The sequence below is a fragment of the Azospirillum sp. B21 genome, from assembly GCF_008364825.1.
In the GTDB taxonomy this organism is placed as follows: domain Bacteria; phylum Pseudomonadota; class Alphaproteobacteria; order Azospirillales; family Azospirillaceae; genus Azospirillum.
Genome location: NZ_VTTO01000006.1, coordinates 1 through 56,742 on the forward strand (window position 1 = coordinate 1; position 56,742 = coordinate 56,742).

50 protein-coding genes and 1 tRNA gene (1 of these 51 only partly in view) are annotated in these 56,742 nt (G+C 67.7%); 21 read left to right on the forward strand and 30 right to left on the reverse strand.

Translation table 11 applies throughout. The features are described 5' to 3' along the window. Positions 1–477: 477 nt before the first annotated feature. Positions 478–1,722 carry an exonuclease SbcCD subunit D C-terminal domain-containing protein gene (locus tag FZ983_RS15515; RefSeq protein WP_149224434.1) on the forward strand — a complete coding sequence of 415 codons (1,245 nt, stop codon included), beginning with the start codon at positions 478–480 and terminating at the stop codon, positions 1,720–1,722. Further along, positions 1,722–5,498 (forward strand): AAA family ATPase, encoded by a 3,777-nt coding sequence (locus tag FZ983_RS15520; RefSeq protein ID WP_149224435.1) that lies wholly within the window; start codon positions 1,722–1,724, stop codon positions 5,496–5,498. The genes FZ983_RS15515 and FZ983_RS15520 overlap by 1 nt, the downstream gene beginning before the upstream one ends. A gap of 145 nt (positions 5,499–5,643) precedes the next feature. Here FZ983_RS15520 and FZ983_RS15530 read toward each other — a convergent pair whose 3' ends face one another. The 13 genes from FZ983_RS15530 to FZ983_RS15590 all read right to left on the reverse strand — a co-directional run bounded on the left by FZ983_RS15530 (position 5,644) and on the right by FZ983_RS15590 (position 18,836). Next, complete coding sequence (locus tag FZ983_RS15530; RefSeq protein ID WP_149224436.1) at positions 5,644–6,486, reverse strand: MoxR family ATPase; 843 nt, start codon at positions 6,484–6,486, stop codon at positions 5,644–5,646. A gap of 27 nt (positions 6,487–6,513) precedes the next feature. After that, on the reverse strand, positions 6,514–6,846 hold the full coding sequence (locus FZ983_RS15535) for a DHCW motif cupin fold protein (RefSeq protein WP_149224437.1): 333 nt from the start codon (positions 6,844–6,846) through the stop codon (positions 6,514–6,516). A gap of 75 nt (positions 6,847–6,921) precedes the next feature. Next, positions 6,922–9,591 carry an alanine--tRNA ligase gene (alaS, locus tag FZ983_RS15540; protein WP_149224438.1) on the reverse strand — a complete coding sequence of 890 codons (2,670 nt, stop codon included), beginning with the start codon at positions 9,589–9,591 and terminating at the stop codon, positions 6,922–6,924. A 129-nt stretch (positions 9,592–9,720) separates the two neighbouring features. Beyond that, positions 9,721–10,512 (reverse strand): twin-arginine translocase subunit TatC, encoded by a 792-nt coding sequence (gene tatC, locus FZ983_RS15545; protein ID WP_149224439.1) that lies wholly within the window; start codon positions 10,510–10,512, stop codon positions 9,721–9,723. A gap of 15 nt (positions 10,513–10,527) precedes the next feature. Next, positions 10,528–11,049 carry a Sec-independent protein translocase protein TatB gene (gene tatB, locus FZ983_RS15550; RefSeq protein WP_149224440.1) on the reverse strand — a complete coding sequence of 174 codons (522 nt, stop codon included), beginning with the start codon at positions 11,047–11,049 and terminating at the stop codon, positions 10,528–10,530. 77 nt (positions 11,050–11,126) lie between these two features. Continuing rightward, positions 11,127–11,366 (reverse strand): twin-arginine translocase TatA/TatE family subunit, encoded by a 240-nt coding sequence (locus FZ983_RS15555; RefSeq protein ID WP_108547290.1) that lies wholly within the window; start codon positions 11,364–11,366, stop codon positions 11,127–11,129. Between the two features lie 154 nt (positions 11,367–11,520). Continuing rightward, positions 11,521–12,153 carry an SMC-Scp complex subunit ScpB gene (gene scpB / locus FZ983_RS15560; RefSeq protein WP_149224441.1) on the reverse strand — a complete coding sequence of 211 codons (633 nt, stop codon included), beginning with the start codon at positions 12,151–12,153 and terminating at the stop codon, positions 11,521–11,523. A 5-nt stretch (positions 12,154–12,158) separates the two neighbouring features. Continuing rightward, positions 12,159–12,974 (reverse strand): ScpA family protein, encoded by an 816-nt coding sequence (locus FZ983_RS15565; RefSeq protein ID WP_149224442.1) that lies wholly within the window; start codon positions 12,972–12,974, stop codon positions 12,159–12,161. Positions 12,975–12,983: 9 nt separating this feature from the next. Continuing rightward, the gene (locus FZ983_RS15570; protein WP_149224443.1) at positions 12,984–13,661 is read right to left on the reverse strand and encodes a site-2 protease family protein; all 678 of its coding nucleotides are present in this window, start codon (positions 13,659–13,661) and stop codon (positions 12,984–12,986) included. Positions 13,662–13,677: 16 nt separating this feature from the next. Further along, positions 13,678–14,805 (reverse strand): beta-N-acetylhexosaminidase, encoded by a 1,128-nt coding sequence (gene nagZ, locus FZ983_RS15575; protein ID WP_211102926.1) that lies wholly within the window; start codon positions 14,803–14,805, stop codon positions 13,678–13,680. Continuing rightward, positions 14,777–15,835 (reverse strand): SPOR domain-containing protein, encoded by a 1,059-nt coding sequence (locus tag FZ983_RS15580; protein WP_149224445.1) that lies wholly within the window; start codon positions 15,833–15,835, stop codon positions 14,777–14,779. Before FZ983_RS15580 ends, nagZ begins: the two co-directional genes overlap by 29 nt. Further along, complete coding sequence (gene argS, locus FZ983_RS15585) at positions 15,832–17,592, reverse strand: arginine--tRNA ligase (protein ID WP_149224446.1); 1,761 nt, start codon at positions 17,590–17,592, stop codon at positions 15,832–15,834. The genes FZ983_RS15580 and argS overlap by 4 nt, the downstream gene beginning before the upstream one ends. 44 nt (positions 17,593–17,636) lie before the next feature. Next, the gene (locus FZ983_RS15590) at positions 17,637–18,836 is read right to left on the reverse strand and encodes a deoxyguanosinetriphosphate triphosphohydrolase (protein WP_149224447.1); all 1,200 of its coding nucleotides are present in this window, start codon (positions 18,834–18,836) and stop codon (positions 17,637–17,639) included. A gap of 192 nt (positions 18,837–19,028) precedes the next feature. On the opposite strand from FZ983_RS15590, the gene erpA reads away from it, so the two are divergent. The 4 genes from erpA (at position 19,029) to FZ983_RS15610 (ending at position 21,057) form a co-directional block, all read left to right on the forward strand. Next, positions 19,029–19,385: an iron-sulfur cluster insertion protein ErpA gene (erpA, locus tag FZ983_RS15595; protein ID WP_149224448.1), complete on the forward strand. Its 357-nt coding sequence runs from the start codon at positions 19,029–19,031 to the stop codon at positions 19,383–19,385. Between the two features lie 48 nt (positions 19,386–19,433). After that, a complete protein-coding gene (locus FZ983_RS15600; RefSeq protein WP_149224449.1) occupies positions 19,434–20,207 on the forward strand; it encodes an exodeoxyribonuclease III in 774 nt (257 codons plus the stop codon). A gap of 116 nt (positions 20,208–20,323) precedes the next feature. Beyond that, entirely contained in the window at positions 20,324–20,896 is a 573-nt protein-coding gene (locus tag FZ983_RS15605) for a hypothetical protein (RefSeq protein WP_149224450.1), read from the forward strand. Positions 20,897–20,967: 71 nt separating this feature from the next. Continuing rightward, positions 20,968–21,057: transfer RNA gene (locus FZ983_RS15610), tRNA-Ser, on the forward strand. An 87-nt stretch (positions 21,058–21,144) separates the two neighbouring features. On the opposite strand, the gene FZ983_RS15615 is transcribed toward FZ983_RS15610, so the two are convergent. Then, a complete protein-coding gene (locus tag FZ983_RS15615; protein WP_247883776.1) occupies positions 21,145–21,765 on the reverse strand; it encodes a YajG family lipoprotein in 621 nt (206 codons plus the stop codon). A gap of 22 nt (positions 21,766–21,787) precedes the next feature. Continuing rightward, positions 21,788–22,306: a hypothetical protein gene (locus FZ983_RS15620; protein WP_247883777.1), complete on the reverse strand. Its 519-nt coding sequence runs from the start codon at positions 22,304–22,306 to the stop codon at positions 21,788–21,790. Positions 22,307–22,547: 241 nt separating this feature from the next. Here FZ983_RS15620 and FZ983_RS15625 point away from each other — a divergent pair, with 241 nt between their 5' ends. The 3 genes from FZ983_RS15625 to pepN all read left to right on the forward strand — a co-directional run bounded on the left by FZ983_RS15625 (position 22,548) and on the right by pepN (position 26,429). Continuing rightward, positions 22,548–22,988, forward strand: a complete 441-nt coding sequence (locus FZ983_RS15625; protein ID WP_149224451.1) for a hypothetical protein — start codon at positions 22,548–22,550, stop codon at positions 22,986–22,988. Positions 22,989–23,012: 24 nt separating this feature from the next. Continuing rightward, a complete protein-coding gene (locus tag FZ983_RS15630; RefSeq protein WP_149224452.1) occupies positions 23,013–23,630 on the forward strand; it encodes a hypothetical protein in 618 nt (205 codons plus the stop codon). Positions 23,631–23,771: 141 nt separating this feature from the next. Beyond that, positions 23,772–26,429 (forward strand): aminopeptidase N, encoded by a 2,658-nt coding sequence (gene pepN / locus FZ983_RS15635; RefSeq protein ID WP_149224453.1) that lies wholly within the window; start codon positions 23,772–23,774, stop codon positions 26,427–26,429. 105 nt (positions 26,430–26,534) lie between these two features. On the opposite strand, the gene FZ983_RS15640 is transcribed toward pepN, so the two are convergent. From FZ983_RS15640 to FZ983_RS15650, 3 genes are all read right to left on the reverse strand, one after another. Next, positions 26,535–26,915, reverse strand: coding sequence for a cytochrome c family protein (locus tag FZ983_RS15640; RefSeq protein ID WP_149224454.1), 381 nt, complete (start codon positions 26,913–26,915; stop codon positions 26,535–26,537). Between the two features lie 129 nt (positions 26,916–27,044). After that, positions 27,045–27,851, reverse strand: coding sequence for a carbon monoxide dehydrogenase subunit G (locus FZ983_RS15645; protein WP_149224455.1), 807 nt, complete (start codon positions 27,849–27,851; stop codon positions 27,045–27,047). A 154-nt stretch (positions 27,852–28,005) separates the two neighbouring features. Beyond that, the gene (locus FZ983_RS15650) at positions 28,006–28,473 is read right to left on the reverse strand and encodes a hypothetical protein (protein WP_149224456.1); all 468 of its coding nucleotides are present in this window, start codon (positions 28,471–28,473) and stop codon (positions 28,006–28,008) included. A 198-nt stretch (positions 28,474–28,671) separates the two neighbouring features. Here FZ983_RS15650 and folK point away from each other — a divergent pair, with 198 nt between their 5' ends. The 3 genes from folK to FZ983_RS34105 all read left to right on the forward strand — a co-directional run bounded on the left by folK (position 28,672) and on the right by FZ983_RS34105 (position 30,187). After that, entirely contained in the window at positions 28,672–29,193 is a 522-nt protein-coding gene (gene folK / locus FZ983_RS15655; RefSeq protein WP_149224457.1) for a 2-amino-4-hydroxy-6-hydroxymethyldihydropteridine diphosphokinase, read from the forward strand. A 118-nt stretch (positions 29,194–29,311) separates the two neighbouring features. Further along, positions 29,312–29,719, forward strand: coding sequence for a hypothetical protein (locus FZ983_RS15660; protein ID WP_149224458.1), 408 nt, complete (start codon positions 29,312–29,314; stop codon positions 29,717–29,719). A 309-nt stretch (positions 29,720–30,028) separates the two neighbouring features. Then, on the forward strand, positions 30,029–30,187 hold the full coding sequence (locus FZ983_RS34105) for a hypothetical protein (protein ID WP_167562495.1): 159 nt from the start codon (positions 30,029–30,031) through the stop codon (positions 30,185–30,187). Positions 30,188–30,501: 314 nt separating this feature from the next. Here the strand turns inward: FZ983_RS34105 and FZ983_RS15665 are convergent, their stop codons facing one another. From FZ983_RS15665 to FZ983_RS15680, 4 genes are all read right to left on the reverse strand, one after another. Beyond that, the gene (locus tag FZ983_RS15665) at positions 30,502–33,639 is read right to left on the reverse strand and encodes an efflux RND transporter permease subunit (RefSeq protein WP_149224459.1); all 3,138 of its coding nucleotides are present in this window, start codon (positions 33,637–33,639) and stop codon (positions 30,502–30,504) included. A gap of 4 nt (positions 33,640–33,643) precedes the next feature. After that, complete coding sequence (locus tag FZ983_RS15670; protein WP_149224460.1) at positions 33,644–34,813, reverse strand: efflux RND transporter periplasmic adaptor subunit; 1,170 nt, start codon at positions 34,811–34,813, stop codon at positions 33,644–33,646. A 103-nt stretch (positions 34,814–34,916) separates the two neighbouring features. After that, positions 34,917–35,276: a hypothetical protein gene (locus FZ983_RS15675; protein ID WP_149224461.1), complete on the reverse strand. Its 360-nt coding sequence runs from the start codon at positions 35,274–35,276 to the stop codon at positions 34,917–34,919. Positions 35,277–35,362: 86 nt separating this feature from the next. Continuing rightward, positions 35,363–36,259: a glycosyltransferase gene (locus FZ983_RS15680; RefSeq protein ID WP_149224462.1), complete on the reverse strand. Its 897-nt coding sequence runs from the start codon at positions 36,257–36,259 to the stop codon at positions 35,363–35,365. Positions 36,260–36,678: 419 nt separating this feature from the next. Here FZ983_RS15680 and FZ983_RS15685 point away from each other — a divergent pair, with 419 nt between their 5' ends. Then, a complete protein-coding gene (locus tag FZ983_RS15685; RefSeq protein ID WP_149224463.1) occupies positions 36,679–37,305 on the forward strand; it encodes an ATP-dependent Clp protease proteolytic subunit in 627 nt (208 codons plus the stop codon). A 106-nt stretch (positions 37,306–37,411) separates the two neighbouring features. Here FZ983_RS15685 and FZ983_RS15690 read toward each other — a convergent pair whose 3' ends face one another. Both FZ983_RS15690 and opgC read right to left on the reverse strand, forming a co-directional pair. Beyond that, entirely contained in the window at positions 37,412–37,705 is a 294-nt protein-coding gene (locus tag FZ983_RS15690) for a hypothetical protein (protein ID WP_149224464.1), read from the reverse strand. A 63-nt stretch (positions 37,706–37,768) separates the two neighbouring features. Further along, positions 37,769–38,947 carry an OpgC domain-containing protein gene (gene opgC / locus FZ983_RS15695; RefSeq protein ID WP_149224465.1) on the reverse strand — a complete coding sequence of 393 codons (1,179 nt, stop codon included), beginning with the start codon at positions 38,945–38,947 and terminating at the stop codon, positions 37,769–37,771. 369 nt (positions 38,948–39,316) lie between these two features. Here opgC and FZ983_RS15700 point away from each other — a divergent pair, with 369 nt between their 5' ends. Continuing rightward, positions 39,317–40,192, forward strand: coding sequence for a DUF2243 domain-containing protein (locus FZ983_RS15700; protein WP_211102927.1), 876 nt, complete (start codon positions 39,317–39,319; stop codon positions 40,190–40,192). On the opposite strand, the gene FZ983_RS15705 is transcribed toward FZ983_RS15700, so the two are convergent. From FZ983_RS15705 to FZ983_RS15715, 3 genes are all read right to left on the reverse strand, one after another. Continuing rightward, positions 40,140–41,105, reverse strand: a complete 966-nt coding sequence (locus FZ983_RS15705; RefSeq protein WP_149224466.1) for an RNA polymerase factor sigma-32 — start codon at positions 41,103–41,105, stop codon at positions 40,140–40,142. The genes FZ983_RS15700 and FZ983_RS15705 overlap by 53 nt on opposite strands. Before the next feature lie 222 nt (positions 41,106–41,327). Continuing rightward, positions 41,328–44,480 (reverse strand): multidrug efflux RND transporter permease subunit, encoded by a 3,153-nt coding sequence (locus tag FZ983_RS15710; protein WP_149224467.1) that lies wholly within the window; start codon positions 44,478–44,480, stop codon positions 41,328–41,330. A gap of 4 nt (positions 44,481–44,484) precedes the next feature. Then, the gene (locus FZ983_RS15715) at positions 44,485–45,756 is read right to left on the reverse strand and encodes an efflux RND transporter periplasmic adaptor subunit (RefSeq protein ID WP_149224468.1); all 1,272 of its coding nucleotides are present in this window, start codon (positions 45,754–45,756) and stop codon (positions 44,485–44,487) included. Between the two features lie 197 nt (positions 45,757–45,953). Here FZ983_RS15715 and FZ983_RS15720 point away from each other — a divergent pair, with 197 nt between their 5' ends. The 3 genes from FZ983_RS15720 (at position 45,954) to FZ983_RS15730 (ending at position 48,786) form a co-directional block, all read left to right on the forward strand. Further along, on the forward strand, positions 45,954–46,808 hold the full coding sequence (locus FZ983_RS15720; RefSeq protein WP_149224469.1) for a cytochrome c oxidase assembly protein: 855 nt from the start codon (positions 45,954–45,956) through the stop codon (positions 46,806–46,808). 4 nt (positions 46,809–46,812) lie between these two features. Next, positions 46,813–47,979, forward strand: coding sequence for a c-type cytochrome (locus tag FZ983_RS15725; protein ID WP_149224470.1), 1,167 nt, complete (start codon positions 46,813–46,815; stop codon positions 47,977–47,979). A 141-nt stretch (positions 47,980–48,120) separates the two neighbouring features. Then, entirely contained in the window at positions 48,121–48,786 is a 666-nt protein-coding gene (locus tag FZ983_RS15730; protein WP_149224471.1) for a peptidoglycan-binding domain-containing protein, read from the forward strand. A 105-nt stretch (positions 48,787–48,891) separates the two neighbouring features. Here FZ983_RS15730 and FZ983_RS15735 read toward each other — a convergent pair whose 3' ends face one another. Genes FZ983_RS15735 through coxB form a run of 3 tightly spaced genes read right to left on the reverse strand, consistent with a single transcriptional unit; the run spans position 48,892 to position 52,823 of the window. Further along, positions 48,892–49,254: a hypothetical protein gene (locus tag FZ983_RS15735; RefSeq protein WP_149224472.1), complete on the reverse strand. Its 363-nt coding sequence runs from the start codon at positions 49,252–49,254 to the stop codon at positions 48,892–48,894. 12 nt (positions 49,255–49,266) lie between these two features. Beyond that, positions 49,267–51,822, reverse strand: a complete 2,556-nt coding sequence (gene ctaD / locus FZ983_RS15740) for a cytochrome c oxidase subunit I (protein ID WP_149224473.1) — start codon at positions 51,820–51,822, stop codon at positions 49,267–49,269. Beyond that, a complete protein-coding gene (coxB, locus tag FZ983_RS15745) occupies positions 51,819–52,823 on the reverse strand; it encodes a cytochrome c oxidase subunit II (RefSeq protein WP_149224474.1) in 1,005 nt (334 codons plus the stop codon). Before coxB ends, ctaD begins: the two co-directional genes overlap by 4 nt. Positions 52,824–53,035: 212 nt before the next feature. Here coxB and FZ983_RS15750 point away from each other — a divergent pair, with 212 nt between their 5' ends. The 4 genes from FZ983_RS15750 to FZ983_RS15765 form a co-directional block, all read left to right on the forward strand. Beyond that, positions 53,036–53,902, forward strand: a complete 867-nt coding sequence (locus tag FZ983_RS15750) for a TIGR02587 family membrane protein (RefSeq protein ID WP_149224475.1) — start codon at positions 53,036–53,038, stop codon at positions 53,900–53,902. Between the two features lie 18 nt (positions 53,903–53,920). Next, positions 53,921–54,412, forward strand: coding sequence for a TIGR02588 family protein (locus FZ983_RS15755; protein ID WP_247883778.1), 492 nt, complete (start codon positions 53,921–53,923; stop codon positions 54,410–54,412). A gap of 142 nt (positions 54,413–54,554) precedes the next feature. Continuing rightward, positions 54,555–55,589, forward strand: coding sequence for a LysR family transcriptional regulator (locus FZ983_RS15760; protein ID WP_149224476.1), 1,035 nt, complete (start codon positions 54,555–54,557; stop codon positions 55,587–55,589). A gap of 89 nt (positions 55,590–55,678) precedes the next feature. Then, a protein-coding gene (locus FZ983_RS15765; protein ID WP_149224477.1) for a cyclic nucleotide-binding domain-containing protein crosses the window boundary here: on the forward strand, positions 55,679–56,742 show its 5' portion. The gene runs 124 nt beyond the window's last position; the window shows 1,064 of its 1,188 coding nt (coding positions 1–1,064); its start codon is at positions 55,679–55,681; its stop codon lies beyond the right edge, outside the window.

Consider the following 56,742-nt stretch of genomic DNA (forward strand, 5'->3'; position numbering starts at 1 on the left):
ACGTCGATACTGATACAGTTTCTCTGCTCAAAAGATGCACAGACGATCCTCATTGTGCCGATCCCCATCAGAGACCAGCACCCCAAGGCCGCAACGGCTACCAACTGCCGCCGCCTGCGCATCCCTTCTCACAACACGGTATAAACTTGTCAAAGAACCCGCAGCACTGAAACGTGCCGCACCGACCGCTCTTCCGCCTCCCTCTTCGGGGATCGGACCAGAGTGGGCCGGAGGTATTTCGGTCGAAGCCGGAAGATCGAACCGCTAAGTTGCTGTTTTCTCTTCCGTTTCTCCGTCGGCGCCGCGCTGTCGTTCAGCGCCCCGCCGTCGGTGGACCGGGTTATAGGCGCCCTCCCCCAAAACTGGCAAGCGGTTTTTTCACCGCCTCGGCATTTTTTCGGGAGCGTCGTTTTTTGCAGGCGCAGCCGGTGGCGCGGTACGTAGAGTGACGCATCGTTTCGTTGCGAGCGCAGGATCATGCGGAGCTTCCGTCTTCTCCACACCGCCGACTGGCATCTCGGCCAGACTCTGCACGGCATTCCCCGCGATGCCGAGCATGAGCGCTTCCTCGACTGGCTGATCGACCGCATCGGCGAGCATGATGTGGATGCGCTCGTCATCGCCGGCGATGTGTTCGACGGCCAGAACCCGCCGATCCCAGCGCTCGCCCTCTTCTATCGCTTCGTCGCGCGGGCCAAGGCGCTGCATCCGCGGCTGGACATCGTGGTGGTCGCCGGAAACCACGACAGCGCCAGCCGGCTGGAGGCCCCGTCGCCCCTGATGACGGAAATGGGCGTCCGGGTGATCGGTACCCTCCCCTCCTCGGCGGATGGGATGTTCGATCCGTCGCCGCTGATCGTGCCGCTTCACGATGCCGATGGAGCGGTAGCGGCCCGCTGCGTCGCCATGCCCTACCTGCGGCCATCCGATCTGCCGGCGATCGAGGAGGCAGAGGACCTCGATCCGCTGATCGAGGGCGTACGGCGGCTCTATACGCAGGCCTGGACCGGCGGCCGTGATCGTTGCCGCCCCGGCGAAGCGCTGATCCTCACCGGCCACTGCTACATGCGCGGCGGAGCCTTGTCGGAATTGAGCGAGCGCAAAATTCTGGGCGGCAATCTGCACGCCCTGCCGGTCGACATCTTTCCGGAAGACGCGGCCTATGTCGCACTGGGCCACTTGCATCGGGCGCAGGCGGTGGGTGGGCGTCAAGAGGTTCGCTACAGCGGCTCCCCCATTCCGCTCGCACTGGATGAGGAGCCCTATCCGCATCAGGTGGTGCTGGCCGAATTCGCGGCCGGTCGGCTGGTCGGCCATGAGACCTTGCGGGTGCCGCGCCATGTGACGATCCATCGAGTGGCCGAGGATACTCCGGAAGCAGCACTGGAGCGGCTGAAACGACTGGACCTGGACGGCGCCCTGCCCCGCGACGCCTGGCCGTTCCTGGAGGTGACGGTCACCCTGCCGGAGCCGCGCCCCGCCCTGCGCGACGAGGTCGAGGCGGTTCTGGCCGGCCGGCCGGTGCGGCTGCTGAAGCTGGGGGTGCGGCTGACCGGCAGCGGGCAGACGCTGGCGGACAGCGCGCCGCCGGTCGATCTGGCCTCGCTGGAGCCTGAAGAGGTGTTCCGGCGGCTCTACCGCCGCAGCCATGAAGGCGACCCCGATCCTGATCTGATGGCGGCATTCCATGAATTGCTGACCGGCGTTCAGGAGACGATGTGATGCGGATTCTCGCGGTACGCGGCGCCAACCTAACCAGCCTGGAGGGCCCCTTCGCCATTGATTTCGACCGGGAGCCGCTGCGGCGGGCCGGGCTGTTCGCCATCACCGGGCCGACCGGCGCTGGCAAGAGCACGATCCTGGATGCCCTGTGTCTTGCCCTGTTCGACAGCATGCCGCGGTTGCCGGAAGGGCGCGGCGAGATGCTGGGACCGGAGGGCGATCCCAACAGCATCCGCACCACCGACGTGCGCACAATCTTGCGGCGGGGCGCAGGGTTCGGCTGGGCCGAGGTGGATTTCGTCGGGATCGACGGCGACGCCTATCGCGCGCGCTGGGAGGTGCGAAGGGCGCGGCAGAAGGCGCAGGGGGCCTTGCAACAGCAGAGCATGTCGCTGAGCAGCCTGGACGGCGAGCGGCGCTTCGGCGACGGCAAGAAGAGCGTGCTGGAGGAGATCGAACGGCGGCTCGGCCTGACCTTCGAGCAGTTCCGGCGTGCGGTGCTGCTGGCCCAGGGCGATTTCGCCACCTTCCTGAAGGCGCCGCCGCGTGAGCGGTCCGCCCTGTTGGAACTGCTGACGGGGACGGAGATTTACTCCCGGCTGTCCGTCGCGGCGCATGAGCGGGCGAATGCGGAGAAGCAGGCACTCGACAGGCTGATGGCGCAAGGCGGCGGCATCGGGGTGCTGAACGACAATGATCGCGCGGCCTTGCAGAAAGAGGCCGGCGAAGCGGCAGAGGCGGTCCGGGGTGGCGAACAGGCGCTGGCCCTTGCCCAGGCGGCGCTGGCTTGGCATGAGCGCGACGGGCAACTCGCAGTGGCCGAGGGCAAGGCGGTCGAGGCGGCCGAAGCGGCCGAGCGGGCATGGGTCGAGGCGGAAGGACGGCGCGGGGCGGCTGCCCGGCTGCGCGGGCTTCAACCGCTGCGGCCGCTGCTGGCCGATGCCGACCGGGCGAGTGGCGACGCTGAGGAAGCGAGCGCGGCGGTGGGACGCGCGACGGAGGCTTGGGAGGCGGCGCGGCTGGCGGTCGAGGAAGCCGCCGCCCGTCATGGCGAAGCCCGGCGGCGGTTCGAGGCCGCTTGCGCGGAACAGGCCAAGGCCGAACCGGACCTTGAGCGCGCGGCCGACCTGGATGGACGAATCACGGCGCTGACGAGCGAACAAGGAACTGCCGAGGCGGCGGCAAAGGCGGCGGCGCAGCGCAGCGGCACGGCGCGGAAGGCGGTGCAGGACATCGACACCACCCTGTCGGCGGCACGCAACGATGCCGCGCGGCTGGAGGTTTGGCTGCGGGATCAGACGACCTTCGCCGTGGTGGCGAACCAGTGGGAGCGCTGGGATCGGCTGTTGAGCCGCGCCATCGCCGATGGACGGGCCTGTGAGGCCACGGCCCGGGAGCGTCAACGGCTGGAGCGGGAGCTTGCCTCGACGAAAACCGCTGCGGAAGGCGTGGAAATCAGGCTGGCCGAGGCGCGGGAACGCTGTCGTGCGGCCGAGAAAAAGCTGGAAACTCTGCGGAGCGAGGCGGCGCCGTCGCTCGACGAGGCAAGGCAGGCACGGGGCGAGGCCGGCCGGCGACGGGACGGACTGCTGGCGCTGCTCACCACCGGAGAGGCCCGCCAACGGCTTGCGACCGAGTGTGAAACGGCCGAACGGCACCGCCTGCAGCGGCTGGGCGAGGCGGAGCGTGACGGAACGGCGGCGCGGGAGCTTGCCGAAAGCCGGGCTGGGCAGCGCGCGGCAGTCGAGGAAGCGGAACGGACCCTGCAACGGTTGCTGCTGGCCCAGCGCGAGGATGTGGAAAGCCTGCGCGGGAGGCTGGCGGAAGGGGAAGCCTGCCCGGTCTGCGGATCGATCGACCATCCCTGGGCAGGTGCCGGCGTGACGCCGCTAGGCCGGGTAACGCAGGATCAGGAGCGGCACCTTGCCGGGTTGCGTGAGACCCTGGCCGCGACGGTCGCCCGCCATGCCGCGCTGGAGGCGGCGGAACGGGCGGCGCGCAAGGAGGCCGACGGGCTGACGGAACGGCTGGCGGCACTGGCGCGGGAGACTGAAGGGCTCCAGCTCCTTTGGGCAGATCAGACGGCGGCGGTCGGCTGGGAGGCTGCGGGCGGAACGCTCGCCGACATCCGTCAGGCGGTCGAAATGGTGGAACGGCGGCTGGCGGCCATTGCCTCAGACGAGGAACAGGCGCTCGACCATCGCCGGCGGGTGGATGCGGCGCAGCAGGAGCATCGGCGGCTGGAGACCACGGCGGCCGGTCTGGCAACGGAATGCGAAGCGACCCGGCAGCGGCTGGCGGACGGACGGCAGGCCTTGGCGCTCGCGGTGGCCGCGCTCGAGCGGACCGAGGCCGACCGGCAATCCGCTCTGGCGGAGTTGGGTGAAGGGTTGGCCGGAGAAGCCGAATGGCGGTCTCGCCTGGAGCGCGAGCCGGAGGACTACCGGGCTGGATTGGCGGCACGGGTGGCCGAATATCGGAAAAAGACCGACGCGCTGGCCCGTGCCACCCGCGAGGTCGAGCGGGCGAGCGGCGAGCGGGCGGTGCAGACCGCCGAACTGGACGCCGCGCTGCGGGCGGAGGAGGAGGCACGCAGGCGAGCCGACGATCTGGCCGCAAGGCTGGCGGAGGCGCGGACGGCGCGCGGTGCTCTGCTGGACGGGCGGGCGGTGGCGGTGGTGCGCAAGCTGCTGGCCGGAGAGCGGCACGAGGCCGAAGCCCTGGTGGAGAAGGCCATTTTTGCGCGGCAGGATGCCATCGCCCGGCTGTCGGCAGCGGAACAGGAACGGGAAACCCGCGGCGAGGCCGCCCGGCTGTGTGCCCACAAGGCCGAGGTTGCCGGGGAGCGGCTGACATGGGCGGTGGCCGAACGGGGGGTCTGGCTGGAGGAGGTCCGCCGGCTGCTGGCGGTCTCCGAAAGCGAACTGGAGTCGGAAGAACTGGCACTGGCGGTGCTGGAGCGGGCGCGTGGCGACGCGGCGCTGGTGGTTGCCGAACGCCGCCGTCAGCGCGCTGACCATCATGCGGCGGGCCATCATGCGGCGGGCCGGCCGGTTCAGAGCACCGAAGAGGCCGTAGCCGCGGCCGAGAGCACCCGTGCGGTGCTGGAGCGGGACCGTGACCGGCTGGGCTCTGCCCGCGGGCGGTTGGAGGCGGATGACGCAAACCGGCAGCGGCTGGCCGGGCTGCGCGTGGCAATCGAGGCGCAGCAGGCGCGCTGTGCCCTATGGGAAAAGATGGCGCAACTTATTGGCTCACGGACCGGGCAGAAGATGCGCAACTTCGCCCAAAGCCTGAGCCTGGACCTGCTGCTGACCCACGCCAACCGGCATCTGGAGGACCTCGCCCGCCGCTATCGGCTGGAGCGGGTGGCGGGGGCCGATCTGGAAATCCAGGTGGTCGACCGCGAGATGGGCGACGAGCGCCGCGGCGTGCACAGCCTTTCGGGCGGCGAGATGTTCCTGGTGTCGCTTGCCCTGGCGCTTGGGCTGTCGGCAATGGCTGCGGGAACCTCCGGCGGGATCGGCACGCTGTTCATCGACGAGGGGTTCGGCACGCTCGATCCCGACAGCCTGGACGTGGCGCTGTCCTGCCTGGAAGCACTGCAGGCCGGCGGGCGACAGGTGGGGGTGATCAGCCACGTTCCGGCGATGGTCGAGCGCATCGGCACGCAGATCCGCATCCTGCCGCTTGGCGGCGGGCGCAGCCGGGTGACGGTGCAGTCGGTGACGGGGACGGCGCTGGGGGTGGCGATGGAGGAGGTGGAGGAGGTTTGAGGGGATGCGAAGTTAGCCCCCCACCTAACCTCCCCCGCTGGGCGGGGGAGGGACTGCCGCTGCTTTTCCAAACAAGCACTTGTCCCCTCCCCCGCCCAGCGGGGGAGGGTCAGGGTGGGGGCAAGCGCACCGAGAGCCCCGTCCCTCAACGCCCCCGCTTCGCCAGGAACGCCAGCCGTTCCAGCGTGTGCACGTCCTGCTCGTTCTTCAGCAGCGCGCCGCACAGCGGCGGGATCAGCGTGCGGGCGTCCTTGGCGCGCAGGGTCTCGGGATCGACATCCTCGACCATCAGAAGCTTGATCCAGTCCAGAAGTTCGGAAGTGGATGGCTTCTTCTTCAGGCCCGGAACCTCGCGCAGATCGTAGAACAGGTTCAGCGCCTCGCGCAGCAGGGCGGATTTCAGGCCGGGGTAATGGACCTCGACGATCTGCTCCATCGTCTCGCGGTCGGGAAAGCGGATGTAGTGGAAGAAGCAACGGCGCAGGAAGGCGTCCGGCAACTCCTTCTCGTTGTTGGAGGTGATGATGACGATGGGGCGCTTGGCCGCCGTGATCGTCTGGCGGGTTTCGTAGACGTGGAACTCCATGCGGTCGAGTTCCAGCAGCAGGTCATTGGGGAACTCGATGTCGGCCTTGTCGATCTCGTCGATCAGCAGGACGGGGGCCTCCGGTGCCTCGAAGGCTTCCCACAGCTTGCCGCGGACGATGTAGTTCGCGATGTCGTGGACCTTCGCCTCGCCCATCTGGCTGTCGCGCAGGCGGCTGACCGCGTCGTATTCATACAGGCCCTGCTGCGCCTTGGTGGTGGACTTGACATGCCAGGACAGCAGCGGCTTGTTCAGAGCGCGGGCGATTTCCACCGCCAGCACGGTCTTGCCGGTGCCGGGTTCCCCCTTCACCAGAAGCGGCCGTTCCAGCGTCATCGCGGCGTTGACCGCCACCATCAGGTCGTCGGTGGCGACATAGCGGTCGGTGCCGGTGAAGCGCATGGGCCTGCTCCCTCAAACGACGATGTTTCAGTCCACGATAAACAGGGTGGCGCCGATTTCGGTCGAGGACCGATGCGGGTGGTCGCCGAAATCCGACACCTGATAGCTCATACCCGCCGTCAGGACGAAGCGGCGGCCATCCTTCAATTCGGTGATCAGTTCGCCGCTGACCACGAACAGCACATGGCCGCGGTCGCACCAATGATCGGCCAGATAACCGGGCGTGTATTCGACCAGCCGCACCCGCAATTCGCCGGCCTGGAAGCTGCGCCACAGCGCCTTGCCGGTTTCGCCCGGATGCTCGGTGACGGGAACGGCGGCCCAGTCGGTCACGGTGAAGGGGAGAGTCGGGAGTTCCATCGCCGGACCTCGACAAAAACGGCATGAACAAAAAAATGGCCCCCGGAGCGAACCGGGGGCCGGGTTTCATCGGGATCAGGAGGCCTTCTTGGCCATGATCGCCTTCTCGATGGCCTCGACCGCCACCGGGGCAAGCGAGGCGTCGGGGCCGCCGGCCTGGGCCATGTCCGGCCGGCCGCCGCCGCCCCTGCCGCCCAGCGCCTCGGCGCCGACGCGGACCAGATCGACGGCGCTCAAGCTGCCGGTCAGGTCCTCGGTCACGCCGATGACGATGGACGCCTTGCCCTCATTCGAGGCGATCAGCACGACGACGCCGGAGCCGACCTGCTTCTTCAGCTCGTCGGCCATCGGCTTGAGATCCTTGGCCGGCAGGCCTTCGACAACGCGGGCGGCGAACTTTACCCCGGCGACGTCTTTGGCCTCGTTGCCGCCCTCGGCCTTGGAACCGCCGCCCATGGCCACTTGCCGGCGCAGTTCCGCCAGTTCACGTTCCATCTTGCGACGTTCCTCGACCAGAACCGCCACGCGGGCCGGGACCTCGTCGGGCTTCACCTTCAGGACGCTCGCCGCTTCGGTCAGCAGATGGTCGCGCTCGGACAGCCACGCCTTGGCGCCGGTGCCGGTCAGCGCCTCGATGCGGCGGACACCGGCGGCGACGGCGCCTTCGGAAACGATCTTGAAGACGCCGATGTCGCCGGTGCGACGGACATGGGTGCCGCCGCACAGCTCGATGGAATAATCGCGGTCGAGTTCACCATGCGGGCCGCCCATGGAGACCACGCGGACCTCGTCGCCGTACTTCTCGCCGAACAGTGCCATGGCGCCCTGGGCGCGGGCCTCGTCAGGGGACATCAGGCGGGTGATGACCTCGCTGTTGGCGAGCACGCGGCGGTTCACCTCGTCCTCGACGGCGGCGATGTCGGCGGCGGACAGTCCGGTCGGCTGGCTGATGTCGAAACGCAGACGCTCCGGCGCGACCAGCGAGCCCTTCTGGGTGACATGGTCGCCCAAGCGGTGGCGCAGCGCCTCGTGCAGCAGGTGCGTGGCGGAGTGGTTGGCGCGGATGGCGGCACGGCGCTCGCTGTCGACGCGCAGTTCCACTACGTCACCGACCTTGAGGGTGCCCTTGGTGACGGTGCCGACATGGGCCCACACCGCGCCCAGCTTCTTCAGCGTGTCGGAGACCGCGACCTCGGCCCCGCCGGCCGAGAAGATCACGCCGGCATCGCCGACCTGACCGCCCGATTCGCCGTAGAAGGGCGTCTGGTTGACGACGACCAGCACCTGATCGCCGATGTTGGCGGCCTCGACGCGGGCGTCGCCCTTGACGATGGCGGTCACCTTGCCCTCGGCCACCTCGGTGTCGTAGCCAAAGAACTCGGTGGCGCCCAGCTCGTCCTTGATCTCGTACCAAAGCTTCTCGGTGCCGACCTCGCCCGACCCGGCCCAGGACTCGCGGGCCTTGCGGCGCTGCTCGTCCATCGCCGCCTTGAAGCCGGCCTCGTCGACGCCGCGACCCTGACCGCGCAGAACGTCCTGCGTCAGGTCGAGCGGGAAGCCGTAGGTGTCGTACAGCTTGAAGGCGACGTCGCCGGCCAGCGGCTGGCCTTCGCCCAGATGGCCGACCTCGTCCTCCAGCAGGCGCAGGCCACGCTCCAACGTCTGCTTGAAGCGGGTTTCCTCCAGCTTCAGCGTCTCGACGATCAGGGCGCGGGCGCGGTTCAGCTCCGGATAGGCATCGCCCATCTGCTGGATCAGCGCCGGGACCAGACGGTGCATCAGCGGTTCGCGCGCGCCGATCATGTGGGCGTGGCGCATGGCGCGGCGCATGATGCGGCGCAGCACATAGCCGCGGCCTTCGTTCGACGGCAGGACGCCGTCGGCGATCAGGAAGGAGGTGGAGCGCAGATGGTCGGCGATGACGCGGTGCGATACGGCATGCGCACCGTCCGGCGCGGTCTTGGTCGCCTCGGCCGACGCCACGATCAACGCCCGCATCAGGTCGATATCGTAATTGTCGTGCTTGCCCTGCAGGACGGCGGCCAGACGCTCCAGCCCCATGCCGGTGTCGATCGACGGCTTGGGCAGCGGCACCAGATTGTCCGGACCAAGCTGCTCGTACTGCATGAACACGAGGTTCCAGATCTCGATGAAGCGGTCGCCATCCTGGTCCGGGCTGCCCGGCGGGCCGCCGGCAATGGACGGGCCGTGGTCGAAGAAGATCTCGGAGCACGGACCGCAGGGGCCGGTGTCGCCCATGCGCCAGAAATTGTCGTCGGTCGGGATGCGGATGATGCGGTCGTCCGACAGGCCGGCGACCTTGCGCCAGATGCCTGCCGCGTCCTCGTCGGAGGTGTGGACCGTCACCAGCAGCTTGTCCGCCGGAAGCCCGTATTCCTTGGTGATCAGGTTCCAGGCGAACGCGATGGCGTCGTCCTTGAAATAATCGCCGAAGGAGAAGTTCCCCAGCATCTCGAAGAAGGTGTGGTGCCGCGCGGTGTAGCCGACATTGTCGAGGTCGTTGTGCTTGCCGCCGGCGCGCACGCATTTCTGCGAGGTGACCGCGCGCTTATAGGGCCGCGTCTCGGCACCGGTGAAGACGTTCTTGAACTGGACCATGCCGGCGTTGGTGAACATCAGCGTCGGGTCGTTGCGCGGCACGAGCGGCGACGAGTCGACGATCTGATGGCCCTGCTTGGCGAAGAAATCCAGGAACGTGCGACGGATGTCGTTGGCGGTCTGCATACGGTCAAGGCTCCGGGTGCGCGGCTAAGGCCTTCCATTGGCCGAACCGTGCTTTTAGCGCGAGATTGGCGGCATGTCCACGGCGGACGGATTATTACCCTGCGTCACAACGGACAAGAGACCGTGGGATTACTCGGTCTCCGCCGCGGCCCGTGCCTTTTCGATGCGACGGCCGATGATGATGGCGATCTCGTACAGCCCGATCAGCGGAACCGCCAGGCTGACCTGGCTGATGACGTCCGGCGGTGTCAGGATCGCCGCGGCGACGAAGGCGCCGACGATGGCGTAGCGACGCTTCGACGCCAGCGCATCGGTGCTGATGATGCCGACGCGGACCAGCAGGGTGAGCAGGACCGGCAACTGGAAGGCGATGCCGAAGGCGAAGATCAGCGACATCACCAGATGCAGGTATTCGCCGACGCGCGCTTCGAACTCGATGGGCAGGGCGTTTCCGTCGCCGCCGGGGTGGAACTCGAAGCCCAGGAAGAAGCGCCAGGCCATCGGGAAGATGAAGTAATAGACGATGCCGGCACCGGTCAGGAACATCACCGGCGTCGCGACCAGGAAGGGCAGGAATGCCTTGCGCTCGTGCTTGTACAGGCCCGGCGCCACGAACATCCAGATCTGGCTGGCGATGATCGGGAAGGAGATGAAGCAGCCGGCCCAGAACGCCACCTTCACATAGGTGAAGAAGGCTTCCGTCAGGCCGGTGTAGATCATCCGGCGCCCCTGCCCCGCCAGCAGGTCCGCCAGCGGTTGGACCAGGAAATTGTAGATCCGGTCCGACACGGCGTAGCACAGCAGAAAGGCGATCAGGATGGCGCCGACCGACCACATCAGCCGGTTCCGCAGCTCGATCAGATGATCGATCAGCGGCATCTTGCTGTCTTCGAGTTCGTCCTGATGCGTTTCGCCGGTCATGATCCGTCTTCGACCTTAGGTCTGCTTATCGGTGGACTGGGCGGAAGCCACTTCAGCCGGCTGGGTGGCCGGCTGGGTGGCCGGCTGCACCGGTGCGGACTGCACCGGGGGCGGCTGGGTGGTGATCGGCGACGGGGCGGCGGACGGCGCCACACTGTCGGCCACTGCGGGGGGAGCCACCGGCACCGGCGCCTGGGGCAGGTCCGGTTCCGGCGTGCTGCCGGCATGGCCGTTCAGCCCCACGTCGAATCCCTTGGGATCGAAGGCCTTTCCGACCTCCCCCTTCGGGTCGATGGTGTCCTCCATCATCTTCTTGATGTTCAGGTCGCGGGTCTTCAGGGCTTCCTTGCGAAGCTCGTCCAACTCGGTCTCCCGCATCATGTCGTCGATGTGGGTCTGGAATTCGCGGGCGACGCCTCTCGCCTTGCGCACCCATTTGCCGAGCGTGAAGATCGCCTTGGGCAGATCCTTGGGCCCGATGACCACAAGGGCGATGACGGCGATCACCATCAGTTCGGACCAAGCGATGTCGAACATGTTCTTCCGGCTTCACGAATGCGGTGGGCAGGATGGCGCGCGAACGGAACCCACGGGGAACCCCGCGCGCCCGCCGGTCAGCTGCGGACCGCCTCGTCCTTTTTGGCCGCGGTTTCGGCCGTGTTGGCCGGCTGGTTCGGGATGACCTTCGCGTTGGCACCGGAAGCGGCGTCATCGCTGTCGTCCTGCAGGCCCGCCTTGAAGGACTTCACACCCTTGGCGAGATCGCCCATCACCTTCGGCAACTTTCCAGCGCCGAACAGCAGAAGAACGATCAGTAGAACGATAATCCAGTGCCAGATGCTGAAAGAACCCATGGCGCGCCTATCACGTTTGAACGGCCTTTGCGGCGGGCCGGCACTATGGCAGAAAGGCCATTGGGCCGCAACGTTCGCCCCACCATCCTTAACCGGTTGTCATTGAGGTTTCACGGGAATTCGCGAGGGGCTCCCCCGAAAAACGCGGCCCTGCTCAGGACTCCTCGTCGCCATCCTCGCCGGTCGCGGCCAAGCCACCGTCGTCCCCGGCCGTCCCGAGCCCCAGAAGCACCGGACGGCTGTCCAGCAGACCGGCGGCACGCAGGTCGTCGACGCTGGGCAGGTCGCGCAGGCTTTCCAGACCGAAATGGTCGAGGAAATGGTCGGTGGTGATCCAGGTCAGCGGCCGGCCCGGCGTCTCGCGCCGCTTGCCCGGCCGGATCCAGCCATGCTCCATCAACAGGTCCAGCGTACCCTTGCTGGTCGCCACGCCGCGGATGGATTCGATCTCCCCCCTGGTCACCGGCTGGTGATAGGCGATGATCGCCAGGGTTTCGATGGCCGCGCGCGACAGCTTGCGCGACACCTCCTCCTCCCGCCGCAGTTCGGGCGCCAGATCGACCGCGGTGCGGAAGGCCCAGCCGCCGCCGGTGCGCACCAGATTGACGCCACGCGGGGCGTAATGGGCGCGCAGCTCCTCCAGCAGCAGTCCGACCTCCGGCCCGACGCGGCCGGCCAGCGTCTCTTCGTCCAGCGGTTCGGCGGAGGCGAACAGCAGCGCTTCCAGCAGGCGCAGCCGGCCGATGCGGGCCTCCGCCTCCTGGGCGTCGGTGACTTCCTTGATCATGGTCCTCAAGAATCCGATGGGTCAGCGGGTGTGTCGCCGGCTTGGCGTCCGCGGACATAAAGCGGGGCGAAGGCGCCCTCCTGGCGCAGTTCCACCCGGCCGGCCTTCGCCAGTTCCAGCGTCGCCGCGAAATGGGCGGCCAAAGCGGAGCGGGTCAGAAGCCCGCCGCCCTCCCCGCCCGGCAGGAAGCTGGCCAGCGTCGCCCAATCCGGCATGTGACCCAGCAGAGCGGTCAGGCGCTGCACCGCCTCCTCCATGGAATAGAGGCGGACCGGGGCGATGTGCAGGACGCCGGCCTCCTTGCGGGCACGCTGCTGGCCATAGGCGCGCAGAAGGTCGAACAGTGTGACCTCATAGACCGACTTGCGGCGCAGGTCCAAATCCTCCGGCGCACCGCGCGGGTGGACATCGACGCCCAGCCGAGGGCGGGCGAACAGCTTGGCGGCAACGCCCTTCATCGCCTCCAGGCGCTGCAGCTGGAAGGCCAGCGCCGCGGCCATGTCCTCGCCGGACGGCTCCTCCCCCTCCGGTTCGGGCAGCAGCAGGCGCGACTTCAGGTAGGCCAGCCACGCCGCCATCACCAGATAGTCGGCCGCCAGTTCCAGCCGCACCTTCCGCGCCTCCGCCACGAAGGCGAGGTACTGGTCGGCCAACTCCAGGATGGAAATGCGCGTCAGGTCGACCTTCTGGTCGCGCCCGAGCGCCAGCAGCATGTCGAGCGGCCCTTCGAACCCGTCCAGAACCAGCAAAAGCTGCTCGGACGGCGACACCGCCGGATCCGCAGCGGTATCGGCCGTAAGCTCGGCCAGCAGTTCGGCCATCGGAAAACCTTAGTCGTTGCCGGTCAGAATGCGGATGAAGTCGATCACCGCATCCACCGGCGGCCCCAGGACCCAATGCATGACGCTCAGATCCATGCCGATCTGGCGCCCCAGCATCGGCAGCAGGAAGAAGGCCGCCATCAGGATCAGCAACCCGAAGCGCTCCAGCCGGGCCAGCGGTACAGCCAGCACGTCCGGCAGGATGCCGACGGCCACGCGCCCGCCGTCCAGCGGCGGCAGAGGGATCAGGTTGAAGACCATCAGGATGACGTTGACCAGCACCGACACCTCGGCGGCGGAGCGGATCCACAGCTCGGGCAGGCTGTTTTCCGGATTGACCAACCGCCAGATCACGGCCGAGGCCACCGCCAGCAGGAAGTTGGTCCCCGGACCGGCCAGCGCCACCCACACCATGTCGCGGCGGGGATGGTCCAGCCGGGCGAAGTTCACCGGCACCGGCTTGGCCCAGCCGAAGACGAATCCGGTGGTGAAGTACATAAGCGCCGGCAGCAGGACCGTGCCGAACGGATCGATGTGGCGGATCGGGTTGAAGGTCACCCGCCCCAGCCGATAGGCGGTGTCGTCGCCCAGCCGCCAGGCGACGAAACCGTGCGCCGCCTCGTGCAAGGTGATGGCGATGATGGCCGGCAGGGCCACGGCCGTCACCTGGAAGATCCATTCCTCCATCGTCCGCTCCCGTCCGTCAGGCCTGGGCCGTGCCGAGAAGCTCGGCCAGCCGGTTGGTCAATGCCGCGATGTCCGCGGGTTCGGGCGCATGACGCATCGCCTCTGCCCGTGCCCAGCGCTCGGCCGCGGCGCCGCTCAGCACCGGTACGGCGCCGAGCAGGGACCGCATCTCGTCCAGATCGCCGTTGCAGTGGAGCACGACATCCATGCCCGCTGCCAGCACCGCTTCCGCCCGCGTGCGGGGATCGCCGTGCAGCGCGTTCATCGACAAATCGTCGCTGAACAGCAGTCCGCCGAAACCGATGGACGGCCCCCGCACCACCTCGCGCACCACAATGGGCGACGTGCTGGCCGGGGCGGTCGGGTCGATCGCCTTCAGCACCACATGCGCGACCATTGCCAGCGGCAAATCGGCCAGCGCACGGAAGGGTGCGAAGTCGGTGGCCTCCAGCGCCGCGCGGTCGGCCTCCACCACCGGCAGCTCGGCATGGCTGTCGGCGAAGGCGCGGCCATGGCCGGGGATGTGCTTGATCACCGGCAGCACGCCGCCGGCCAACAGCCCTTCGGCGGTGGCGCGGGCCAGCGCGATCACCACGGCGGGGTCGCGCGAAAACGCGCGGTCGCCGATGATGTCATGCGCCCCTTCCACCGGCACGTCGCACACGGGCGCGCAGTCCACCGTGATGCCGACCTCCGCCAGCATATGGGCGAGCAGCCGGCCGTTGATCCAAGCAGCCTCTTGGGCGGCCTCTTGGGCGGCTTCGCGCCCGGCATCGGCATCGCGCTCGGCCAGCGCGCCGAACACGCCCATCGGCGGGTGGGCGGGCCAATGCGGCGGGCGCATGCGTGCGACCCGGCCGCCCTCCTGATCGATCAGGACGGGGGCGTCCGGACGGCCGACGCTGGCGCGCAGATCATCGACCAGCCGGCGCATCTGATTGCGGCTGTCACAGTTGCGGCGGAACAGGATGAAGCCGAGCGGATCGGCCTCGCGGAAGAAGGCGGCCTCGTCAGGCGTCACCTCCAGCCCGGCGCAGCCGAAGACGACCGCGCGCGGGTGGGCATCCGGGGTGGAACTCACCGATTTGCGGCCCACGGAATCAGGACCCGAAAAACTAGGGACGGACAACCACACACCCCACATTTTGCGCGCGCAGCTGGGCGCAGACCGACTTCGCCCGCACCTCGTCGGCGCCGGTGCCCTGCACCCGGTAGAACACGCCCTTGTCGCCCAGATCGACCTTGGCGACCTGCATCGACAGACCGCCCAGCGCATCCGGGTGGCGTCCGGCGATCCGGCGCCATTCGGCAGCGGCCTCGCCCTCGCTGCGCACGGAGGCGAGCTGGATGCGCCAGCTTCCGCTGCCGCCGGTCACGGCCGGGGCGGCCTTCGCCGGCTGGGGCGCCGCCTTGGCCGGGGGGGCGGGCAGCGATGCCGCCTCCAGCTTGGCGATCAGTTGGCCGACCGAGGGTGCCGCGTTCTGCTGCTGTTGCTGCGCCGGGGGCGGCGGAGCGGCCGGCGGCTTGACGGCGGCAACCTGCTGCTGCGGAGCAGCGGCGGGCTTGGCCGGAACGGCGGCGGGCTGCTGCGGCCTACCCACCGTGCCGGACGGCAACTGTGTGGACGGCGTTTGCACCTGCGGGGCGCCGGCCGGCAGGGCTTGCAGTCCGGGCGCCGGCTCGGGCGCCGCCAGCGGCGCGGCGGCGGCCACCGCGGCGGCGACGCTGTCGCGCGGCACCGTGGCGGTGGCCCCCGGCGGAAGCTGGGCGACCGACGGCACCGACGGCAGAGGCACCACCGCCGGCATCTGCGGCGTCACCACCGGACGGGGCAGCGGCACCTCCGGCGGCGGCAGCAGCCGTTCCACCGTTTGGCCGCGTCCGCCGTCATGGTCGCGCAGCCGCTCATAGGCCAGGATGTCCTGATGCGGCACCTCCAGCCCGCCCGGCTGGTCGGGGCGCGCCTTGACCGGTCCCGGATCGGCGGTCAGCAGCGGCGGCCCGTCGCCCGACAGCCGCGCAGGCCCGCGCAGGCCGACCACCGCCGCACCGGCGAACGCAACGACGCCGACCACGGCAAAGCCCAGCGCCAGCAGCCCGCGCTTGCTCGCGGCCTGTCGGGGCGGCATCCCATAGGGATTAGCCGCGTAGTTGACGTCGCCGTCGTACTTCATGAACGCAGTTCCTCCACCGGTTCGACACCCATCACCGTCAGGCCCGAGGCGATGACCGTCGCCACCGCGGCGATCAGTGCCAGACGGGCCGTCGTCAGTTCCGCATCGCCCTCGATCAGGAAGCGCAGCGAGGCGTCGTCACGGCCCCGGTTCCACAGAGCGTGGAAATCGCTGGCGAGATCGTAGAGGAAGAAGGCGATGCGGTGCGGCTCATGCGCCTCCGCCGCCGCCTCGACCACGCGCGGCCAGGTGGCCATGCGCTTGGCGAGCGCCATCTCCTCCTCGGCATCCAGGCGGGCGAGGTTCGCCGCCGCGGCCAGGGCGGCCGGCGTCTGGTCCAGTTTCGGCAGGGCGGTCGCGGCATGGCGCAGCACCGACCGGCAGCGGGCGTGGGCGTACTGCACGTAGAAGACCGGGTTGTCCTTCGACTGCTCCGTCACCTTGGCGAAGTCGAAGTCCAGCGTCTGGTCGTTGCGGCGGGTCAGCATGATGAAGCGGACCACATCCTTGCCGACCTGATCGATCACGTCGCGCAAGGTCACGAAGGTGCCGGCACGCTTGGACATCTTCACCGGCTGGCCGTTCTGCATCAGGTGGACCAGCTGGCAGAGCTTCACGTCCAGCGACGCCTTGCCTTCGGTCACCGCGGTGGTCGCCGACTGCATGCGCTTGACGTAGCCGCCATGGTCGGCACCCCACACGTCGATCAGGCTGCCGAAGCCACGCTTATATTTATCAAAGTGATAGGCGATGTCGTTCGAGAAGTAGGTGAAGGAACCGTCCGACTTCTTCAGCGGCCGGTCGACGTCGTCGCCGAAATCGGTGGACTTGAACAGGGTCTGCGGGCGCGGCTCCCAATCGTCGGGCTTCTTGCCCTTCGGCGGCTCCAGCACGCCGGTATAGATCAGGCCGCGTTCCTCCAGCGCCGTCAGCGCCTTGTCGACCGCCCCGGCAGTGACCAGCGCGCGTTCGCTGCTGTAGACGTCCATGGTGACGCCGAGGACGCCGAGATCCTCCTTGATCCATCCCATGATCATGGCGATGGCGAAATCGCGGCAGGCCGGCAGCCATTCGGATTCGTCGGTGCCGACCCAGCGGTTGCCGTCACGCTCGGCCAGGGCTTGCCCGACCTCCTTCAGGTATTCGCCGGGATAGAGGCCGGCCGGGATCTCGCCCACCTCCTCGCCCAGCGCCTCGCGGTAGCGGATGAAGGTGGACCGCCCCAGCACGTCGACCTGGGCGCCGGCATCGTTGATGTAGTATTCGCGGGTGACGGCGTAGCCGGCCTTCTCCAGCAGCGAGGCCAGCGCGTCGCCGAACACCGCGCCGCGGCCATGGGCGGCATGCAACGGGCCGGTCGGGTTGGCCGATACATACTCCACATTGACCGGCGTCTTGCCGCCTAGATCGCTGTCGCCATAGGCGGTGCCGGCGTTCAGCACGTCGCGGATGCGGTCGCGCCAGACGTCCGGCGTCAGGCGCAGGTTGACGAAGCCCGGACCGGCGATCTCCACCGACGCCACGTCGGCGCGGCCCTTCAGCTTGGCCACCAGCAGCTCGGCCAGGGCGCGCGGCGCCATCTTCGCCGGCTTCGCCAGGATCATGGCGGCGTTGGTGGACAGGTCGCCGTGCGAGGCCTCGCGCGGCGGCTCGACCGTCAGACGGCTGCTGTCCAGCCCGGCGGGGATCGCACCCTCGGCGGCCAGTTCTTCCAGCAGCTTGCGAATATCGGTCTCGAAGGCCTTGAAAATATTCATCGTCTCAGGTCGTCTTTTCAGGAGGTCACAGGAGCCTAGCCGGCTCAGGTCTTTACATGCAGGTCGAACAGCCGGTCATGTTCGGCCAACGCGTAGCGGTCGGTCATGCCGGCGATGTAATCCGCCACATGGCGGGCGCGCACCGCAAGGTCGGCGTCGCCGCCATGCTTGGCGATATCGCGCTGCCATTCGGTCGGCAGGGTGTTGGGCTCGTCCATGAACAGCTGGAACAGGGCGCGTACCACGCGCTTGCACTTGCTCATCTCGCGGTTCACGCGATAGTGCCGGTACATGCGCTGGCGCAGGAAGGCGCGAAGCGGCCCCTGTGCCTCCAGCATTCCGTCGGAGAAGCTGACCATCGCCAGCGGCAGGGCGCGTAGTTCGGCCGCGGAGCCCGGCTTGTGCTCCACCAGCCGCCGCCGCGTCTCCGTCACCAGATCGACGACCATGGCGTTGATCATCCGCCGCACCGTCTCGTGGATCAGGCGGGAGCGCTCCAGCCCCGGATAGCGGTCGCAGACCTCGCGGATGATCGGTCCGACCAGGGGCAGTTCCGCCACCTCCTCGACCGTGAAAAGCCCGGCGCGCAGGCCGTCGTCGATGTCGTGGTTGTTGTAGGCGATGTCGTCGGCCAGCGCCGCCACCTGCGCCTCGGCGCCCGGATTGGTGTGCAGCTCCAAATCCCACTCGCCCTGGAAGGCGGCGATGGTGGTCGGCAGGCGAAAGCCCGGCAGCAGCGGCAGAAGCGGGCCGTTGTGCTTGACCACGCCTTCCAACGCTTCCCAGGTCAGGTTCAGCCCGTCGAACTCGGCATAGCGCCGTTCCAGCCGCGTCAGGATGCGCAGGGTCTGGTCGTTGTGGGCGAAGCCGCCGAAGGGCTCCATGCAGGCGTTCAGCGCGTCTTCCCCGGCATGGCCGAAGGGAGTGTGGCCGAGGTCATGGGCCAGCGCCACCGCCTCCGCCAGATCCTCGTTCAGGGACAGCGTGCGGCTGATCGACCGCGCGATCTGCGCCACCTCCAGGCTGTGGGTCAGCCGGGTGCGGTAATAATCGCCTTCGTGATAGACGAAAACCTGCGTCTTGTGCTTCAGCCGGCGGAAGGCCCCGGAATGCACGATGCGGTCGCGGTCGCGCTGGAAGCACGAGCGCGTCGGGCTTTCCGGCTCCGCCACCAGCCGCCCGCGCGTGTCCGCCGGGGTGCAGGCATAGGAAGCCAGCCGATCGTGGGAGCAGTCCGCCGTCATGGGGCGGACACTACCGGCGGGGGGACGCGGGTGCAACGGCGAAGGCGTGCTATGCCCCGGCTCCAAGGCTAGGGTGTAAACGAGCGTGCCAGAAGCGCAACGGTTCGGCGCAATGGTGCCCATACTTTGACGAAGGCTGCGTTCCCCCTTACATTTGTGGCAACTCCCGCATCGCACCAAAGGGGCCACCCCATGCCCGATACCGCACTGCCCACCGAAACCCGCGTCCTCGCCGTCAGCGAGAGCGCCGCCAAGCGCGTCGCCTTCCTGATCGAGCAGGAGGGCAATCCGAAGCTGATGCTGCGCCTGACTGTCTCCGGCGGCGGCTGCTCCGGCTTCCAGTACGGCTTCACCTTCGACGAGACCGCGACCGACGAGGACCATGTTTTCGAGAAGGACGGCACCAGGGTGGTCACCGACGACGCCTCGCTCGATCTGCTGGCCGGCGCTACGCTGGATTACGTGGAGGACCTGATGGGCGCCGCCTTCCAGATCAAGAACCCGAACGCCAGCGCATCCTGCGGCTGCGGCAACTCCTTCGCGGTCTAAGACGGCCGTCTGAAGCCAAAGATAAAGAAGAAAAGGCAGGCCTGTTTCGTGAAGATCGCCACCTGGAACGTCAACTCCGCGAAGGCCCGCCTTCCGCTGATCATCGACTGGCTGCGCACGACGTCCCCGGATGTCGTGCTCTTCCAGGAAATCAAATGCGAAACCGCCGCCTTCCCCGCCGCGGCGTTCGAGGAGCTCGGCTATCACGTCAATGCCGTCGGGCAGAAGGCCTACAACGGCGTCGCCTTGCTGTCGAAGGCTCCGGCCGAAGACGTGCTGACCCGCCTGCCCGGCGAGCCGGAGGACGAGCAGGCGCGCTATGTCGAGGCCACCGTGTCCGGCGTGCGCATCGCTTCGCTCTACCTGCCCAACGGCAACCCGGTGCCGGGGGAAAAGTTCGCCTACAAGCTCCGCTGGATGGACCGCCTGTACGACCATGCCCGGACCCTGCTGGCGCAGGAAATCCCGGTGGTGCTGGGCGGCGACTACAACATCATCCCCGAGGCGCGCGACGTGTTCTCGCCGCAGGCCTTCGCCGGCGATGCCCTGTTCCGCCCGGAATCGCGGGCCAAGTTCCGCGCCCTGCTGAATCTCGGCCTGACCGAGGCCTATCGCGCCCTTCATGACGACGACCACGCCTATACCTTCTGGGATTATCAGGCCGGCAGTTGGCCGCGCGACAACGGCCTACGCATCGACCATTTCCTGCTGTCGCCGCAGGCCGCCGACCGTCTGGCCGGCTGCACCATCGACCGCGGACCACGCGGCTTGGAAAAGGCGTCCGACCACACCCCGGTCATCCTGGACCTGCGCGACGTGTGACCGCGCCCGTGGAATCTGCGCAACAACAGCATTTTGTTAAAACTCTCGCTTCTAGGATGACTGTGCGGCCGGCATGACAACCGGCCGCCACGGTCACAGTGGGAGCGTAGGGCGGCATGGCGTGGGGGCGCGACAACGGCCGGGAAGAAGTAAAGGGGCTGCTGGCGGCGCTTGAACGTCAGGCGACCGAGGCGTCGCGGCTTGCGGACCGAGCCCAGCGCGACATGGGCGACGACCGCTTCGCCTCCTTCCTCGACTTCCGCCGCAAGGTGGAGGAAATCCGCGCCCTGTTTGCTTTGACCGAGGAACGCCTGCAGGGCGTCGACGAGTCGCGTCTGACCGACCTGCGCGCCGAGTTCGAGCGGATGGACCTTCTGTTGACCCGCATGCTGGTGCGGGCGATGCGCAACTATTTCTCCGGCATGCGCCAGGATCAGGTCCTGCCCATCGGCGCCCGCGAGTTGTTCGAACCGGAACTGCGCAGCATCGACCAGACCCGCACCCGCCTGCTGAGCCCCCGCTACGCCGACCGCGTGGCGCCGGAGGTTCTGGACGATCTGGACGCCACCGCCGAGCTGATTCGCAAGACCATCACCCGCGCCCCCAGCCTGCCCGACTTCTCCGACAGCCCCAGCCCACCCAAACCGACCCGCCGCCTGCGCACGCTGGGCCGCCCGATCCGGAATTGACGAGCAAATCGCGCCGGCCTGCGCGCGACACTTGACCCACTGCGGCGCATTCGCTACTCCCGTGGGCCGAAGGATGGGTGGCCGAGCGGTTTAAGGCTCCAGTCTTGAAAACTGGCGTAGGTGCAAGCCTACCGTGGGTTCGAATCCCACCCCATCCGCCATTCAATTCAAGAATTCATCAGCATACTAAAATGGACGAACCCGCCGCATGGGCAACGGGTTCGTGCTCGCTTCGTATCAAATCCCGATCAGGACGTCGGCAAAGTCGCAACTTTCGGCTTGGTTCCGGCCTGCACCAGGGCTTGGTGCAAATTCGCATCCTGAACGACCAACTGAACGGCATCCCGCAACGCAGCCGACAAGGCCGGGGCAGCCTGCTCACCCATCATGAGCATGACATCCTTGTTCACACCGATCGCCCGATAGCTCCGGCTGTAGACCAGGGTGCCGTCCTGACGCTTCGCCGCCAAGTCGAACGCGACCTCCGCAACCGCTTCCGCCGTCCAGAAACCGGGCTTGAAGTCGTTATAGAAGTTGGTGGTTTGCACGGTGATGGCGATGCCGCCGGGACCGACGTTAAAGCCGAGAGAAGCCAGCTCCGTCTGCACCGCCTGACTGACTTCAGCGACCACATCGTTGGCAGCGATGATCTTGGCCATCTCCATGCCGTAGCCGTTCTTCTTGGTGGACACACGGTCACGGTTCGACACGCGGCCATCGGCTGCAGTGACGTTGATGGTAACGTCCTTGGCTCCCTGCACCACCGAAATATTGGCAGGAGCAGAATATTTGACTGGAATGGCGTCCTCGGTCAGCGCACAACCGGAAACCATCGCTGCGAGAAGAGCGCAGGTAACAATCTTAATCATTCCGCCTTGATCCTATAGAATTTCAATCAACGACTTTGATGCCTTGGGGCCGCGCAATTTGATTCGGCAGATGATCGGCAGGCAAAACGCGCTGGTAAGTTCCATTCGCCTGCACCATCACGCGCTCGGACGGACTGAACACGCGGTCTCCCGCCGCCTGCTCCTGTACGAGAGTGATGGTTTTCCCGTTCGCGAGAGTGATGGTGTACTCGATCCCGACGCGGTCACTGGCGGCTTGCTCCGCCATGGCTCCAACTGCGGCCCCGACGAGAACGCCGCCCAAAATCGCTGCGACGTTGCCAGACCCCCGTCCGACATTCGACATCGCCAAACCGCCGGCCGTCCCACCCACGACGCCGCCTACGCCCGTGTTCTGTCCGCGGATGTCCACCTGACGCGACGCCACGACCGTGCCGAATTCGACAACCGATGCACGGCCGACATCTTGGAAGCTATAGCGGCTTTGTCCCTGCGTGGCGCAACCAGTTAAGCCCGCCGCAAGGCATATGCTTGTGGCAGCTAAAATCAATAGCTTTCGCATTGCGAATCAATGCCTCATTTCTGCGATAACAAAAGCTCAAGCTCAACCTTAGAATGGCAGAGCAGGCACCCGATGTCGATAGCCGCACCGTCTTTCGGGTTAACTCGCTGAACAGGACGTACGTCTGATTTTCGATCCGGCGATACAAAACGAACCGCATACCATCATATGACCCCCACCCTTTTGCGCCTCCCCGATTGCTCTGCTAGCGTCCCGTTCGAGACAGGGGGAGGAGCGTATCGTGGGACTGATCAGCTTTCTGAAGAAGACCGCCGCCGGCCATACCGACCGCCAGAAGCAGGCGCGGTACGACCGGGCCAATGCGCGGGCCAACGACTACATGGAAGTGGCGCAATGGTATGCTGAGGAAGGCGACGGCAACCCGCGCATTCTGCAGAATTATCAGGAACTTGCGGCATTGCCCTTCCGTCAGGGACATGCGGCGACGCTGGTCGGCTACCGCAACGACATCACCCGCAAGCTCGGCCATGCCGCCCATATCGGGACTAGGCAGAATCCGTGGATCGCCGCCTTCCTGCGGCCGGATGACGGGACCGTTTACTGCGCCTATGTGCTGCTGCGCGACGACAACCAGCAGTTCGCGGTCATGAAGCCCTACTGGTTCCTGGCCGGCAACGAAACCGTGGCGGGCTTCAAGCGGCCCGTCTTCGGCATCGTCTGATCTGCCGCGCAGGAGTACACACCCATGCCGAACATCGCCGATCTGGTCGCGAACCCGGAAAGCTTCCTCAAGAACAACCTGATCTGGATCCAATATCAGTCCTACCAGCCCAATTACCGCGTCGGCGGCGTCAAGAGCTTCACGCTCAGCGACGACGGCATGACCTGCACGCGCAAGGGCACCGGCATCATTTCCCAGTTCACCACCAAGAACGCCGATGTCTGGTCGGTGCGCTACGACCAGGGCAACCAGCCGGGAAGCTGGAAAGCCTACTGGCTACCCTATGACCAGGATTTCAAGCATCTCGTCGTGCTGGAGGACGAGGCCGACGTGATGTTCACGCCGACGATGGACGGCTGCTCCTTCGGGTTCAGCGATCATGGCGGCGGCACCTTCTCCGCCTCGCACGGTAATCTGCAGACCACCCAGGGACGGATCGACGAGGCCGGGCTGCGCCAGGGCATGCGCATGCACGCCACCACCCTGCACAAGTCGCAATACATGAACGTGCCGGGCACCGATGCGGTGAAGGTCACGCTGGTCGGCGTGCGCAACGGCAAGAAATGGCGTTTCTTCTATCAGCAATACATCGACCAGATGGGCGCCTTCACCCTGCTGAAGGTGGCGCAGGTCAAGCGGTAGCGCCTCCCCGCGGGGCATCCCCCGGCTCCACCCCCATTCCCACTCAAGACAGCCCGCCGCCGCCTTGCTACAGTCCTTGTCCCTCGGACCTGTCCCGAACGGCTTGTTCCGCAAGACAGACACAGACCAGAGACAAGGCACATGGACAAAGGCACGCCGAAGGCCATCCGGCTTCAGGACTATCGCCCGCCGGCGCATCTGATCGACACGGTCGACCTGTTCGTCGACCTGGGCGAGGATGTCACCACCGTCCGCACGGTGCTGGCGATCCGCCGCAACCCCGACCGTCCAGAGGCGGCAACGGAGCCGCTGTCGCTCGACGGGCAGAGGCTGGATTTGGTGTCGGTGGCGCTGGACGGGCGGACGCTGGGACCGGACGAGTTCACCGTCACCCCCGATCACCTGATCGTGCTGGAGGTGCCGGACAGCTACACGCTGGAAACCATCGTCCGCATCAAGCCGCAGGAGAACACGGCGCTGGAAGGACTCTACAAGTCCTCCGGCAACTTCTGCACCCAATGCGAGGCGGAAGGCTTCCGCAAGATCACCTATTTCATCGACCGGCCGGACGTGATGGCGCGCTACAGCACCACCATCACCGCGGACAAAGCGCGCTACCCGGTGCTGCTGTCCAACGGCAACCTCGCAGCGTCGGGAGATCTGGAGGGCGGGCGCCACTGGGCGCGTTGGGAGGATCCCTTCCCCAAGCCTTGCTACCTGTTCGCGCTGGTCGCCGGCAGCCTCGTCCATGGCGCGGACCGCTTCCGCACCGCCTCGGGCCGTGACGTCACCCTGCGCATCTATGTGGAGCCGGGGAACGAGGACAAGATCGACCACGCCATGCGCTCGCTGATCAAGTCGATGCGTTGGGATGAAGAGGTCTATGGGCTGGAATACGACCTGGACATCTTCAACATCGTCGCGGTCGGCGACTTCAACATGGGAGCGATGGAAAACAAGTCGCTCAACGTTTTCAATACCAAATACATCCTCGCGAAGCCGGAGACCGCGACCGACACCGATTTCCTCAACATCGAGGCGGTGGTCGCGCACGAGTATTTCCACAACTGGACCGGCAACCGCGTCACCTGCCGCGACTGGTTCCAGCTGTCGCTGAAGGAAGGGCTGACGGTTTTCCGCGACCAGGAATTCTCGTCCGACATGCATTCCCGCGCGGTGAAGCGCATCGCCGACGTCCAGGGGCTGCGCACCGTGCAGTTCCAGGAGGATGCCGGCGCCATGGCCCATCCGGTGCGCCCGGACAGCTATGTCGAGATCAACAACTTCTACACCCCCACGGTCTACAACAAGGGTGCGGAAGTCATCCGCATGATCCACACCCTGCTGGGGCCGGAGAAATACCGCAAGGGCACCGATCTCTACTTCAAGCGTCATGACGGGCAGGCGGTGACCTGCGACGATTTCGTGGCGGCCATGGCCGATGCCAGCGGCGTCGACCTGACCCAGTTCCAGCTGTGGTACCGGCAGGCCGGCACGCCGGAACTGGACATCGCCGGCAGCCATGATGCGGCGGCCAAGACCTTCACCCTGACGGTCAAGCAGACGGTCCCGCCGACGCCGGGCCAGCCGACCAAGCAGCCGATGCACATCCCGCTGGTGGTCGGGCTGCTCGGTCCCGACGGACAGGACCTGCCGCTGCGTCTTGATGGCGAGGAGGAGGCCGCCGGCACCAGCCGCATCCTGCACGTCACGGCGGAAAGCCAGAGCTTCACCTTCCGCGACATCCCGGCCCGGCCGGTGCCGTCGCTGCTGCGCGGCTTCTCCGCCCCGGTGAAGCTGAAGACCGACCTGACGGATGACGATCTGACTTTCCTGATGGCGCATGACAGCGACGCCTTCAACCGGTGGGAAGCCGGGCAGATCCTGGGCACCCGCATCCTGCTGAACCTCGTCGCCGACCGGCAGGCCGGGCGCGATCCGGTGCTGCCGGAGGGCTATGCCGACGCCTTCGCCCGGATCCTGGCCGATGCCGACCGCGACCCGGCCTTCGCCGCGCAGGCGCTGGTTCTGCCGACCGAGGCCTATCTCGGCACCCAGATGACGGTGGTCGATCCCGACGCCATCCACACGGTGCGGGAGTTCGCGCGCAAGACGCTGGCCGGCCGCCTGCGGGCGCAGTTCCTCGACCTCTACCGCCGCAACAGCAGCCAGGAGCCCTTCTCCGTCGATGCCGACGCCATCGGCAAGCGGGCGCTGAAGAACCTCTGCCTCGCCTATCTGATGGCGCTTGAGGACGCGGAGGCGCTGGAATTGTGCCTGACCCAGTACCGCACCGCCAAGGGCATGACTGACGAGATCGCAGCACTGCAGTTCCTGTCCAACGCCACCTCGCCGGAAGGCGACAAGGCGCTGGCGGACTTCTACGAGCGCTGGAAGGGTGAGGCTCTGGTGGTCGACAAGTGGTTCAGCGTGCAGGCGATGTCGCACCGCGCCGACACGCTTGACCGGGTGACGGCCCTGCTTGGCCACCCCGCCTTCGAGATCCGGAACCCCAACAAGGTCTATGCGCTGATCGGCGGTTTCGCCAACGGCAACCCGGTGCGCTTCCACGACCGGAGTGGAGCCGGATACCGCTTCCTCGCCGATCAGGTGCTTCGCCTCGACCCGATGAATCCGCAGGTTGCGGCCCGTCTGATGGGCCCCTTCTCTCGCCTGCGGCGCTATGACGCGGCCCGTCAGGCCGTGATGAAGGCCGAATTGGAGCGGATCGTCGCCACTGCGGGCCTCTCGCCGGATGTCTATGAGGTGGCGAGCAAGAGTTTGGCCGCTGCCGGCTGAGACTCGGCACCAAAGGACCGGACGCATATACACAAAGGGCCGGAGGCATAGCCTCCGGCCCTTTCGCCGTCCGTGGTCCCCGGCCGGGCCGGGGCTCGCGCGGTCTTACTTCTGCTCGGCCAGGAAGGCGATCAAGTCGGCGCGCTTGGCGTCATCCTTCAGGCCGGCGAAGGCCATGGTGCCGCCCGGGACGATTTCCTTCGGGGCCTTGATGTAGGCATCCAGGTTCTCAGCGGTCCAGGTCAGGCCGCCGGCGGCCTTTTCCTTCATCGGGCCCGAATACTTGAAGCCATCGACCGAAGCGGCCGGGCGGCCGACGACGCCATGCAGCGACGGACCGACCTTGTTCTTGCCCTGCTCGGTGGTGTGGCAGGCCATGCAAACCTTGAAGACATCCTTGCCGGCGGCGGCATCGGCGGCCTGCGCGGCACCGGCACCCGTCACGATCGCGGCCAGGGTGGCTACGCCCATCAACAGCTTCTTCATACTTCGGCTTCCCTTCCGATGGATCGACCGGCCGACGGCGCCGACCGGAATCGCGCGGCAGCATACACAATCCAGGGGTACGTCAAACCCCTTTGATATGGCCGTACGACCAATGAACAATCTGTCACACTAGTGAATCAAAGCAAGCGACGCGAGCAGCGCCACAACCAAAAGCAGTGCAGCCCACGGAACGTAGAAACCGCTGCTTCCACCGCCGATCGCACTCCCCATCCGGCTGGCCAGCCCACTGCCCAACCCACCGCCGAGCCCGGCCGGCAGAGGCAGCGGGATCTCCGGCGGCGGCTCCGCCATGCGGGTCGCGGGCTTCGACGTGGAGGTCGCGGCCGTTGTCGTGGTATCGGTGTAGACAGCCGGCCGGACGGCCGGTTTGGCGCCAGCAGGTTCGGCTGCGACCGTGGGCGTCACCGCCGGAGCCGCTTCGGCACCGGAGCCGCCCGCATCCACTGCCACCTGATCGGGAGCCGCCTCGGCCGGCGCTGGTCCGACGATCCGGGTGAAGCGGGCGAAGAACTCCTCCGCCATCTTGCGGGCGGTGGCGTCGACCAGACGCGATCCGATCTGCGCCAGCTTGCCGCCGACCTGCGCCTTGGCGGTGTAGGTCAGCAGGGTGGCCCCGCCGTCGTCGGACAGCGCCACGGTGGCGCCGCCCTTGCCGAAACCGGCGGCTCCGCCCGATCCCTCGCCGGTGATGGTGTAGCCGTTGGGCGGGTCGAGGTCCGACAGCGTGACCTTGCCGGCGAATTTGGCGCTGACCGGGCCGACCTTGGCAACGACCTTGGCCGTCATCTCGGTGTCGGACTGCCGGACCACCTCCTCGCAGCCGGGGATGCACTGGCGCAGGATGTCCGGATCGTTCAGCGCCGCCCACACCGCCTCGCGGCTGGCCTCGATCCGGTGGCTTCCGCTCATATCCATGGTTCGTGGTTCCTCCAACCCTATGCCAACCCTGATGCGGCCCTTTGCGGCCGTCGGTCCCCCGCCATGGCCGGAATTTCCGGGGCCGGGGTTCTTGTCGAGAATACGGGATCGGCCGGTGCCGCGACAGCCCCGACCGCCTCGTCTCTAAGTCTTATGGGCGCGAAGCCCCGGCGGCCATGCAGTTGCTGACGATCGGCGTGCAGGCCGACAGCGAGGCACCCGCGGGGTAGCTGACCTGCTCCACCGTGCCGCGCGGGCCGACCACCACCGTCGCCTCGCATCCGGATGTGGAGCCGCCGCCGACCGGCACCCCGAAGCCAAGGCCGAGCCCCACGCCGCCGCTTCCGCCGAAGCTGCCGGCGCCGATGCCGATGCTGCTGCCGGGGCTGTAGGCGGCCGTCGGGCGCGCCACGTAGGTGTAGTATTCCCGGCCCGACGCCATCGCCTGACGGTCCGGCACGCCGGCGCAGGCCAGCAGGTCGGCCTTCGGCATGCCGATCATCGCGGTCTGGGCGCGCCGCGCCACTTCGGGATCGGGGCCGGTGGCGCAACCGGCAAGGATGGCGGCCGTGCCGCCGAGAAGGATCACCGCAGCGCGCATGCTCCGTACGCGGCCCATGTCTCGTCCTCCACCAGGATATCGTGTCATTTCCGGGTTCATCTCAACCGGTTGATATGATGCTGAAACCCCGCCGCAGCCCGTCCGTTCCCCGAAGGAGCGGACGCCCCCCGCGTGACGGGCGACATGACGGGCGGGCGGAGATTTGCTAGGAGTTCCGCCACCCGCCCATCCCAGCACATCAGGATCGCCGACGCCATGGCCGAGCTTACGCCTACCTCCTCCTCTCCCGTCACCGTCCATCTGGCGCTGGGCGGCAACATGGGCGACCGCGCCGCCAATCTGGCCGAGGCGATCCGTCGGCTGGGCGAGGCGGTGGAGATCGACGCGCAGTCGGCGCTCTACGAGACGGCGCCGATGTACGTGACGGACCAGCCGGCCTTCCTCAACATGGCGGTGCGCGGCACCACGCAGTTGGACCCTCGGGCGCTGCTGCGTTTCCTCAAGGACATCGAATCGACGCTGGGCCGCGATCAGGGCGGGCTTCGCTTCGGCCCGCGTCCCATCGACATCGACATCCTGCTCTATGCCGACCGGGTGCTGGCGGAACCGGACCTGGAAATCCCCCACCCCCGCATGGCGGAGCGCGCCTTCGTCCTCTGCCCGCTGGCGGACATCGCCGCCGATGTCCAGCATCCGGTGCTGAACCGCCGCATCGATGCGCTGCGCGACGTGGTGCCGGGGCGGGAGACCGTGCTGCGGATCGCCGAAGGGCTCTGATCCTGGGGAAACCTGCCCCTCCGCCGCCGACCGAGTGCGGTGGCAAGCGGCGGCGGCACCGCTTATAGTGCCGGCCTGAATGCAATGCCGGTGGCGGGCCGCCGGCCGGGAGAGTGTGTTGTCGGACGATAGCGCAAAACGGGCCGTCATGGTCCAGCCGGGCGGCGCGCCGCTCACCTACACCATCCTGGTGCGCGGCTTCGCGGCGCCGGTCGCCATCGCCGGCCGCACCGACCGGCCGCTGGTGTCCTTCGATCTGACGCTGACCGTCACCCATCCCGGCCCCGGCTTTCCCGACGACATTGCCGCCGTGATGTCTTACGAAGACATCGTCGAAGACTTGCGCCGTCTTTGTGCCGAATCCGATGTACCCGGTCCGGACTATCTTGCCGACCGCGCCGCGGAGCTGTGCCTGTTCCATGCGAAAGTCCGCCGGGTCCAGGCGGACGTTACGATTCCCGCACCCGACTCCGCCAGCCCCTCCGCCGGGGCAAGCCTGACGCGGGCCCGTCCGGGACAGGGGTGAACAGTAACGCCGATGGTCCGCCGACCGGTGGCAGCGCGAACCACTACTGAATCACGGAAAGATATAGCGCTTATTGACAAAAGGACGGGTGACAATACCACTGCGGCTGCGGTATGGTCGCCATATTGTATTTTCAACGCACAATCCGGATCAAAGGGGCTATATCCCCGGCGGCAATCCGGATGCCGAAAGCCGAGACGAGCGCGCAGCAGGGATTAGGCCAATCGCCATTGCCGGCTTCGACCGTCCGCCGATCCCCCTTCCGGGACGGCCACGGTTTACGGAAGCCGGACCAAAAGGGAGGGACGCATGGACCGGAACACGACGCCGACCCTTTCCGAATTGCTCGCCGATCCGATCGTGATCGCCGTCATGGCGCGCGATGGGATCAGCCCCGACAGCATCCAGCAGCTGTTCGAACGCCTTCGCCGGAGCCGACGAGTACAGGAGCAGCGGCTCGCCGCCTGACTGCCTCTTCCTGACTCAGCCGCCTGACGATCGTGCAGGCGAAGGGCAGGTAGGCGCAGGGCAAGCAGGCGAAGAGCAAGGCGGCCTTCCCGCCCGTCGCCCCCGTCGGATGGAACCGGTCACTGGCCGCCCGGCCAGAACATGTCGGCTGGATCCCTTTCCAAAAATCTCGGCCATCCGACAGGTCCTTCCCTAGCAGGGATCACCCGAAACGCAGGGCACCGCCGAACCGGCTTGAAAGTCCGGAACGGCGGTGCTCTGCGCTTGTGCGTTTTGGATGGAAGGGGGAGAGGATCGGATCGCCCCCTCAGCCCTCACTCGGCCGGGTGGGCGGGCGGATGGGCCGGCGGATGGGCCGGCGGATGGGATGGGCCATGCGCTACGCCCACCCCTTCCCCCTCATCCTGCATCGGCTTCTTGCGGGCAAGATAGCTGTAGACCGTCGGCACGACGAACAGGGTCAGCAGCGTGCCCAGCGTCATGCCGCCGACGATCACGGCGCCGATGGCCTGCCGGCTTTCCGCGCCGGCCCCTTGGGCATAGGCCAGCGGCAGCGCGCCCAGCACCATGGCGCCGGTGGTCATCAGGATCGGGCGCAGGCGCAGGACGGCCGCCTCCTCCACCGCCTTGCGGATGTCGGTGCCGGCGCGCTGGAGCTGGTTGGCGAACTCCACGATCAGGATGCCGTGCTTGGTGATCAGGCCGACCAGGGTGACGAGTCCGATCTGGCTGTAGACGTTCATCGTCCCGCCGCTGAACTGCAATGCCGCCAGCGCCCCCGTCATCGACAGCGGCACGGTCAGCATGATGACAAAGGGGTCGATGAAGCTCTCGAACTGCGCGGCCAGCACGAGATAGATGAAGGCCAGCGCCAGCACGAAGACGAAATAGAGCCCGGTCGCCGATTCGCGGAATTCGCGGCTCTGCCCGGCATAGTCGGTCTGGGCGGTGGCCGGCAGCACCTTGTTCGCCGCCGCCTGCATGACCCCCAGCGCCTCGCCCAGCGAGGTCCCCGGCGCCAGCGTCGCGGTAATGGTGGCGGAGCGCAGCTTGTTGAAATGGTTCAACTCCTTGGGCGCCACCCGCTCCTCGACCTTCACCAGATTGGCGAGCGAGATCATCTGGCCCGCTCCGCCGGTGGCCGAGGTGCCGCCGCGGACATAGATGCCGGCGATGTCGTCCGGGTTGCGGCGGTCGACATTGGCGACTTGGACGATCACGTCATACTGCTTGCCGTCCTTCTTGAACCGCGTCACCTGACGGCCGCCCAGCAGGGTTTCCAGCGTCCGGCCCACGGTGTCGACATCCACCCCCAGATCGGCCGCCTTGTCGCGGTCCAGCGACACCTTCAGTTCCGGCTTGTTCAGCTTCAGATCGGTGTCGAGGTTGACCAAGCCGGGGAAGTTGCGGGCCTCCGCCATCATGGCGTTGACCATCGCCTGCAACTCCTCGAAGGGCAGCGAGGTCTGGATGACGAAGTTCACCGGCTTCTCGGTCGGGCTCTGGCCCAGCGACGGCGGGTTGGTGACGAAGCCCATGATGCCGGGGATGCCGAACATCTTCGGGAACAGCTGGGCGGTGATCGCCTGCTGCTTCACGTCCCGCAGATCCCAGTCGATCAGGCGGACAAAGGCGATGCCCTGGTTGACCACGGGAAAGCCGACGACGACGAAGAACTTTTCCAGCACCGGGATTTGCCGGAACAGTGCCTCCATCTGCTGGGCGTAGCCCATGGTGTAGTCCAGCGTGGAGCCTTCCGGCGCGATGGCGATGCCGACGATCGTGCCGCGGTCCTCCACCGGCGCCAGTTCCGACTTCAGCCCGGCGAACAGGCCATAGCTCGCCGCCGCGACGCCGAATCCGATCAGCAGCACCAGCGGCCGCGCCCGCAGCGACAGGCGCAGCAGGCCGCGGTAGCCGTTGGTCATCCCCTCCAGAAAGCGTTCGATGGCGCGGTAGAGGATGCCGTGCTTGGTCTCATGCTTCAGCAGCTTGGAGCACATCATCGGCGACAGCGTCAGCGCGACGAAGCCCGACACGATCACCGCACCGGCCAGTGTCAGCGCGAACTCGGTGAACAGCCGCCCGGTGCGCCCCGTCATGAATCCGATGGGGGCGTACACCGCCGCCAGCGTGATGGTCATGGCGATGACGGCGAAGCCGATCTCGCGCGATCCCTTCAGCGCCGCCTGGAAGGGGTGCATCCCCTCCTCCACATAGCGGAAGATGTTCTCCAGCATGACGATGGCGTCGTCGACGACGAGGCCGATGGCCAGCACCATCGACAGCAGCGTCAACGTGTTGATGGAGAATCCGAAGGCGTACATCAGGGCGAAGCCGCCGATCAGCGACACCGGGATGGTCACCAGCGGCACCAGCGTCGCCCGCAGCGAGCGCAGGAAGAAGAAGATCACCAGAACGACCAGGATGATCGCTTCGAAGATGGTGTGGAACACCGCATCGATCGACTTGGCGATGAAGACGGAACTGTCGTAACCGACATCCACCCCCATGCCGTCGGGCAGCGCCGCGCGGATCTTCGGCAGCGCGTCGTTGACCGCCTTCGACACGTCCAGCGGGTTGGCGGTGGATTGCTTCACCACGCCGATGGCGACGGCGCCGCGGCCGTTGAAGCGCGCGCTGACCCGCTCGTCCAGCGCGCCCAGCTCCGCCCGGCCGACGTCGCGCAGGCGGACCAGATAGCCCGAATCGTCGCGCAGGATGATGTTCTCGAACTCGGCCGGGCTGCGCAGGTCGGTTTCCGACACCACGGTGAACTCGCGCGCCACGCTTTCGACGCGGCCGGCCGGGATCTCCACATTCTGCCGGCGCAGCGCGTTCTCGACATCCTGCGGCGTCACCCGGTAGGCGGCCATCCGCTGCGGATCGAGCCACAGCCGCATGGCGAAGCGCCGTTCGCCGAAGATGCGGACCTGGGCGACACCGGGCAGGTTCTGCAGCCGGTCCTTGACGTAGCGGTCGGCGAAATCCGTCACCTCCAGCGGCGAATGCCGGTCGGAGGAGAAGGCCAAATAGATGATCGGCTGGGCGTCGGCCTCCACCTTGGCGATCACCGGCTCGTCGATTTCCGACGGCAGCGCGGCGCGGACGCGGCCCACCCGGTCGCGCACGTCGCTGGCCGCGACATCGACATTGCGGTCCAGCCGGAAGCGCAGGGTGATCTGCGACTTCTCCGCCCGGCTGATCGAGGACATCACGTCGATGCCCTCGATGCCGGCGAGGCTGTCTTCCAGAGTCTGGGTCACCTGGCTTTCGATGATCTGGGCCGAGGCGCCCTTGTAGGTCGTCTCCACCGTGACGACCGGCTCGTCGATCTTGGGATATTCGCGCACCGACAGGCGCTGGTACGACACGATGCCGATCAACATCAGGGCGAGGCTCATCACCGTCGCCAGCACCGGGCGGCGGATCGAGATGTCGGAGAGAACCATCGCGTCAGCTCCCCGTCGACTTGTTGGCGGCCGGCTTGGCCGGCACCACGGCGACCGGCACGCCGTCGCGGATCTTCAGCTGGCCGGCGGTCACGACCATGTCGCCGGGGGCGAGACCCTTGGAAATCTCCACCTCCGCATTGCGGCGTTCGCCCAGGACGACCCTGGTCTGGGCGACCTTGCCGTCCACCACCTTGAAGACGAACTGGTCCTTGCCGAAGGCGACGATGGCCTGTTCCGGCACCAGCACGGCGTCGGGCACGGTGGTCAGCGTCAGCGACACGCGGGCGAACAGGCCGGGGCGCAGCGCGCCGTCCGGGTTCGGCACGCGGGCGCGGATCGCCAGCGCGCGGCCGTTCACGTCCACCAGCGGGTCGATGGCATAGACCGTGCCGTCGAAGCCGCGCCCGCCGAACGCATCGACCGCCACCTTCACCGTCTGGCCGACCTTCACTGCCGGCAGGAACATCTCCGGCACACGGAAGTCCAACTTCAGCGTGTCGATATCTTCAAGGTTCACGATGTCCTTGCCGGCCTGGACGAAGTCCCCGACCGACACCTTGCGCAGGCCCAGCACCCCGTCGAAGGGCGCGGTGATCACCTGCTTGTCGAGCTGCGCCTTGGCCAGTTGCACCGCCGCCTCGTCGGCCAGCAGCTTGGCCGAGGCCTGTTCGCGGTTGCGCAGGGGGCCGGTGTTCTGGCGGACCAGCTGGTCGGCGCGCGACAATTCGGCGCGGGAGAAGGCGATGCTCGCCTGGGCCTGGGCCAGCGTGGCGCGGGCGATGGCGTCGTCCAGCCGGACCAGCACGCTGCCCTTGGCGACGCGCTGCCCCTCCTTGAAGGCGATCTCGCTGATGCGCCCGGCGATCTCCGGCCGGATCACCACCGATTCGTTGGACAGCAGCGATCCGACCGCGGTGACGGTCCGCTCCACCGTGCCGATGCGCACGGGGACGGCCTCCACCGGCATCGGCGGGGCGCCGCCCGGCGGTTTGGCCCCCCCGGACGCGCCGCCCGCTGCGCCGCCGGCAGACGGAGGACCGCCGGAAACGGCGCCGCTCAACATCGCGGTCAGGCCGGCGACGGTGCCGCCCTGCTTCACGAAATACCAGTAGGCCCCCCCGGCGAGAGCCGCCAGGACGAGGAGAGCAGCGATGCGAAGCGTGTGGCGCATGGGACCGGAATCCGGACGGGTTTCACCTTGCCGCAGCGCAACCGGGAAGCGCGCCGGGCAAACTGAACTATATCGTTCAGTTCACATCCGATGTCGAGAAGGTTCAACCATCCGAACCGTCCGCCGGACCGTTCATAGCCACCACATCCTGACGGTCGGCATTTTCCAGCTTGCCGTCCCGCATCTGCACCGTCCGTCCGCCGCACAGCGTCACCCACAGGTCGGCGGGATCGCCGGCCGCCACCGCTCCGCAGTCGCCGTCGCCGTCGCCGATCCGGCGGACCATGCCGCCATCGAGGTCGAGACCAGGGGCGCAGCAGGGCGACTCGCCTGCCGGGACCAGCGCCCGCACCCGTCCATCCTCGATCCGGATATCACGTAGCCCATCGGGAACCCGCGCGTTCTTCAGCCAGAATTTGCCATTGGCGGGAATGCGGGCGAGGCAGCAGGTCGGGGCGCTCATGGGGATTACCCGTGTCCGGTCCGGCGGTGTGCGACACACCAAAGCTGACACACAATGGTAAAGCAATGCCAGCGGGAGCTTGGCGGTTAAGAGCTTACCCCCTCCCCCAGCGCCAGGAACTCCTGGAAATTGGCGCAGCGCCCGGCCCGGAAGGCGGCCTCGTATGCGGCGTTGCGGGCACGCTTGGCGGCGATGGCTTGCGTGAACCGGCGACGCAGCGACTCGTCCCTGATACCCAATCCATCGCCGGCCAGCCGGTCCAGCACATGGCGGTAGCAGCGCTCCGCCCGCTCCCCGCTGTCGGCGGAGAAGGTGATGGAGCCGGCGCGCTGGCGGTATTCGTAGAAAGGCGTCGCCACCAGCGGCACCGGGCCGGCGGCGTCGAGCACCCGGACATTGAACACCACGTCGTCGCAGAAATTCACATCCTCGTCCCAACCCGGCACCAGATCGCGCCGCACCATCGGGAACATCGGCACCGAGGTCGCCAGGAACCCTTCGCCGTCCAGCCGTAGCGGTGCCTGCCCCTCCCGATACAGGCGCAGCAGCGGCGAATCGTCCTCGTCGCGCACCACGGCGACATTGTCGAAGGCCGCGCCGTGGGCCAGTGCCAGCGGCGCCAGGGCGGAGAGGCGTCCGGGGAGGAACCGGTCGTCGGCGTCCAGCGGCGCCACCAGACCCAGCCGCGCCGCCGCCAGCCCGGCGTTGCGCGCGGCGGGGGCGCCGGCACCCACCCGTCCGGTGCCGGTGAAGACCAGCCGCGGATCGTCGATACCGGCGGCCTGCAGGGTCGGGCGGTAGTCGGTGCCGTCGTCGCTGACGATCACCGCCTCCCATGCCGTCCAATTCTGGTCCAGCAGGCTTTGCACCGCCCGGACGATGGTGTCGTGGGCGCGGTGGGCGGCGATGATCACCGAAACGCCCGTCACTGTATCGTCGGGCGTCTCGCCGGGCACGCCGTGCCCCGTTCCAATCCCGTGCATTCCGCCGCCCCCACGCCTACTCGGGCGAGCAGTTTGGCTGCGGGCGGCGAACTGCGTCAATGGGGCAGAGCCGTGCCGTTCCCTTGCCCCGACCGGGATTTCGAACCGCCTCTTACCTGCCCCACTGCCACGTGGTAGGAATGGGCGTCGTGCCTGCGACTTTGGAGGACACCCTCGTGTTCGGCGAGTTGAACAGTGGAACAGGGCCGGAAAACCGTTGCACGGCGTTTCAAACGTTCCATCCGGCCGCGGCTCCGCCCATCGATTTTGCCCCGCCGGACGTTGAACATGAAGCCCGGACGGGCTATGTGGTGAAGCAGGCAAGGCGCATGCGGCAGCGGGACAGCAGTCGGGGCACCCCTCCGGCAGCGCATCCCGGTCCCGATACCCCGCTTCCGATACCAGGGAGAAGAACATCAATGGCGCAGGTCGGATACACCCGGTTCGACGACGAACCCGAAAAGGAACCGGACGAGAAGTCGAAGGAAAGCGCCCAGCCGCAGTTCGCCGCCGTGCAGCAGAGCCTGTTCAAGGCGCGCACGGTCCTGATCTTCGGTCAGATCGACATGAAGCTGGCGCAGGTCGTCTCGGCCCAGCTGCTGGCGCTCGCCCATGAGAGCGACGACGACATCACCGTCGTGGTCAACTCGCCGGGCGGCCACGTCGAGGCGGGCGACACCATCCACGACATGATCCGCTTCATCAAGCCGCGGGTGAAGATGCTGGGCACGGGCTGGGTCGCCAGCGCCGGCTGCCACATCTATCTGGCGGCGAAGAAGGAAGACCGGTTCTGCCTGCCGAACACCCGTTTCCTGATCCACCAGCCGCTGGGCGGAACGGGCGGCCGGGCGACGGACATCGCCATCGAGGCGAAGGAAATCATCCGGATGCGCGAGCGTCTGAACAAGATCATCGCGCGCGAAACCGGGCAGCCTTTCGAAAAGGTCGCCAAGGACACGGATCGGAACTACTGGATGCAAGCCGACGAGGCCAAGGAATACGGCATCGTCAGCCACGTCATCGAAACGATGGACGAGCTGAAGTAACCGTTCGTTCCGACGGACATTGAAAAGGGGCTTTCCTCCGGCTGGAGGAAAGCCCCTTTTCTTTTATCGGTGTGTTAAGCGGCGATAACTTTGGAAAAGCCGGCCTTCAGACCGAAACGTCCAGCAGCGATCCGCGCTTGCGGTACCCTTGCCCGTTCACCTGGGCGGTCAGCGCGTTGGCGACGGTGTCCACCGACTGGCTGCCCTGGGTGGCGGTGCGCGTCTCGCGCGTCTGGTCGGCCTTGCCGGCCGCCTGGGGAGCGGCAATGGTCTGGGTACGGACCGGCGGAGCCGTCTGCTGTGCCGCCTGCACCGCCGGAGACATCGCGATCTGCACCGCGGGCGTCTGCGGGTTGGGCTTCAGCGTCTGGAAAGACGGTATGGCCGGGTTAAGTTGCATATAAGAAATATGCGCTCACCCGGCGCAGGATTCAAGAAGCCCAGCCGTAGCTTTCCCCCGGCCTCAGGGCGTTTCGGGAACCGCCGCTGCGGACGGCGATGCCGGAACCGCAGTGGCCTTGGCCGGCAGCCGCCGGGTCCGCCGGCGCTCCAGCACCACCGCCAGCACAAGCAGCAGGGCGATGCCGCCCAGATTGACCGCCAGCACCATCGCCGCCCCCTTCCCCGCCATCAGCAGCGCGGTTCCGGTGATCGACAGCACCACGCCGACGCAGAAGACCGGCAGCGAATGCCGTCCGCAGGCGGTCAGCAGCCGCGCAGGTGCCGAGCGCAGCCATCCCGCATCCCTCGGCACCAGCAGCGCCGCCGCGCAGGCGAGCGCCAGGAAATGCAGAAGGCGCATCGGACCCAGCGTGTCCTTGTCCGCCCAGGGGATCGTCTGCTCCGGTAACCAGCCATGCAGCCCTGCCGGAACCAGCGCCCGGCCGATGTCGGAGGCCGCCCCCTTCCACAGAGCCATGCCCACCACCACCGCCAGCGCCGCCGCCAGCAGCCAGGGGGAGCGCGGGAGTGTGACCCGGCCGCTGCGCACCACCAGCGCCAGGCTGGTGCCGAGGAAGAACACGCACTGCCAGGCCAGCGGGCTGAAGTTCCAGCTTCCCTCCCACAGGTTGGGCGGCATCAGGCCGGGCGCCGCCTGGGCGAGCAGATAGAGCGCCACCGACCCCGCCACCGCCGCCATGCCGAAGCGGGCGTAGGACCACAGGAACAGCGGCGCCGCCGCCACCAGAAGGATGTAGAGCGCCAGGATGTCGAGCGCGAAGGGCAGGTACATCAGCACCAGATGCCACGCCATCGCCACGACCGGGCTGTCGAACAGCGGCGCGAAGCTCTCAAGCCGGTTCGACGCCTCCATCGGCAGATCGCCGACATAGACCGCCAGCGCCACCACCAGCGCGCTGACCAGCATGGTGGCGATGTTGGCCGCCCACAGCTGGCGGCAGCGGCCGAGCGCCTTGCGCTGGCAGGCCGCGAACCCGCGCTCCGCCAGGACCGGGCCATAGGCCAGCGCGATGGCGTAGCCGGAGATGAAGACGAAGATCTCCGCCGAATCGGACGGACCGAAACGGCCGGGCGTCACCTTGGCCAGCGGATTTCCGCCCACATGGTTGATGAAGATGATCAGAAGGGCCACGCCCTTGAACAGATCGAGCCGGACGTCGCGAGCCTGACGTTGCTGCATGCGGCTGTGCCTCTCCTGCTGTCGCGGGGCTTCCTGCCGGGGAATTGGCCGGGCAGGACTGGCCACTCACCACCTTCGGCAAGGGCGCACGAATCGCGGCGACGCAGGACCACTGCCGGTCCGGCATCGCCACGGGGGACTTAGCCCACCATGGCCATTTTCACCGGCCGGGTGTCCAACGCGATGGGGGGATCATTCCATCGCTGCGCGGGAGAGGAAAAGCGTTACGCCCATCTTGCGGCGGCTGTGGAGGCCAACCCGGAATCGGGCGAACCCGAAAGGTCAGGAACCTGCCATTGGCGGCCTTGTTTGGGATGTGGGGCCAAATCCAAGCAGAAGCCACCAAACAATAGCCGGGAACATCAGTCCATGACCGCCGACCCGAACGATCCGCTGCCGCACCCCATGCCGATGTCGGATGTCAGGCGCGGCCCCGGCCGGACCCTGCTGCTGGGCGGGTTCAGCCTGGGTTTCGCACTGGGCGGCTTCTTCGACGGGATCCTGCTGCACCAGATCCTGCAATGGCACCATCTGCTCTCCGGCATCGCCGATCCGGCCTTCGCCGACATCGGGGTTCAGATCCTGGCGGATGGGCTGTTCCATGCGCTGATGTACGTGATCGCCGCGGTGGGGCTGTGGCTGCTGTGGCACGGGCGTCGCGGCGTGGCCGAGGTGGGCGGGCGCCGGCTGATGGGCTGGGCGCTGGTCGGCTTCGGGGTCTGGCACATGCTGGACGGGTTGATGTCGCACTGGCTGCTGGGTCTTCACCGCATCCGCATGGACGTGGACAACAAGCTGTTCTGGGACCTGCTGTGGTTCTTCGCCTTCGGCGTCGCCGCGGTAGCCGCAGGCTGGTGGCTGACCCGGTCCGGCACCGGACATACCGGCGACCGCGGCATGCGGCGCGCCGCCGCACCGCTCCTGCTGGCGCTGACGGCCGGAGTCGCCGGGGCGGTCGCCACCCTGCCGCCGCCGGGGGGCACCGCCACGCTGGTGCTGTTCCGTCAAGGCACCGCACCGGCCGAGGCGCTCAGGGCTCTGGCCGCCGTGGATGGCCGCACGGTGTGGAGCGACCCCAGCGGGCGGCTCTGGGCCATCGACCTGCCGGAGGGTGGCAGCGCGCTCGGCCTCTACCGCCAAGGCGCGCTGCTGGTCAGCAACGGGGTGGTTCCCGCCGGATGCCTGGACTGGTTCAGGCCGGCATACCGTCCGTCCGCCGACACGGCTGTGTCGGCCGCGCTTTGACCGGCCTCCGGGGGGCTGGCGGGTCGGCAGGCCGCTGCGTCGCCTGGGCCGCCCGTCCGGCCAGCACCGCCTTGCGGACGGTCTGCATCGCCGCCGCCTCGATCTGGCCGATGCGCTGGCGCGACAGGTTGAACCGCCGGCTGAGTTCGTCGGCGGTCACCGGTTCGTCCAGCAGACGGCGGGCGATCAGGATCTGACGGTCGCGCTCGGTCAGCTTCTCCAGCCCCAGTGCGATCAGACGCTTGTGCTGGATGCGCTCTTCGGTCTCCGCAAGCGCGGTTTCCTGGTCGGCCCGTTCGTCGGCCAGCAGGTCCTGCCACTCCATCTCGCCCTCCTCGCCCACCGTGGCGTTCAGCGAGCGGTCGGTGGCGAGGCGGCGGTTCATCTCCACCACGTCGCGTTCCGGCATGTCGAGTTCGGTGGCGATGGCAGCCGCCGCCTCGGGCGACAGGTCGCCGCTGTGCAACTCCTTCAGCTTGGCCTTCAGGTGGCGCAGGCTGAAGAACAGGGTGCGGTGCGCGGTGGTGGAGCCGATCTTCACCAGCGACCAGTTCTGCAGGACATGGTCCTGGATCGCCGCGCGGATCCACCAGTGGGCATAGGTGGAGAAGCGGAAGCCCTTGTCGGGATCGAACTTCCGCGCGGCGCGCATCAGCCCGATGTTGCCCTCCGCCACCAGATCGGCCAGCGGCAGCCCATAGCGCCGGAATCGCTTGGCGACGCCGACGACCAGACGCAGGTGTCCGCCGATCAGCCGGTCCAGCGCCTCGGCATCGTCATGGTCGCGCCAGCGGCGAGCAAACTCCCGCTCCTCCTCGGCAGTGAGGACCTCGTAGCGGCGCATGTCTTTGAGGAAGAGGGTCAGCGGTTCGGCCGACCGGGTTTCGGGTTGCGGTTGGTTCCTGTTCGGCATGGAAAACTCCCTGCCCCGACCTCCCGTCGCTCTGCAAGGCCGCCGCCCTCCCTTCCGGTCAGCCGCAGACCGGGCAAGGTACGGGTCGGTCGGCGTCTGGCCCGGAGCCGGCCGCCATCGCGCCAATGCGCGGGAAGCGTCGCACGAAGGACGCCAATTTCAAGGATGTCGGGGACCACGCTGATGTGGGATCTTATGCATGCTAATCAAGGTCCCAGCGGGTCAATCGTCGCCCATGCTCCCCTCCGTCGCCGGGCGCACGCGCGCCTCGGCCGGGCGGCGGCGCAGCCGTTCGGTCAGGCGCTGGAAGGCGACGAACAGCACCGGCACGAAGATGATGCCGATCACAGTCGCCGCCACCATGCCGCCGAACACGGTGGTGCCGATCGACCGCCGGCTGGCCGCCCCGGCGCCGGTGGCGACCAGCAGCGGGACCGTGCCCAGGATGAAGGCCAGCGCCGTCATCAGCACGGCGCGGAAGCGCTGGCGGGCGCCGGCCACCGCGGCGTCGACGATGGACCGGCCGTCGGCCCGCTGCTCGCGCGCGAACTCCACGATCAGGATGGCGTTCTTCGCCGCCAGACCGACCAGCAGAACCAGCCCGATCTGCGCATAGATGTCGTTCGGGAGCCCGGCAACCCACAGCCCGACGCCGGCCCCCAGCACGGCGACCGCCACCGACAGCAGCACCGCCAGCGGCACCAGCCAGTCCTCATACTGCGCCACCAGGAACAGGTAACCGAACAGCAGGGCGAGGCCGAACACCATCAGGCCCTGGTTGCCGACCTGGCTCTCCTGATAGGACAGGCCGGTCCATTCGGTGGCGTAGCCCTGCGGCAGCGTGTTCTGCGCCACCGCCTGCATCCCGGTCAGCGCCTGTCCGGTGCTGATCCCTGCCGCCGGCTGGCCGTTGACCGAGGCGGACATGAACTGGTTGTAGCGGGTAATGCTGTCGGGGGCGAGGGTAGTACGGACGGAGACGAGGCTGCGCAGCGGCACCATGTCGCCGGTCTGGCTGCGGACATAGAGCTGGTCGATCTCCTTCACCTGATCGCGATAGCCGGCGGCGTCCTGCACCTTCACCTGGAAAACACGGCCGTACAGGTTGAAATCATTGACGTAGCTGGCTCCCAGATGAGCCTGCAGTGTTGTGAAGACGTCGGCCGGCGAGACCCCCAGCAGCGAGGCGCGGGTGCGGTCCACATCCAGATACAGATGCGGTACCTCCGCGCTGTAGGTGCTGAACACCGCCTGCAGGTTCGAATCCTGGTTGGCGGCGACCAGCAGGCCGCGCAGAACCGCACCCAATTCCTGCGGAGTCTGGCCGCCGGTGGCGAGCACGCGCAGATCGAAGCCGCCGGTGGCGCCCAACCCCGGAATGGAGGGCGGGTTGAAGGCGGTCACCGTCGCCTGCGGCATTGCGTTGAATCGCGGGCGCAAACTGCCGAGAATGGCGTCGACGGTCTGGTCGCTCCCCCGCTCCGCCCAGGGCTTCAGGGAGACGATGACGAGGCCGACATTGGAGCCCTGGCCGCTGAGGATGCTGAAGCCGGAAATGGCGATGACGTCGGCGACGCCCGGCTCCTGCTTGATGGTTTCGCTGACGCGGTCCATCGCCGTCTGTGTGCGGGTGACCGACGCGGCGCTGGGAAGCTGGACGTTGACGAAGAAATAGCCCTGGTCCTCCGCCGGCAGGAATGCGGTGGGCAAGGCCCGCAGCAGGGCGAAGGCGCCGGCGGTGATCGCCACGAACAGCACGAGCCCGACGATCAGCCGCCGTCCCAGCCCATGGACCAGCCGGCCATAGCCGTCGCGCACCCGGTCCAGCCCGCGATTGAAGGCCGCCAGCGGACGCCAGGGCGCCGTCGGCGGACGCAGCAGCAGGCCGCACAGCGCCGGGCTGAGCGTGAGCGAATTGATGCCGGAGATGATGAAGGACACCGCGATGGTGACGGCGAACTGGCGGTAGAGCTGCCCTGTGATGCCCGGCAGGAAGGCCACCGGCACGAACACCGCCGCCAGCACCAGGGTGGAGGCGACGATGGCGCCGCTGACCTGCCCCATCGCCCTGCCCGCCGCCTCCCTTGCGGAAAGCTCGGGATGCTCCTCCATCACGCGGCGGACATTCTCCACCACCACGATGGCATCGTCGACGACCAAACCGATGGCAAGGATCAGCGCAAACAGCGTGATGGTGTTGGCGCTGTAGCCCAGGACCAGCAGCACGGCGAAGACGCCGATGATCGATACCGGGATCGCCAGCGTCGGAATCAGCGTCGCCCGCCAATCCTGCAGGAAGACGTAGATGACCACCACCACCAGCAGGAAGGTGATGCCCAGCGTCAGCACGATCTCTTCGATGGTCGCGGTAACGAAGTTGGTGGTGTTGAAGACGACCGCGTATTCCAGCCCCTCGGGGAAACGCTGCGACAGGCGCTGCAATTCCGCCTGCACCGAGTTGGCGACGTCCAGCGCGTTGGCTCCAGGCGACTGGTAGACGACCAGCGTCGCCGCGGGCGCGCCGTTCAGCTTGGACGAGGAGGTGTAGGACTGCGCCCCCAGCTCCACCCGCGCCACGTCGCTGAGGCGGACGATGCCGCCATTCTCGTTGCTGCGGATGATGATGTTGGCGAATTCCTGCGGATCGTTCAGCCGGCCGCGGGCGATGATGGTCAGCTGTTGCTGCTGGTCGCCGCCGATGGGCGGGGCGCCGATCTGGCCGGCAGGCGCCTGGACATTCTGATTCTGGATGGCGCCGATCACGTCCGAAGCGGTGATGCCAAGCGCCGTCATGCGGTCCGGGTTCATCCAGATGCGCATGCTGTAGTCCAAGGCACCCAGCACCTGCGCGTCGCCGACGCCGGGAACGCGGGCGATGGAATCGCGCAGGTTCAGGCTGGCATAGTTGGAGATGAAGATAGGATCGAATTTCCCGCCGGGCGCATAGACGTTCACCGCCATCAGCATGTTGGACGACTGCCGGCGCACGGTGACGCCCTGCCGCGTCACTTCTGATGGCAAGCTCGCAGTGGCGAGCGACATGCGGTTCTGCACGTTCACCGCGGCGATGTCCGGATCGGTGCCGGGGGCGAAGGTGATGGTCAGCGAATAGCTGCCGGTGTCGGTGCTGGTGGAGGACATGTAGAGCATGCCTTCCACGCCGTTCACCTGCGATTCGATGGGGGCGGCGACGCTGTCGGCCACCACCTGGGCATTGGCGCCGGGATATGTCGCGGACACCTGGACGGTGGGCGGGGTGATCGACGGATATTGCGCGACCGGGATGGCGGTCAGCGCCAGGAAGCCGGCGATCAGGGTGACGACCGCTATGACGATCGCCAGATTCGGACGGCGGATGAAGAGCGCGGAGAACATCGCCTCACTCCTTCACCGCACCGGAGCCGGCACCGTTCGCCGGAGCGGTCCCGCTGCTGCCGGCGGCACCCGCAGGGTCGGTTCCGCTTGGAGCGACCCCCGCCTGCGTGCCTTCGGCCATCGGCTCCGCCGGGGTGGGCTGCACGACCATGCCCGGACGCACCTTCTGCGCGCCGCCGACCACCACGGTCTCGCCGGCGGTCAGGCCCTTTTCCACCACCAGCGACTGGTCGACCTGCGCTCCGGTCTCCACCGGGCGCCGCTGCACCCTGTTCTGGTCGTCGAGCACCAGGACGTAGCTGCCCTGCTGGTCCTGCTGGATGGAGGCGACGGGCACCACCGGGCGCTGCTCCGGCTGGTCGCGGCGGAGTTGCACGGTCACATACTGGCCCGGCAGGAGAAGGCGCTGTGGGTTGGCGAAGGTGGCGCGGATGCTGACGGTGCCGGTCTGCGGATCGACGCGGTTGTTGGCGAACTCGACCTGGCCCTGTTCGGCGTACTCGCTGCCGTCGGGCAGGATCAGCGTGGGCACGTATTTCTCCGCCGCGGCCTGGGTCGGCCGGCGCACGTCGAACCGGCGCTGGAAGGCCAGCATGTCGCGGTCGGCGACCGAGAAGACGACGCGGATGGGGTCGAGCTGCACCACCGTCGCCAGCACGCCGGTGGACGGGTTGACGAGGTTGCCCTGGGTCACCACCGTGGCGCCGATGCGGCCATCCACCGGGCTGGAGACGCGGGTGTAGCCGAGATTGATCTCCGCCGTGCGGACCTGCGCCTGGTTCATCATCACGTCCGCCTGGGCCGCGTCGCGGTCGGCCAGCGCCTGATCCAGCTGCGCCTGCGAGACGTTGCCGCGCTGCCGCAGCTCGTCGGCGCGGCTGTAGGCGCGCTCCGCCTCGCGCAGCTTGGCCTCTGCACTGGCGAGCTGCGCCTTGGCACTGTCGAGCGCCGCCTGATAGGGCGCCGGCTCGATCACATAGAGCAGGTCGCCCTCATGGACGTCCTGCCCCTCCTGGAAGGCGACCTGCTCCACGGTGCCCTCGATCCGCGGCCTCGCGTCGAAGGAGCGGATCGCCTCGATCCGGCCGATGAACTCCGTCGCCGGGGCCACGTTGCGGTTCTGCACCGGCACGGTTGTCACCGCCGGCGGCGGCGCATTCTGGCCGGCGCCCGGCTGTCCCTGCCCATTCGCGGGTCCGGCGGCGAGCAGCCCCGCCAGCATCGCCGCGCAGAGGGCGGGAAGGGCACGGGCGCGGCAGGGATGGGCGGCGGGCATCACGGACTCCGGGAAAATTTCCGACTGGCCCATGACCGGTTGGATGTCCGATCGGCCATGCGCGAACAACATCCCAGCGGGCATTCTGCTCCCTGCGCTCGATGCCTTTCGGGCTGAAACGCCGCTCTATCGGGAACATCCCGCCACCCCGGTCATTGGACAGGGCGGAGAGATCCCGGATTCCGCGAGGCCACGCCATGCCGACAGACGCCCTACCCTTCGTTCCCTACTGCGGCACCCCGCCGGTGCCGGGGGGCTTGTCGACGGCCTGGAACACCGATCCATGGCTGTTGGCCGTCTTCGTCCTGGCGGCGGCCGGGCTGGCGACGGTAACGCGCCGGACGCGGACTGCGGACGGCGCATCCGGGCACCGGCCCTGGTGCCTCGCCGCCGGCTGGCTGGTCCTGGGCATCGCCTTCGTCTCTCCCCTGTGCAACCTGACCTCCGCCCTGTTCTCCGCCCGCGTCGCCCAGCATCTGCTGACCGTGCAGGTCGCGGCCCCGCTGTTCGTGCTCGGCTGGCCGGCCGGGGCGGTACGCTGGCCGGGTTGGCTTCGGACCGCGGTCAGTCCGCTGGAGCGGCCTGAGCTGGCCTGGGGCCTGTTCGGCATCACGCTGTGGGTCTGGCACCTGCCGGGTCCCTACATGGCGGCTCTGGCGAACGATGCCGTGCTGTGGCTGATGCACGGCACGCTGTTCGCCGGAGCGGTGGCGGCGTGGCGGAGCGTGCTGGCGCCCGCCGGGAACGCCATGCGCCTGCGTGGGCTGCTGGCGGCCTTCGGGACCTCGGTTCATCTGGCGATGCTGGCGGGCCTGCTGATTTTCGCCGGGACGCCGCTGTTCCCCTACCACCTGACCACCACCGCCGCCTGGGGCCTGTCGCCGCTGGCCGACCAGCAGCTCGGCGGGCTGATCATGGGGGTGGTCGGGTCGTTGGCCTATGTGGCGCTGGTGCTGGCCGGTGCGGCGCGCTGGCTGAGGCAGAGCGCTGACGATCGGATTTGGGACGATCGCATCAAGGACGGCCGGTTCTCCGGCGGAAAGGCCGGGTGAGGGCATGCGGCGCACCCTGACGACCCTCGCCCTGGCGGCGGTGGCGGCCGGCATCGGCGGCCTGCTGTTCGCGTGGTCCGGCCTGTACAGCGTCGCGGCGACCAAGGAGCACTGGACGCCCGTCGAGATGTTCTTCGAGATGGCCATGCGCAGCTCCGTCGAGACGCATGCCGCCTTCGTCGAGGATCCGCCCGACCTGAACGACCCGGCGCTGATCCGCCGCGGCGCCGGCCATTACGAGGACGGCTGCGCGCCTTGCCACGGCGCGCCCGACGCAACGCGCAACCCGATCTCCCGCCACATGATGCCGGAGCCGCCCTATCTGCCAAGCCAGTTGGCGGACTGGAAGCCGCAGGAGCTGTACTGGATCACGCTGAACGGCATCAAGTACGCCGGCATGCCGGCCTGGCCGGCGCAGCAGCGCAAGGACGAACCCTGGGCGGTTACCGCCTTTCTCCTGCGGCTAAAAGGGATGAGCGCGGAAGAATACCGCAGCCTCGCTTTCGGCGGGACCCAGCCGGACGGGCGGACCCATGTGGCCGATCTGACAGGCCCCGTCAGCGGCCCGGAAACCGGCCGGCTGGGCGAGACGCTGCAGGACTGCGCCCGCTGCCACGGCCGGGACGGCAACGGCGGGGCCGACGGAGCCTTCCCGCGGCTCGCCGGGCAGTCGGCGGACTACCTGTTCGAGACGCTGCGCGCGTATGCCCAGGGCAATCGGTTCAGCGGCATCATGCAGCCCGTCGCCGCCGGTCTGGACGAGGAGGCCATCCGTGGGCTGGCCGACCATTACGCCGCGCAAAAGCCTGCAATACCAACGCCTGCAGCCGGAGAACCCGATCCGAAACTGCTGGAGCTCGGCCGGCGGATCGCGGACTCCGGCGATCCGGGACGCGGCGTCGCCGCCTGCTCCGGCTGTCACGAAGGGGCGGGCGACAGCCGCCATGCGCGCGATCCGCGCTATCCCACCCTGGACGGCCTGCATGCCTCCTACATCGCCGGGCAGCTGCGGCTGTGGCGCGACGAAGCGCGCGGCAACACGGCGCTTTCCCGCATCATGGAGGCCGCGGTCCGCCGACTGACCGATGAGCAGATCGATGCAGTCGCCGAGTATTACTCCCGCCGCGCTCACGGTGACGCCATGGTGAAGGGCGATGACGGAAAATCCTGAGACGACGTCAGGGAACAAGAAGGCCCGCTGTTGATTGTTCATCACATGACCCAGCTGTCGCTTGCCGTGCGGCAGGACAGTTCAGGCCGCACCGGGCGGCGGGTCGCCAACATCGAAGCGTAATCGAGAAGGATGGCAACCATGCGTGGGATTTCGAAGATCGTTATGACCGCTACGGCAGCCGGCGCCCTGTTCGCGCTCAGCGCCTGCGGCAGCACGGAGACCTCGCGGACGGCGACCGGCGCGGGCAGCGGTGCCGTGGCCGGTGCCGTCGTCGGTGGCCCGGTCGGTGCGGTGGTCGGTGGCGTCGGCGGCGCCGTCGCCGGCAACAGCATGGACGAAAGCCTGAGCAAGAAGACCGACCGCGTGACCGACCGCGCGACCAAGGAGGTCCGGGAAGAGACGTCGGGCAGCGGCTCCGACCGTACGTCGACCCGCCGCTCCGGCAGCATGTCCTCCAGCAACCTCAGCAGCGAGCAGGTGCGCGAGATCCAGCAGGCACTGAACGACCGCACCGACGGCCGCGACGTCGCCGTGGACGGCGTCTGGGGCGCCAACACCCGCCGCGCCCTGATGCAGTTCCAGCGCGAGAACGGCCTGCGCGCCACCGGCCGCGCCGACGAGCAGACCATGGCCGCGCTGAACCTGAGCGGCAGCACCAATAACACCGGCACCGCCGGCGGCACGGGCACGACCGGCAACACGGGCACCGGCACCACGGGGACCACGGGCACCGTGCCGAGCGACACCCCGCGGAACCAGAGCACCCCGCAGGGCTCCATGGGCCAGACCGGCACCCAGCAGTAATCCGGCTCTCCGGAAACCGCATCGCCGGTTTCAAGGCGTCCGCGGCGGCCCCCTCGGCCGCCGCAGGTGCCTCGGAACCGGCGATGTCTATTTAACGGGGTGCCGTCACCCGCAGGCCGGCACCAGCAGGGCTGGAAGACCGACCCACAGGATGGCGACCAGTGCCGAGCCCGCCCCGGCAATCACGAACCAGCGGGCGAAGCGGCGGGGATCGGCGGAGGCGACATGGCCGGCCGGACCGCGCCCCTGCAGCGCCATCGCCAGCAGCACCGCGACCCAGACCATCGCGAGGACCGTCGCGGCGGCGACCAGCGCCGCCGACATCGGATAGCCGAACAGCATCGCCCCCTCCGGCGCCCGCGCGCAGACCGCGCCGTTGATGGCGTAGACCAAGCCGAAATGCCCGGCCCAGATCAGGAAAGGCGCCAGCATGGCGCCGAAGGTGACGGGAAAGCTGCGGCCCGACATGACGCCCCCCTCTCAGATCGCCAGACGTGGGAACAGGTGCAGAAGCAGAAGGGCGATCGTCCCCTGCGCCGCGCTGTACCAACCCATCAGCATGGTGTTGTCGAAGGTTACCCGCCGCTCCGCATGCAGAAGCCCGGCGGCCGAGCGGGCCAGCGTGTAGGCCAGCATCAGCGTCATCACCGCCACGTGGAAGGCCTGCCACGCCACCAGCATGTAGGTGATGGCGCCATAGGCGCTGGCCGCACCGACGAGGCCGGTCCCGATCTGGGCATTGGCGTCCAGCAGGATCCCGCCGACCATCGCCGCCCAGGCAACGATCAGGCCGATGCGCACGCGGCCGTGCCGGTTGCGGTCGACCGCTCTCCGCGCCCAGCCGATGGCTAGCGCCGACAGCCCCCACAGCGCCAGCCCGCCGGCCAGCCAGGGCAGACCCGGCAGCCCGTCTCCACCCGCCGGCCATACATCGGGGCTGACCGTCCACAGGAACAGGTAGGTGAAGATCAGGCAGGCGAAGGCCGTGCCGTCCACCAGCATCAGGACCACCACGCCCCACCAGGAATGGTTCTTCGGCCCCTGGACGTAGACCGGCACGCGCCAGCCGCCGCCGACATCCTGCGGCGGTTGGTCGGCGCCGGCATCGAGGCCCCAAACCCACCAGATCACCATGGCGATGGCCAGCACCGCTGGAACCAGAGAGGGATAATACCACTGCACGGTCAAGCACATGAAATGCACCGCAGTGAACAGCCCGGCCAGGAATGGGCCCCAATGCGGCCCGGGCAACGGCATCAGATATTGCGGCTTGGCCTCGATCGGGCTGGTGACGATGGTCTCGCGCCGGTCGGTCGGGGCGCCGGGCAGGAAATGCGCGCCCTCACGCACCTCGCGCGGCAGGTCCGGCTTGTCCCACAGGGGATAGAGGCCGGTGACGTGCGGGATGCTGCGGGTGCCGTAAAGCTCGTTCGGCAGCCATTCCAGCGTGCCGGCGTTCCATGGATTGTCGGGCGCCTTCCGGCCGCCGCCGAAGGCGCTGCGCGCGATGTCGATCAGCACCAGCAGCACGCCCAGGGCCAGCACGAAGGAACCCACCGTGGAGATCATGTTCAGCAGGTTCCAGCCGAGATCGCCGGGATAGGTATAGACCCGGCGCGGCATGCCCAGCAGGCCGCTGATGTGCATGGGGAAGAAGGCGACGTTGAAGCCGATGAACATCAGCCAGAAGGCCCAGCGTCCCAGCCGCTCCGACAACAGCCGGCCGTTCAGCGTCGGCCACCAATGGTAGAGCCCGGCGAAGACAGGGAACACCATGCCGCCGATCAGCACGTAATGCAGGTGCGCGACGATGAAGTAGCTGTCATGGGCCTGCCAGTCGAACGGCACCACCGCCACCATCACCCCGGTCAGCCCGCCCAGCACGAAGATGAACAGGAAGCCGAACAGGAAATGGGTGGCGACGGTCCATTGCACCCGCCCCGCCCCCAGCGTGGCGATCCAGGCGAACACCTGGATGCCGCTGGGCACCGCCACCGCCATGCTGGCGGCGGAAAAGAAGCTGAGCGACAGCGACGGGATGCCGGTGGCGAACATGTGGTGGACCCACAGCCCGAAGCTGAAGAACCCGGTGCCGACCAACGCCAGCACCACCCAGTCATGCCCGACCAGCGGCCGGCGGGCCAGCGTCGGCACCATCATCGACACCAGCCCGGCCGCCGGCAGGAAGATGATGTAGACCTCCGGATGGCCGAAGAACCAGAACAGATGCTGCCACAGCAGCGGGTCGCCGCCCCGCTCGGCGATGAAGAAGGGCCAGTGGAAGGCGCGCTCGATCTCCAGCAGGGCGGTGGCGACGATGACGGCGGGAAAGGCGAAGATGATCATCCCCGCCATCACCAGCATCGACCAGGCATAGATCGGCAGCTTGTCCAGCGTCATGCCCGGCGGACGGGTGCGCAGGATGCCGATCACGATCTCGATGGCCCCGGCAATGGCCGAGATCTCGATGAAGCCGATGCCGAGCAGCCAGAAATCGGTGTTGATGCCGGGCGAATGCTCGTAGCTGGTCAGCGGCGGATACATGAACCAGCCGCCGTCGGGGGCGGCGTCGAAGATCAGCGAGCAGAAGAAGAAGATGCCGCCGAAGAAATAGGCCCAGAAGGCGAAGGCCGACAGCCGGGGGAAGGGCAGGTCGCGCGCCGCCAGCATGGAAGGCAGCAGGAAGACGCCGATGGCCTCGACGATCGGCACGGCGAACAGGAACATCATCCCGGTGCCGTGGACCGTGAAGAACTGGTTGTAGGTGCCATGGTCGAGCAGGTCGTTTCCGGGCATCGCCAGCTGCAGCCGCATCACCAGCGCCAGCACCCCGGCGATCAGGAAGAACAGCAGCGCCGTACCGATGTACCAGACACCGACCTTGGTGTTGTTCACCGCGGTGACGCGGGCGATCCCCTGCGGCAGACGCCAGAGGCGGAGCAGTTCCTCCTCCTCGCCCGGCGGTCGGGGAATGGGGCTGGGAGTTGGCCGGCCGCCGGGGAACTCGTCGCGGGGCTCGTCGGTACGCAGCGTCATTTCAGGCTCTCCAGCCAGGCGGCCATGGCATGCAGGGTCTCGCCGTCGGTCACGTCGAAGGACGGCATGCGGTTTTCGGGCTTGATGTGCTGGGCGCCGGCGATCCAGGCGGCGATGGTCTCTACCCGCGTCGGCAGCGTCCCGGCGGCGAGCGATGCACGCGCGCCGATGCGGCTCAGGTCCGGCCCGACCAGCCCTGCCGCCTCAGTGCCGCGCACCGCATGGCAGGATTGGCAACCGAGCGCGAAGAAGGCGTCGCGGCCGCGCACCAGTTCCGGCGTCGGCGGTTCCGGCACCGGGCGGCGCTGCGCCGCCATCCAGGCATCGAACTCGTCCGCTGGTAGCACCCGGACGTCGAAGGCCATCAGGGCGTGCTGCGCCCCGCAATATTCGGCGCATTGGCCGCGGTAGAGCCCCGGCCGCTGCGCCACCAGCGGCAGGCGGTTCACGTGGCCGGGGATCATGTCGATCTTGCCGGCGAGGCTGGGCACCCAGAAGCTGTGGATCACGTCGGCGCTGGCGACCCGCAGCTCCACCGGCCGGCCGGCCGGCAGCACGATCTCGTTGGCGGCGCGCAACGGCTCCTGTCCCGGCACATGGTAGCGGACGTCCCACCACCACATCAGCCCGGTGACCTCCACCACGAAGGCGGGCTCCGGCGCCAGCGTCGCCAGTCGGCGGGCCAGGGCGAACTCATGCAGTTGGAGCGCGGTCAGCGTAACGACCGGGAACAGGATGCCGCCGCCGATCACCCAGGCGCGGCGGCCGGGAAACCGCTCCGGCCGGACGAAGGCGGCATAGAGAGCCAGCGCCATCACCACCACAAAGATCACGGCCCCGCCGATGAACAGGATCCAGGTGGTGACCAGGATCTCCTGCGCGCTGACGCCGGCCGCATCCAGCGCCGACTGCCGCCCCTCACACCCGGCAAGCGCCAGAACCGCCGCCGGCAGGGCCAGCCGCAGAGATTTTCCCGCCGTTCGCCGGCCCGGCCAGTCCATGCCACCTCCTCCCGTCAACGGGGGAGGCTCATTGCCCCTCGCCCCATTTCCACACCCCCATTTCCACACCAAGGTCAACACAGCAGAGGCTCGGCGGTTTCCTCGGTACCCTCATCTTCCTTCGGAGAGCCCGGAAACCTGTGCGTGGCCGTAAGCGTTGACCCTGGGAAGCGGGCCGCGACGACCGTGCGGCGGGGTTGGGGAGACGATGCATGACCGCCGATACCGGCCACTCGGATGCCGCTACACCGGAAAGACCCGTCTACGAGGACAACCGGTCCTTCCTGATCGGGTTGGCACGCGCCTTCGCCGGGGCGCTGATCTTCTCGCTTCCGATGCTGATGACGATGGAGATGTGGTGGATCGGCTTCACCATGACGCCCTGGCGGCTGGTGCTGCTGCTGGTCCTGCTGATCCCGCTGCTGATCGGCCTGTCGGTGGTCAGCGGCTTCAAGACCAACGCCAGCCTGCGCGACGACATCGCCGACGCCTTCGTCGCGATCGCGGTGGCGGTGGTGATGTCGGCCGTCATCCTCGGCATCTTCAAGGTCCTGTCCTTCGACATGCCCGCGCGCGAGGTGATCGGCAAGATCGCGCTGCAGAGCTTCCCCGCCGCCATCGGCGCCATGCTGGCCCGCGACCAGCTGGGCGAGAAGACGGCCGAGAGCACGCAGCGCCAGGATTCCATGACCTACGGGCAGGAATTGTTCCTGATGGCGGTCGGCGCGCTCTTCCTCGGCCTCAACGTCGCCCCGACGGAGGAGATGGTCCTGCTGTCCTACGTGATGGATCCGTGGCGGGAGGTTGCGCTTCTGCTGCTGTCGCTCGTGCTGATGCACGCCTTCGTCTACGCGGTGGAACTGCCCGGCGGGTCGAAGCCGCCCGGCGGCGTGGGATTCTGGAGTTTGTTCCTGCGCTTCACCGTCGTCGGCTACGTCATCGTGCTGGCGATCTGCCTCTATCTGCTGTGGACCTTCGGCCGGACCGACGGCACCGGGCTGGCCGAGATCATCAGCGCCACCGTCGTCCTGGGCTTCCCCTGCGCCATCGGCGCAGCAGCCGCCCGCCTGATCCTGTGACCGGAAGAGAGGGCCCCCATGACCCCGCAAGACGCACCGGCCCCCCGGCCCAAGGACTCCGCGACGGAACGGACCCGTTCCCCGCCGCAACCGGCGGACCGGAAGACGGGCAGGAGTGAAACGGAGCGGGCAGCGCCGACCTCCCCCCTGGAGTGGGTTGCGGCAGGCATCGGCGCCCTGCTGATCGCCGCCATGATCGCCTACATGGTGCAGTACGGCCTGCGGGAGCACGGCGAGGTACCCGGCCGGATCGACATCGCCGTGGTGGAAACCCAGGCCAGTGGCCATGGCCATACCGTTCGATTCCAAATCCGCAACCGCACCACCGCCACCGCCGCCACCCTGCGCGTGCGCGGGGAGCTGCGGTCCGGCGACCGCGTGGTCGAAGCGGTGGAGGCCGAGTTCGACTATCTCCCGCCCTACTCCGAACGTTTCGGCGGCCTGATCTTCCAGCAGGACCCAGCCCGCTTCGAGTTGCGCATCGTCCCCACCAGCTACAGCGAACCATAGCGGTGTCTGCCGGACCCATCGGTCCAGCCATGTCCGTCCGAATGATCGACAGCGGCGCGCGTCGTGGTTAAATAGCGCCTCTTCAACCAGCCGCACCGCCCATGCCGGGCACGGTGCCGACGCAGGGCGGGACAGGACGGCCATGGACAAGCTTCACGCGATGCGCGTCTTCGTTCGGGTTGTGGAGGCAAACAGCTTCACCAAGGCGGCCGACACGCTGGGGCTGCCGCGCGCCTCCGTCACCACCACCATCCAGAATCTGGAGGCATCCCTGGGCGTCCGGCTTCTGCAGCGGACGACGCGCAAGCTGAACCTGACGCTGGACGGCGCCGCCTATCTGGAGGGCGCCACCCGCATCCTGCAGGAGTTGGAGGAGGTCGAATCCTCCTTCACCAGCGCGCGCAAGACGCCGCGCGGCCGGCTGCGCGTGGACATGCCGGGCTCCATCGGCCGGCTGGTCATCATCCCGGCGATTCACGAGTTCCACAGCGCCTATCCCGACATCGAACTGATGCTGGGACTCAGCGACCGGCCCATCGACCTGATCCAGGAGGGGGTGGACTGCGTCCTGCGCGTCGGCGAGCTTCAGGATTCCAGCCTGATCGCCCGGCGGGTCGGCGCCTTCCGGTCGGTGACCTGCGCCAGCCCGTCCTACCTTGCCGCCCACGGCACGCCGAAGACGCTGGACGAGCTGCAAAGCCACGTCGCCGTCAAATACTTCACCCGGACCGGCAAGGTCCACGAGCCCAGCTTCGAGCGCGACGGGGTGGAGCGCGAGGTGAAGATGGCCGGCACCGTCTCGGTCAACGACGCCGACGCGTACGTCACCTGCGGGGTGGAAGGGCTGGGGATCATCCAGCCCGCCCGCTTCATGGCCCTGCCCCATCTGAGCAGTGGCGCGCTGGTGGAGATCCTGCCGGATTGGCGCCCGGCCCTGATGCCGATCTCCGCGCTCTACCCGCAGAACCGCCACCTGTCACCCAAGGTGCGGGTCTTCGTCGATTGGGTGGCGGAAATCTTCGAACGCTGCCCGCTGATGCAGGGGGAGGATGTGCCGATCGACGCCTGCCGCGGCGAGGCCCACCGGCCCAAGATGCCGGCGAAGCCCCAGAAGCTGCCGGTCGCCGTCGATTCCGTCGCCATGGACCAGGAGGGCGCCTGCCTCTGCGTCGTGTGAGCCGGCCCCAACCCGTTTTTCTCATGTCACTTCAAACCCCTTTCCCCATGCGTTAAGGTGCCCGCGCATGGTGTGGCGAGGGGGATGAAATGGACGTTGTTGGTGGCGCGCCGTCGGATGCGCGGCATCTGGACATCGACGAGCGTCTGAGGAACGCGCCTCTTCTGGAAGGCTTCTCGGACGAGAACATCCGGCAGCTGGCCGCCATCATGGATGGCCCCCGCAAGATCCCCCAGGGCCAGCTTCTGTTCGAGGAGGGCGATCCAGGCGACGCGCTCTTCTTCATTCTCTCCGGCAGCTTCGAGGTCCTGAAGCGCGAGGAAGGCAGCGACGTCCGCCATCGCCTCGCCCTGCTGACGGCGGGCCAGTCCATCGGCGAGGTGTCGCTGCTCGACAGCGGCCCGCGCTCCGGCGCCGTCCGCGCCGCCGAAGACAGCGAGGTCATCGCCGTTCCGCTCGCCCGCCTGCGCGAGCATCCCGACCATCAACTGGGCGTGGACAGCCGTCTCAAGATCAATATGGCCTATCAACTGGCCGCCCGTCTGCGCCGCACCAACGAGGTGACGGTCCAGACCCTGCGCCGCCAGTTGAACGAGGCCGAGAACCGCGTGGAGATGAGCAAGTTCATCTTCCGCCTGCTGGTCGGCCTCTGCTTCTACATGTTCGCATTGGGCGTCACCACGGCGCTCAGCAAGGTGGTTCCCGACACATCCCTCATCAGCCTGCCGATCCTGACCGCCTTCGCCTTCGGCGTGTACCGCACCGTCAAGACCAGCCCCTGGCCGCCCAGCGCCTATGGTTTCACCTTGAAGAACTGGCGGCGCAACGCGCTGGAAGGGGTGGTGCTGTCCATCCCCATCGCGGTGCTGATCGTCGTGCTGAAATGGATCGGCGTGACGATGATTCCGTCCCTGCAAGGACAGCCGGTGTTCGACTTCGCACGGTCCACCGGGCTGTCTCTGGGCGAAATCCTTCTCTACGGCAGCGCCTATTGCGCCTTCACGCCGATCCAGGAAACCATCGCCCGCGGCACCCAGGCGTCCTTCCAGCTTTTCCTGACCAGCAAGTACAAAACGGCGGAAGCCATTGTCCTGTCCAACATGCTGTTCAGCGCCACCCACCTGCATGTGTCCATCGGCCTTGCCCTGGCGGT

Excerpts from the sequence above, each read along its gene's own strand:
- FZ983_RS15515 (WP_149224434.1), top strand. The coding sequence starts at position 478 with ATGCGGAGCTTCCGTCTTCTCCACACCGCCGACTGGCATCTCGGCCAG.
- FZ983_RS15520 (WP_149224435.1), top strand. The coding sequence starts at position 1,722 with ATGCGGATTCTCGCGGTACGCGGCGCCAACCTAACCAGCCTGGAGGGC.
- FZ983_RS15530 (WP_149224436.1), bottom strand. The coding sequence starts at position 6,486 with ATGCGCTTCACCGGCACCGACCGCTATGTCGCCACCGACGACCTGATG.
- FZ983_RS15535 (WP_149224437.1), bottom strand. The coding sequence starts at position 6,846 with ATGGAACTCCCGACTCTCCCCTTCACCGTGACCGACTGGGCCGCCGTT.
- alaS (WP_149224438.1), bottom strand. The coding sequence starts at position 9,591 with ATGCAGACCGCCAACGACATCCGTCGCACGTTCCTGGATTTCTTCGCC.
- tatC (WP_149224439.1), bottom strand. The coding sequence starts at position 10,512 with ATGACCGGCGAAACGCATCAGGACGAACTCGAAGACAGCAAGATGCCG.
- tatB (WP_149224440.1), bottom strand. The coding sequence starts at position 11,049 with ATGTTCGACATCGCTTGGTCCGAACTGATGGTGATCGCCGTCATCGCC.
- FZ983_RS15555 (WP_108547290.1), bottom strand. The coding sequence starts at position 11,366 with ATGGGTTCTTTCAGCATCTGGCACTGGATTATCGTTCTACTGATCGTT.
- scpB (WP_149224441.1), bottom strand. The coding sequence starts at position 12,153 with ATGATCAAGGAAGTCACCGACGCCCAGGAGGCGGAGGCCCGCATCGGC.
- FZ983_RS15565 (WP_149224442.1), bottom strand. The coding sequence starts at position 12,974 with ATGGCCGAACTGCTGGCCGAGCTTACGGCCGATACCGCTGCGGATCCG.
- FZ983_RS15570 (WP_149224443.1), bottom strand. The coding sequence starts at position 13,661 with ATGGAGGAATGGATCTTCCAGGTGACGGCCGTGGCCCTGCCGGCCATC.
- nagZ (WP_211102926.1), bottom strand. The coding sequence starts at position 14,805 with ATGTGGGGTGTGTGGTTGTCCGTCCCTAGTTTTTCGGGTCCTGATTCC.
- FZ983_RS15580 (WP_149224445.1), bottom strand. The coding sequence starts at position 15,835 with ATGAAGTACGACGGCGACGTCAACTACGCGGCTAATCCCTATGGGATG.
- argS (WP_149224446.1), bottom strand. The coding sequence starts at position 17,592 with ATGAATATTTTCAAGGCCTTCGAGACCGATATTCGCAAGCTGCTGGAA.
- FZ983_RS15590 (WP_149224447.1), bottom strand. The coding sequence starts at position 18,836 with ATGACGGCGGACTGCTCCCACGATCGGCTGGCTTCCTATGCCTGCACC.
- erpA (WP_149224448.1), top strand. The coding sequence starts at position 19,029 with ATGCCCGATACCGCACTGCCCACCGAAACCCGCGTCCTCGCCGTCAGC.
- FZ983_RS15605 (WP_149224450.1), top strand. The coding sequence starts at position 20,324 with ATGGCGTGGGGGCGCGACAACGGCCGGGAAGAAGTAAAGGGGCTGCTG.
- FZ983_RS15615 (WP_247883776.1), bottom strand. The coding sequence starts at position 21,765 with ATGATTAAGATTGTTACCTGCGCTCTTCTCGCAGCGATGGTTTCCGGT.
- FZ983_RS15620 (WP_247883777.1), bottom strand. The coding sequence starts at position 22,306 with ATGCGAAAGCTATTGATTTTAGCTGCCACAAGCATATGCCTTGCGGCG.
- FZ983_RS15630 (WP_149224452.1), top strand. The coding sequence starts at position 23,013 with ATGCCGAACATCGCCGATCTGGTCGCGAACCCGGAAAGCTTCCTCAAG.
- pepN (WP_149224453.1), top strand. The coding sequence starts at position 23,772 with ATGGACAAAGGCACGCCGAAGGCCATCCGGCTTCAGGACTATCGCCCG.
- FZ983_RS15640 (WP_149224454.1), bottom strand. The coding sequence starts at position 26,915 with ATGAAGAAGCTGTTGATGGGCGTAGCCACCCTGGCCGCGATCGTGACG.
- FZ983_RS15645 (WP_149224455.1), bottom strand. The coding sequence starts at position 27,851 with ATGGATATGAGCGGAAGCCACCGGATCGAGGCCAGCCGCGAGGCGGTG.
- FZ983_RS15650 (WP_149224456.1), bottom strand. The coding sequence starts at position 28,473 with ATGGGCCGCGTACGGAGCATGCGCGCTGCGGTGATCCTTCTCGGCGGC.
- folK (WP_149224457.1), top strand. The coding sequence starts at position 28,672 with ATGGCCGAGCTTACGCCTACCTCCTCCTCTCCCGTCACCGTCCATCTG.
- FZ983_RS34105 (WP_167562495.1), top strand. The coding sequence starts at position 30,029 with ATGGACCGGAACACGACGCCGACCCTTTCCGAATTGCTCGCCGATCCG.
- FZ983_RS15665 (WP_149224459.1), bottom strand. The coding sequence starts at position 33,639 with ATGGTTCTCTCCGACATCTCGATCCGCCGCCCGGTGCTGGCGACGGTG.
- FZ983_RS15670 (WP_149224460.1), bottom strand. The coding sequence starts at position 34,813 with ATGCGCCACACGCTTCGCATCGCTGCTCTCCTCGTCCTGGCGGCTCTC.
- FZ983_RS15675 (WP_149224461.1), bottom strand. The coding sequence starts at position 35,276 with ATGAGCGCCCCGACCTGCTGCCTCGCCCGCATTCCCGCCAATGGCAAA.
- FZ983_RS15680 (WP_149224462.1), bottom strand. The coding sequence starts at position 36,259 with ATGCACGGGATTGGAACGGGGCACGGCGTGCCCGGCGAGACGCCCGAC.
- FZ983_RS15685 (WP_149224463.1), top strand. The coding sequence starts at position 36,679 with ATGGCGCAGGTCGGATACACCCGGTTCGACGACGAACCCGAAAAGGAA.
- FZ983_RS15690 (WP_149224464.1), bottom strand. The coding sequence starts at position 37,705 with ATGCAACTTAACCCGGCCATACCGTCTTTCCAGACGCTGAAGCCCAAC.
- opgC (WP_149224465.1), bottom strand. The coding sequence starts at position 38,947 with ATGCAGCAACGTCAGGCTCGCGACGTCCGGCTCGATCTGTTCAAGGGC.
- FZ983_RS15700 (WP_211102927.1), top strand. The coding sequence starts at position 39,317 with ATGACCGCCGACCCGAACGATCCGCTGCCGCACCCCATGCCGATGTCG.
- FZ983_RS15705 (WP_149224466.1), bottom strand. The coding sequence starts at position 41,105 with ATGCCGAACAGGAACCAACCGCAACCCGAAACCCGGTCGGCCGAACCG.
- FZ983_RS15710 (WP_149224467.1), bottom strand. The coding sequence starts at position 44,480 with ATGTTCTCCGCGCTCTTCATCCGCCGTCCGAATCTGGCGATCGTCATA.
- FZ983_RS15715 (WP_149224468.1), bottom strand. The coding sequence starts at position 45,756 with ATGCCCGCCGCCCATCCCTGCCGCGCCCGTGCCCTTCCCGCCCTCTGC.
- FZ983_RS15720 (WP_149224469.1), top strand. The coding sequence starts at position 45,954 with ATGCCGACAGACGCCCTACCCTTCGTTCCCTACTGCGGCACCCCGCCG.
- FZ983_RS15725 (WP_149224470.1), top strand. The coding sequence starts at position 46,813 with ATGCGGCGCACCCTGACGACCCTCGCCCTGGCGGCGGTGGCGGCCGGC.
- FZ983_RS15730 (WP_149224471.1), top strand. The coding sequence starts at position 48,121 with ATGCGTGGGATTTCGAAGATCGTTATGACCGCTACGGCAGCCGGCGCC.
- FZ983_RS15735 (WP_149224472.1), bottom strand. The coding sequence starts at position 49,254 with ATGTCGGGCCGCAGCTTTCCCGTCACCTTCGGCGCCATGCTGGCGCCT.
- ctaD (WP_149224473.1), bottom strand. The coding sequence starts at position 51,822 with ATGACGCTGCGTACCGACGAGCCCCGCGACGAGTTCCCCGGCGGCCGG.
- coxB (WP_149224474.1), bottom strand. The coding sequence starts at position 52,823 with ATGGACTGGCCGGGCCGGCGAACGGCGGGAAAATCTCTGCGGCTGGCC.
- FZ983_RS15750 (WP_149224475.1), top strand. The coding sequence starts at position 53,036 with ATGACCGCCGATACCGGCCACTCGGATGCCGCTACACCGGAAAGACCC.
- FZ983_RS15755 (WP_247883778.1), top strand. The coding sequence starts at position 53,921 with ATGACCCCGCAAGACGCACCGGCCCCCCGGCCCAAGGACTCCGCGACG.
- FZ983_RS15760 (WP_149224476.1), top strand. The coding sequence starts at position 54,555 with ATGGACAAGCTTCACGCGATGCGCGTCTTCGTTCGGGTTGTGGAGGCA.